This is a genomic window from Psychrobacter sp. APC 3281 (assembly GCF_030407815.1).
In the GTDB taxonomy this organism is placed as follows: domain Bacteria; phylum Pseudomonadota; class Gammaproteobacteria; order Pseudomonadales; family Moraxellaceae; genus Psychrobacter.
This window is the reverse complement of record NZ_JASDCS010000002.1, coordinates 57,672-112,571: the sequence shown is the minus strand read 5'-3', so window position 1 is coordinate 112,571 and position 54,900 is coordinate 57,672. Positions and strand designations below refer to the sequence as shown.

Genomic DNA, 54,900 nt, shown 5'->3' with positions numbered 1-54,900 from the left:
TTGACGAACGCCTCTACCTTCTTGATAAAGTGAACCCAGTTGATATTGAGATGCAACATGACCTTGCTCAGCTGCTTTTCGATATGATTCAGCAACTATAGAAAAATCCTCTCCTAAATAAGATCTTTTTCTTTTACGGACAAAAATCTTCCTTGCTAACTTAAAAACCATTATGTATTCTTAGAAAATATATTATTTATGTTAAAGAGAAGCAGTACTAAACGACTTGGTTGTTTCCATATACTTAATTATGGCATTGTATCATTCTTAGTATTATACTTTTGAATAAAATATTTTTTAACACAGTACAGGTTGTCATCTATATGTGGGCTAATTGTTTTTGAACCAGCCATTTTTATATTTTTAAGTATAAAGTTAGGTATATCCCAATAGAGCCAGTGGATTAATCCCTAGAATCTATTCATAGACCACGTAAAATAGACTAATACAATGGCGTTACTTATAACAAACTTTAAGAATAGTTATATCTGTTAGGCTTTACTCGATTACTTTATATTCTCATAATAAACTTAAAAGATAGTCTCTTAGACTACGCTCCAAAACCTCAAATTTTTCAAAATATCTTTTTTATCAAATCATCAGTATCTTGTAGCACTACGCATATAGACCACTCAATCATAATTAGCCATTTGTTAGTGATCATCTTATCAAAAACCTTTTCCACAGCTCTGTGACTACGCTCACGGATGTTAGTCTCATTTAGAATGATGCATTTTTTTGAGAGTTAAAAGAGAATAAGAGAATAACAAACGCAGAGCACCATTTGATGCCCTGCGTTCATTAGATTGAACTGTATTTACAGAATACTGCGTCTAAATTGTAGATAAACCGCTGTGATTGCCGCTGCATCCTCTATCTGCGGATAATGACCTAACATAGGCATATTGGTTATATCAGCATTGGGTATCAGTTGACGATAACGATCAATCATATGCTGACCTGAGATAGGATCTTTGGCACCTGCGATCAATTTCATCGGTACAGTACTGTCGATAATCGCACCTACCCATCGCTCGCGGTATTGCTGACGCTGTGGTATATAGTTAATCAACTTATGCATCACACCCAATCCATCATTGTGATTTAACAGCTGCCATAGCGTATCTATCACCTCTACTGTGGGCTGCGTTTCAGGGCCAAATATTCGCTGTAGACTGCCCGCAAATTTCTGCTTATTAATCAGCTTTGATACCAGAGGACCTAATGGAGATAGCAATAGTTTCTGTACCAAGATAGGTTTGTGCGTCTCAGGGAATAGACCACCGTTTAAGAAGCATACGCTAGCAATGTGTCGCTCAGCGCTCCCTTCGACTTGTCTTGCTAGTAACTCCTGAGCCACCGTATCACCATAATCATGCGCTAATATATGATAATCACTGACGTCCAGTTTTTGCAAAACAACTTGATAAATATCAGCCTGTTCACTGATTAGATAGCGCGCGTTTTTGGGTTTATCTGATAACCCAAACCCTAGCATATCGAGTGTGATGACATAATAATGTTCGGTTAGCGCGTCCCACATGCCCTCCCAGTCCCAACTGGCACTAGGGTAACCATGAATTAACAGCAATACAGGTGCACTTTTATCCCCTGCATACCGAGTGAATATTTGATGCCCATGAATGGATTCATATTGCCCCTGCCATTGCCACTCATCAAGAGTTATCATTAGCGACTTACTCCTCAAATGACGGGTCGGTGCGGCGCAATTTTCTCAACAATGCAGGCCATGCGATGTCGCCATTTGCGCCTCTGGTCACTTGCTCTGATGCAGCTTGGATACCAGCCAATATTTGTGCTGGTATTGGTGTCAATGCACCGCCCCCACTCTGCGCTTTGATCTGAATCTCGCAGGCTCTTTGCATGATATACATGTATAAGAACGCATTGGCAACCGTATCGGCACAGGTGAGCAGACCATGGTTACGCAAAATCATAAAGTGAGCATCGCCTAAATCAGCAACCAACCGGACCTTTTCTTCAGGGTTTAATGCGACACCTTCGTAGTCGTGGTATGCCAAGTTAGATAGTGGAAATAATGATTGTTGCGAGATGGGCAGTAGACCTTTTTCTTGCGCTGAGACAGCAACGCCATCATTTGTGTGCAGATGAATGACGCAGTGCGCATCATCACGAGCTTCATGCACAGCACTGTGAATGATAAATCCAGCTGGATTTACGTCAAACTCTGATGGTGCTACTTTTTCGCCTGCTTTATTGACCTTGACCAGACTAGAGGCGGTAATCTCTTCAAATAACATCCCGTACGGATTGATTAAAAACTCATCCTCAGTACCTGGTACGCGCGCAGAGATGTGAGTGAATACCAAATCGTCCCAACCATAAGAAGCAATCATTCGATAACAGGCGGCAAGATTTACGCGCATCTGCCACTCTTGTTCGCTCATGTTATGGTGTACACTCGAGGTTGAATCTGTTGATGTCGCGGTTTGCATAGTCGTTTGCATGGTGTATTCCTTTACTGTGTTAGATATCCTGAATGATTACTTTACACCATTTCATAAAACCAAATCTGTCAAAAACATTACACTTATGAATATCAATCATTATTTAAATAACGACCCATGGTTTAGTCAATTGCCAGCCATTGTGCAGCCACTACTGGCAGGCGATGCGGTGCTAAAGGTATACCAAAAAGGTCAAATGATTCATGCCATCGGTGACAACGATGATGCAGCGCTACACTTTGTCGTATCGGGTACGATTAGGGTCTGTAATGTGAGCGCTAGTGGCCATGCTATGACACTGGCGCATCTATCTAGTGGCGAGTGGTTTGGTGAGATATCTATCATAGATGACAATCCTCGCACCCATGATGCGTGGACGATTAACAAAGTAACGCTCATCTCTATCCCTAGAAATCTGGTGATTCAAACAGCGCAGTTGCATCCGATTTTATACAAGCACCTCGCGCTTATAACCTGCGAGCGAATCCGACGAGCATTTGATTGGATTGACGATGCTACCTCACTCAATACCTCAGCGCGATTGGCTAGCATGCTGATTGGACTGATCGATACTTATGGTAAGCAAATAGGAGACGATATCAAAATAGATCTGCGCTTATCGCAAGAAGAGCTGGGCTTTATGCTTGGCACTACTAGACAAACCATCAATAAAATCATTCAATCGTGGCAAAAGCAGCACCTTATCGATATGCACTATGGTTTTATCACTATAAAGGACAAACCCCAGTTAATGGCAATGATGAACTCTTCCTAATTTGAATGTATAAAATCATCTCAGAAAGCACTTCAGCATCTAACTTATTAGAGTTAGCATCAACCGCCTTAACATGTTCTTAACAGACCACTTGCTATGGTAAGGAATGACGTTTCCTACCATCTGTTGAGAAGTATCTGTATGTCCATACCTCAAGTCATCAAAACCAATGCGCTAAAAATCAACGCACCCAACGCTAACGCAAAAACCAGCTACCTTAGTAAGCTCTATGATCGTGAGATAAGTCTCAGTTATCTTATTCTCATCGTAGCTGTATACTTGGTAGCGACTGCAAATCTTGCGTTTTTTCAGCAGGTACTGGCGGTCTATCCATTTAGCACAAACATGGGCTTTATACTCTCCATCATAGGTTTGTTATTTGGACTGATGTGGCTGGTATTACAACTACTTTGCTATCGTCCCATTGCTAAGCCCATATTGATTGCGCTACTGATTATCGCTGCCATCTGTGGTTATTTTACCGATGCTTATGGGACGATATTTGACACCAACATGCTGATCAACAGTCTGGAGACCGATCAAGCAGAGGCGATGGGGTTGTTTGCCCCTAGCATGGTTATTCGACTGCTGATATTAGGCGTGTTACCAGCATTTATCATTAGCAAAATTCGTCTGAAACGCTCTACGTGGCAGCGAGGCATACTACAAAAAACAGCCACCTTGATACTGTCTATCGCACTGATCGCAGTTTGTATTTTGCCGTTTGGTGACCAGTACGCCAGCTTCTTTCGTCAACATAAACAAGTCCGTTCTTATGCCAATCCGATCACGCCTATTTATTCTACGATCAAACTTGGCGAAAACTATGTCAATGAGCTGCGGCGTCCTGATACTTTCACGCTACATGCGACAGATGCAAAGCGCGTAGTCTCTGCTAATAGTATTAATGGCAATGCTAAACCAAAACTGATGGTATTTGTGGTTGGCGAAACGGCTCGCGCAGATCATTTCGGCTTGAACGGCTATACACGCAATACCACACCGCTGCTCTCAAAGCAGACGGACCTTTATAGCTTTAAAGATGCCGTCTCCTGCGGCACTTCTACGGCTTATTCAGTGCCATGTATGTTCAGTTATGCAAATCGAACAGACTACGATATCGATACCGCCAAGTATAACGAAAATGTATTAGATACGCTAAGCAAGCAAGGGGTCAATGTCATTTGGCGCGACAATAACTCTAGCTCAAAAGGCGTGGCCGATCGCGTTACTTTTGAAGACTACAAAACAGCTGACACAAACCCCAACTGCGATGTTGAATGCCGAGATATCGGTATGCTTGACGGGTTTGATGAACTTGTAAAGTCAGGCAGCTCACAGAAAGAGATGCCGAAAGACAAGCTTATTTTGCTGCATCAAATGGGTAATCATGGACCCGCCTACTATCAGCGCTATCCAAAAGAGTTTGAAGCGTATAACCCTGTTTGCATGACCAATGAGCTGTCTAAATGTGATGCTCAGTCTGTGATAAATGGCTATGATAATGCGATTCGCTATACCGATTACTTTTTGAACAATTTGATTGATACGTTAAAGCCTTATGAGCAAGATTATGATGTGGTAATGGTATATATTAGTGATCATGGAGAAAGTTTGGGTGAAAATAATATCTACTTGCACGGCCTACCCTATAAGTTCGCACCAGATACCCAAAAACACGTGCCTACGATAGTTTGGTCGCCTAATAGCAATAGCATCGATACTGAAAGTCTTTCTAGTATGGTCAATCAGCCAGTGTCACACGATTTTATTACCCCGACATTGCTTAGCTTTTTTGGTATTACCACCGATGAAGTCAAAGGTGAAGCAACCCTTTTTTAAAGTAAATAACTAAATCCGTTTCTATATTGTTTTAGGTCACCACTATTTTTTAGGTCAGCATCATGTACAAGATACTCGTTATTGAAGACAACCCCGATATCGTGGCCAATATTTATGCTTTCTTTGAGCCAAAAGGGTTTGAGTTGGACAACGCGCATAACGGCTATAGCGGATTAACACTCGCCTCAAACAATCGCTATGACGTGATACTACTCGATGTGATGCTACCGGGTATGGATGGCACGCAGCTGTGCAAAAAACTCAGAGAAGAGTTGCATGACAAAACGCCCGTGCTAATGCTCACGGCTCGCGATACAATCTTAGATAAAGTCGCTGGGTTTGATAGCGGCGCTGACGATTATTTGGTCAAGCCGTTTTCGTTGGTTGAGCTGGAGTGCCGTATCAAAGCGCTCATACGTCGCACCGAGGACGATCATTTTGCCCACAGTATTGCCGTCGGAGCGTTGTCCTTAAACAATAGCGAGCATACCATTATGCGCGACGGACAATCACTGAAGCTTACCCCAACTGGCTTTAAAATATTGCACATCCTAATGAGCGCAGCGCCTAGAGTCGTCAGTAAAACTGAGATTGAAGAAAAAGTATGGGGACTAGACATACCGAGTAGTGACGCACTGCGCACCCATCTGCACAGCGTGCGCGCGCAGGTTGATAAGCCATTTGACACACCTATGATAGTCACAGTACCTGGCGTAGGTTACCAAATTGTTGACCCTAACAAATCGGCAAGCGCGTAGTCATCATTACAGTATGGATTGAATAAAAATTATCCAATTTACTGACTGACCGTATCGTATTTGTCGCTCTATTATATATAGCCCTGTTATATATCGCCTTCTTCTATTAGGTTGTCCCATGCCATGCTCAATATAGACTCGATAGCCAATAAGTTCAGACTGTCTTACTTCATATTCGCGTTATTACTGTGCGCAGCTTTTGTCAGTATTTTCTTGTACGCAGAGAGCCGAATAGAGCAAGATTTGGTCAAGGCTCGCCTGTTGCAGCAGCTAGAGCTTAGCCAAGAAAAGTATGGTGACCAGCCTATCTATATCGCTGACCCAGGTATCAAGATTTATCGCTATGACAAAGCACCTGCTAGTTTACAAGCGATAGCCAATGACACGGTGCAAGAGACTTCTGTCACTGTTAATAAAGCCTCTGGAGCAGGTCATGCCAACCTGCATCTTTTCGCCTACACCCAAGATGGTCAAACCTATATTTTGACTTACCTAGAAAACACCGAAATGGTGATGGGAAATTACCCAGTCTTGGCGATATTTGAGCACCTAGAAGACATATTTGCAGATACGCTAAAGGTAGCCGTGATTTTAAGCTTACTTATCGCCGCTATCTTCTCTCAGTTGTCTTCCAAACAAATCATTAAGCCTCTATTGGATTTGAAGCGAGCTGTCGAAACCGACCATCACAACTTAAGCGATTTAACACATTTGCCATCTGAGGTTGGTGTCTTGGCACGGGCTATCGATGAGAAAAACCACAAGTTAGAGCAATATCTCAAACGTGAGCAACTGTTTACTGGTGATGTCAGCCACGAGCTGCGCACGCCATTGACTATTATCATGGGAGCTTCTGAAGTGTTGGCCTCGCAATTAGACGCTGACAGCCACTTAAATGAGTTTACCAATCGCATCAGCACTACTGCCAAAGAAACTTCTGAGATTATCACTGCCCTGCTTCTACTATCGCGCGCGCCTGAAAAGTTAGATGCACCGCAAACCTCTATCAACAGTATCGCTTTAGCGGAAATGCAGCGCCTGAAGTATTTGCTGCGGTATAAGTCTGTCACTTGTCAGATAATTTCTGAGCAGGAATACAGCGCTTACGTACGTCCCGAACTCCTAAAAATGGCACTAGGCAATCTCATAAAAAATGCGTTTCAATATACCGATGATGGCGAAGTAACCATTACTATCGATGACGAAAAAATTACGGTAACTGATACTGGCTTAGGTATTCCTGAAGCGATGATGCCTTTACTTTATGAACGGTTTGAGCGATTAAAGTCTCAATATAATAGCGAGCAAACAATCCTGTCGTCAGAGCATGAGACAAAACATAAGGTTGAAGGCTCAGGTCTAGGACTCAGTATCGTCCAGCGTATCATGTCGCATATGGGCTGGCAGCTCACTCACCAAGCCAATCGCTCAGGTGGTAGCACCTTTAGTATTTATTATAAATAACCTCGTGATAGCTCAAAGACATATTCATTTCCTAATCATAATTACTGATTGGGAAACGACAAATTTAAACAACCATTATGCTTTATTCTCATCCCTCTATATCCTCTTAACGTTTTCTTAACATCTCCCATCTTATACTCAGGCTATCTTAATTTTAATAGACCGTTAAGAATGCCCTATGAAGCAAATCACTCATACCAACCTTATAGACCCATCAGCCGAGCATAGTTCTGTCAACCAAACAGCACATGATAGTGCACTTGCAGCTGACAGCTTTGCAGGTCATGCCAAAGGTAAAACAGGGTTTTACCGCATCATAAAAGCCACTGACTACTCTATAGATGGCTTTAAAGCCGCATATAAATTGGAAGCGGCTTTTAGACAAGTGGTGTGGCTCAACCTTGTACTGCTAGCTGCTGTCATCGTTATGCCTTTTGCACTTGGTATAAAAATGATGCTAGTCGTCGTTTCTTTTTTGTCATTGATTGTTGAGCTGCTCAATACAGGACTCGAAGCCTGTGTCGACCATACTTCCACTGCCAGACACCCGCTCGCAAAAATCGCAAAAGATGTCGGCTCTGCGGCGCAGTTCTTAGCGTTAAGTTTGTTAATGGTTTTATGGGTAATGGCGTTGTCTGTTCTATTTTATTAGAGTCTGCTCTATTTTATTAAAGCATGCCGAGCACTCGCCTAAGAGCGAAACGCGCTGCTAGCGCTATCTTAGGTAAACAATAAAACGAAGGTCGCATTAAGAACTATCAACATCGTATATACGTTATTAGGTGTAGTCATGACTTTAGAAAACAACGCAATGACTTGGGACTGGCTAAAACTACTGTGCGTGACCATCATGGCCACCTTAGTTTTTGAGCATAGCCAGTTAGATGTACGCATCAGTGAGCTTTTTTACAACAATGGACACTGGCTACTCGAAAAAGACGCGCAGCCTTATGCATTTATCTTTTATGATTTACCCAAAGCATTATTGATTCTATTGGCTGTCTACCTCATAGCCCTTTTAATCATCAAGTATAGACAGTCAAGGCTTAATGCTACTGCCCTAAACTGCAATAAGCTAAATCGCAGTAAGCTCAGTCATAATAAGCTTGATAAATTTATACTTCCTTTGCCTATGCGCGAGATTGGCTACCTACTGATTATATTGGCGATTGTACCTGCTACCATTGCCACGCTCAAAGGCGTCACCCATGTTAGTTGCCCAAATGACTTGGTTATTTTTAATGGGGATTTACCCTACTTCAATCTTTGGCAAAACATCGTAGCAGCAACGCCTGCCAGATGCTTCCCAGCAGCTCACGCCAGCGCAGGGTTTTCTTTATATGGACTGGCTTTTTTACCGACATTAAGAAAATACTGCTACCAGATAGTCATATCAGTAACGGTCTTAGGCTGGACAATGGGACTGTATAAAATGCTGTTTGGTGATCATTTCTTTAGCCATACATTGGTCTCAATGCTGCTTTCATTAACCATAGCTTGTGCGCTCGCAGCCCTATTTTTCAAACAATCGATTAAAAATGAAGCACACAGCACCAACGATGATAAAAGACATACTGGTCTTAGCTTGTCTAGCATTGAGCACTCTAACACTTAAAGTCAGCACTTAGGTTCAGTACTTATGCATCAGTACTGTTGCATAAGTACTCAGCTTCAATAATTAGGTATCAGTACTTAGCATCCATACTTGGAATTGACGTTCAGACATGACAGAGTCGTTCGTTATCTCTTTACTAAAATAGCACTACTAAGTATTTGAAAAACCCTGTATAAATAATAAACAATCACTGGCTTATTGTTAAGCAAACGCACGGATAGCGCTTGTGAATAAGCTCCTCTATATCAATAGCCTGTAAAGGAATGTAGCTATGCGCTTGTTGTCTACTAGGCCAAAACCTTCGCATATCTATTCTTTTTTGACCATTTTATTATTGCTCATAGGCGCTGCAAATAGCAGTCAAGCTGCCAGTTACGCTATTAATCCTGCCAGCACTCATATTCGATTTTCTATCGAACGCTTTAAGAGTTCAGCCACGACTGGTGGCTTTTACAATATCAAAGGTCAATTACAATACGATCCAAACTTAAGATCAGGTGATATCTCATTAATCATACCGATAAACTCTTTAAATACGGGCAACCCTTCTTTTAATAATAGTCTAACGGGGCCTGAATTTTTTGATATGCAGAGATTTCCTTCAGCACATTTCGAATCGACGAAATGGCATTTTAATCAAGATAAAAAAAGGCCTCAGGTTACTCGGGTAGATGGACAACTGACACTGCATGGCGAGACCCACCCACTTAGCCTAACCGCGACTAAGTTTAATTGTTATCTAAACACGAGCATCAGAAAAGATGTTTGCGGTGGTGAGTTCACTGCCACGATTGATCGCACAAAATGGAATATACACAAATTCTCTTGGTTTGGACTGACTAAAAACCTCGACTTAAACATCAAAGTTGAGGCTACTAAACAGTAGCAATTTTGATGTCTCGACAGTGTTTTTTATGATACTGCTTTTTATCACCATTTTCAAAATGAGGACACACCCTAGTAGAAATGAGTGGTGATTTGTGGGCATTTTATGAGAAGGTATAAGGGATGATTGATCAGTATTGGAAGGACATTATGAAACCACTTTTTGCGGTCATGCCAGCATTATCATTTTCAGTGGTCATAGGATTTGGCGCCTCTACCGTAGCGATGGCCGCTGGCGTCAGTTTCCAAGAAAATACTTTGCCTAGCAGCACAAGCTTACCCAATATCAGTCCCACCAATAGTGCGCTTGCCAATCGCGGTGCTTACGTGGCTCGTACAGCCGACTGTATGGCCTGTCACCGTGATGACTATAGTGGCGGCGTGCCGATTGAGACGCCCATTGGCAATATCTACTCAACCAATATCACACCATCGACGCGCTATGGCATCGGCAACTATACCGAAGCCTATTTCAAAAAGGCTTTGCGAAAAGGTCGTGCACCCAATCATCAGCTTTATCCTACGATGCCTTACCCGTCTTATCATGGCATGACAGATGAGGATATCAGCGCCTTGTTCGCGTACTTTCAGACCGTTGCTATCGTAGATAAACCACCTGAAAAAACCACTCATTTGCCTTTCCCGTTAAATATTCGTAGCTTAATGCTGGCATGGAATGTCATCAATGTGCCCTCTACTGAAAATCGTTCAGGGTTAACTGAAACTCAGCAGCGCGGTGAATACTTGGTCAATAACTTAGAGCACTGCGGTACTTGTCATACGCCGCGCAACTTAACTCAAGGCCTCGATAAAGATCGTTATTTATCCGGCGCACCACTTGGTAAATGGTTTGCACCAAATATCACGCCTGACAACGACACAGGTATCGGCCTTTGGAGCGAAATGGATATCGTAACTTACCTGCGTACAGGCACTCTTAATAAGCGCGCTTACGCGGGCGGGCCAATGGCAGAAGCCGTGGCGCACAGTACGCGTTATCTCACTGATGAAGACCTGATAGCGATGGCTGACTATTTAAAAGTCGTTCCAGCCATTAAGACCGATGATTATTTGATACCTGTCAATGTCTCTCGCCTGCCGCAGCCAGTCAGCAACTCGATTACTTATGACTTGCTAGAGCAGAAAGACTATCTGGCGCATGCCAAAACCAATATTGCCAATAGTTCCAACAATAGCGGTCTGAACAGCAATTCGCCAAAAGATTTATATCTCATCCATTGCGCCAGTTGTCATGGGGTCGATGGTTACGCACAGCCCGATGCCCGCTATGCCTCCATCGTTGGTTTGAGTAGCATTCGCCGCGTAAAACCTGATGCACTCATTGGCGTCATTGCCTTTGGGGCAAAAGGTGCATTTAATACAGCACCAAAAATGCCCGGTTTCTCAAAAGATTTAAGCCCTAGACAAATCGCTAGTATCACTAACCATGTACGAGTCACATTTGGTGGTCTACCAAGCAGCGATGTCAGCGCGGCGGATGTCACGCGTGTTATAAAAGAGAAAAGCTAGCTATAAAGAATAGGCATAAATTAGTATTTTCAATAACATCGCAAAGACTTAGCACGATAAGGATAATTCTATGAATGACCTGCTCCAATCTCCCACGCGGCGACAACTGCTCTCAATGATAGGCAAGACGGCAGGCGCGACCGCGATGTATCAAGCGATGACTACCTTAGGGTTTGCATCTGAGTCGAGCTTTAAAGAGGAGATGAACCTCAAAGGCGCACCGGCAGGTGCCAGCATCGTGATTTTGGGCGCAGGATTGAGTGGTCTGACTGCCGCCTATGAGTTACGCAAAGCAGGCTACAAAGTGACTGTATTAGAGTACCAAAATCGTGGTGGCGGCCGTAGCTGGACACTCAATAGCGGTGACAAATACACGGAGCTGGGCGGTGCTGAAGTTACTTGCGACTTTAAAAAAGGCAATTACTTCAATGGTGGGCCATGGCGCTTGCCCATCCATCACTATGCGGTCTTTCATTACTGCAAAAAGTTCGGCGTGGCATTGCAGCCTTTTATCCAAACCAATGATCGTGCTTATCTACACCGTACCAATCATTTCGATGGGGCGCCGCAGCGCTTGGGCGAAGTACAAAGCGATATTCGCGGTTATGTGTCAGAGTTATTATCCAAAGCCGTCAATAAAGGCAGTCTCGATAGTACCGTTGATAAAGAGGACAAAGAAAAATTACTCGAAGGACTAAAGGGCTGGGGCGTGTTAGATAACAACTACCGTTACGTCAAAAGCCATGAAACTGGTAAGCATCGTGGCTATAGTGTATATCCCGGTGGTGGTCTGATGCCTGATGCCAAGCCATCAACCCCCATCCCAATGGACGAATTATTAGACTCAGGTATGTGGTCGGATATTTATACCAACTATACCGTCCATGTGCATCAACCAGCGATGTTTCAGCCCGTTGGCGGTATGGGAAAAATCGGTGATGCGTTCACGCGTGAGTGTCGCGAGATGATTACCTTCAACGCCAAAGTCACTAAAATCAATCAAAACGAAACTGGTGTCACCGTTGACTATGTCGATAGCAACAGCCCTGACGGTGCAGCCAAAACAATGCGCGCAGATTGGTGCATTTGCACCATCCCCTTATCCATCTTGACGCAGATTGATATCAATGTCTCCGCACCAATGAAGCAAGCAATGGCAGCCGTTCCTTATGATAGCTCTTACAAAGTGGGTTTGGAGTTCAAACGGCGGTTTTGGGAAGAAGACGAATGGATCTATGGCGGCATCACTTATACTGACATGCCTATCTCGCAAATCTCCTACCCGTCACAAGACATGTTTAGCACAGGCTCGGGCGTGCTACTTGGTGCGTATGGGTTTGGAGAGGCGTCGTACAAGTTTAACTCATTGACACCCAAAGAACGTATCAATGCCGCGCTCGCCTATGGCAAACAGATTCATCCGCAATATACCAAAGAGTTCCGCTCAGGCACATCCGTCGCATGGCACCGTATCCCTTGGTCGCTTGGCTGCTACGGTATCTGGAGCGAATCAAGTCGTAAGCAGTATTACAATACGCTTTGCGAGATTAATCACCGTATCGTACTGGCAGGTGAGCATTGCTCACATATTCCTGCATGGCAAGAGGGCGCGATATTATCCGGTATGGATGCCGCCAAACGCTTACATCAAAAGGCTAAAAAGCTTGGATAGCTAGTTTTTGAGTAATGAGCTTTGAATAACAACTCTGCCGTTCAAGCAAGGATGATAACAATGAGACTAGGCACATTAGAAATAATTATGAACGTGGTGACAGCAAACTCAATCAAATTATCTAGCTCGCTCAGCTCGAGCAAGGCAATAATGATGCTCATGGTTGGCGGATCGATAGTGTTAACAACGTTGTCAGGCTGTAGTCAGTATAAAGCAGAAAACGTAGCTACTATCGCCAAACCGCAGACAGCGCCCATGGTATTTAAAAATAATTTTGACAATCAAGCCAGTCGCAATCAGGGCGCATGGGGCGGCGTATATATGACCAAAAAAGAATTGGCTGAACCCACCAGCAATATTGTCGATATAGGCTCAATACCAAAAATGAGCGAAGATGGCAGCATGCAGCAGTGGCTCGCCAAGTTTGAAGGCAGCGCACAAGGCAAGACGGGATTTTTCACGACCAATGGTAAGAAACTCTACGATGACTCTTGTGCTGGTTGTCATATGCAAAAAGGTGAAGGTGCACAAGGCGCTGGCTACTATCCACCGCTAGCTGACAACAGTAAGATGCAATCGAAGTATTATATTATTAGTGTCGTTATCAATGGCCTGCGCGGTATGCCATCATTCTACCGCATGATGAATGACGAGCAAATAGCATCTGTCACACAATACGTGCATAGCGATCTAAATAGCTTCACAGATATAGTGACCCCTACCAATGTCGCACAGCTACGCCATGACTTCCCACCAGGATCAGATCCTAGTGAGTAAGTGAGTGTAGCTATCTTACGAAGCACATTAACTTATAAAATAAAAGCAGTCTTTTAAGTCAGTTGCTCTTTCTATAAGAAACCCAAACTATTACATAGCGCTTTAAATACGCTTAGGCGGTACAGAATACGTGCCGACTACGTGAGCCACGATGTCATCAGAGCCTTCTGAATAAAGAGAGACTTCGCCCACTATCAACGTGCGGCCTACTTTCATCAAGGTACATTCGGCGATAATACGAGCATTTGCTGATGGCTTACGCAAGAAGTTGATGGTCAAACTCGTCGTCACCGTCAATGGGACAATACCGATTCTTCCGAGTATCGCCACATAGATAGCGACATCAGCAACGGCCATCATGACAGGTCCCGAAACTGTGCCACCGGGACGCAACTCATTTACACCGATCTCATGCGATAAGGTCGCGCCATTTTCGTTGACCGCCTCGACGACGCATTTGGTTTGGGGAAACTCCAATGCCATAAAGGCGCTGATTTCTTCTTTGGTTGCAGACATAACTCTTCCTTGAATTGAACTGTCCATGTTGATTCGTTTAATACATTTATACGAGCATCGCTAGATAGCAAAATAGCAACTACTTCCGCCTATGCTACGGTGCTCTTTTAATGTCCTAAATTACGTACCGACTATACATATATCAATGTATCACGGGCGTGCCTTCTGTACTAAAGGCAAATCCTTTATTGCTAAAGTTACCGATCATGACCGCCTCGATAACTGGTTTAACCGTTTCATCCACACCCTCTACTTCGATGATAAAGTTGGCACCAGAACCGCCTTTATCCTCTTCTTTTTCAACGATATAGTTGAGCGTGGCCATCGCTGGTAGCTCGATAGGCTTATCTAGATATGATTTGACCAATGCTCCATCTGTATCGTAATAATCAATTTTATTGATATACAGTGACTTTTTGAGCGTGGTATTACGTACACTCAGCGTGGCCGATAGCAGCACTTTGCGAGCGTCTCTATCGGTATAGATATCAGAATAAATCGGCACATAAAAGGTTTGCTTGTAACCAAACTGACTGTGATCCACGTATGAGGTAATCGCCAACTCTTTAATCGGGTCTTTTTGATGCTCAGACAAAAGAACGTTCGGGTCTTGCACTGATTGATCACAACCTGACAGTAGTGTCATTATGGCGATCAGTAGGACAGAGATACTTCGCTTATTCATAATCATTTCCCTATACCTTCTGGTATTACTGCAATGGCAAGCTGCTATTTTATTTTCACACCCACACTACGTAAGAACTGATTGATATGTTTGTTGGCGCCATAAATCACCAGTACATCGCGCTCTTGCAATACTTGCTCAGGCGTCGCCAAACCTTGAATGCTAGGCTTGCTCTGCGTACGACCAAAGCTGTCTTCATAATACTCATAGCGCAACGTACTAAGCAATCGGATATTGAACTTTTGCTCTAACTGTAAGTCGTCGACAGTCTTACCAATCAGCACATTTGGAATCTTAATCTCTACCATGCTGAAGTTATCGCTTAACTCAAACGAATCAACAAAATAGCGTAGTGACAGACGCTTGGCCCAGCGATTGGCCGCTTCTTTTTCAGGGTGAATCAAATCATCCACGCCGATGGCTTGTAGGACTTTTTCGTGTAGCGGATTGATACTACGGCTAATTAAACGCTTGGCTTTTAACGTCTTAAATAGCGCTGTTGCCATAACATTGGCACCTTGATCTTCACCAATCGCTACAATGACAATATCAGTATCAACGATTGGTAATCCGCTAACCGTATACTCGTCCGTGGCATCCATACACAGCGTATGCGAAATCACTTCTTTGTAAGCTTCAACCCGTTGCATACTACTATCAATAGCAATCACTTCATGCCCTTGACTGGTCAATGCCGATCCCAATGATGCCCCAAAATTTCCTAGTCCTACGATGATATACTTCATAACTTAAACAACCTTTTTTAATATTTTTTGCTATTTATTAAGAACGACTCAGTCTGTTTACGACGGTTTAATTAACTGTTTGCGACGGATTAGTTAATCGTAATTTCTTCCGTAGGATAGCGATAATTACGTTGGCGCATATTTTTAAGCAGTGCGATAAATATCGTCAGCATACTGACGCGGCCAACGAACATAATGACCGAAACTACTATTTTACTAAAATCTGATAAGTCTGCTGTCAGGTTTAAACTTAGGCCCACCGTGCTATAAGCTGAGAAGCACTCAAACACCACTTTAATCAAATCAAGCTCTGGCTGATCATAACTGATGAGTGTCACGCCCGTACCGATGACCAGTAGCGACAGCCACATAATAGAAAATGCACGGCGAACTGAAATCTCAGCAATTTCCCGTTTAAACACCTCTATCTTGGTCTGACCACGCGCTAGGCTTAATGTATTCAATAGCGCAATCGCAAAGGTACTGGTCTTAATACCACCACCTGTCGAGTTTGGCGACGCACCAATCCACATCAGAAATATCGTCAGCATTACCGTTGGAAACGTAAGCTCACCCATATCAATGACATTAAATCCTGCGGTACGCGGGGTAGCCGCCGTAAAAAACCCGGTTACGAGCTTGCCAAGGAAGCTCGTGTGGTCAGCGAGCACATTATTGTATTCAAATATCATCACCCCAATAAGACCGACTAGTAGTAATGCACCTGTAGTAATCAAAGTAATACGGCTATTGATATTAAGTAACCAAGGCTGATAGATGTAGCGTTGATCATGACGATTTATCAGCCGCTGAGCACGATAACGTAAATACCTAAGCACATTGACCACGATGGTAAAACCCATACCACCGAAGATAAATGTCATCGCCAGAATCAGCTGTAGTGAATAATTAAAACGTAGTGAATCATCATACAAGCCAGCACTAAAGGTCGAAAATCCAGCATTGCAAAAAGCAGAAATCGCATGAAAGACTGAAAAAAATAGCTGCTCAGACCAATCCATATTGGGTATGTCATAAATACTGATATAAATCAGCGCAGCCGCTACCGCCTCGACCGCAAATGTGACGTATAAGATAGACTTGAGTGTCGACACCACATCACCCATACCGCGCATATAAGACATCTCACTGATGCTGGCTTGCGTCTCATAACTGACACCGCCCTTAAAGAAATAACTAAAATAGGTCACAAAGGTCAAAATACCTAAGCCGCCAATTTGTATCAGACCCATAATAATGACTTGGCCAAAAGTCGTAAAATAGGTGGCAGTATCCACTACGATAAGTCCCGTCACACAAACCGCACTGGTCGCAGTAAAAAGCGCATCCACAAAAGACAGCGGCTGCGTCGTCGCATTGGGCATCATCAATAGCAAGGCACCAACCAGCACCACGACTAAAAAGCTTAGAATAAAAAACTGGGCAGGATGTAGAAAGGTACGATTGAGATTGAAATTATGATCGGAGAGTTCGCGGACGAAGGTGACAAACACCGCTATCTTTATCGCGACAAAGCCATCAACGGCAGCAGATAGACCCGAACGTACTAAGTCCGTAAAATGCGCGGTCAATAAAATGATAATGGCAATGCTAGTCAGCGCGTCAAAGATGGCGACTTTATTAAGCGTTAATGGCTTTTTGGTATAGATGTAACGACCAGCGGTCACCATAAAACTAAGGAAGATGATGACCAAATAGAAAATATGGAATACTTGCTGGAGCCACGTCGGTAGTGTAAAACCACTATCTAACAAGGCAATCGCTACCCCGATGACACTAATGAGAATCGTAAAATTGTTTAATAATCGATAACGCGTGGCTGCATTCATAGCCTGAGTCCATGACAACAATAACCACGATACTTATACTCCTTTTTTATCATATCCACAAAAAGTGATTTAAGTTAATCGTAACCAATTATTGAGTCATAGCAGGTATTGATAAGCTAGATACTGATAACCAGAGCGAGATAAGAAGTGCGCATTAGGAAGTAACGGTTTTAATAACTCTATAGTTTAATGCTATCGCCTATACACACTTATTAAACCTCTTCTTTTACTCTTGCTATTTTTACACCGCCCCATGTCACCAACGACACGCCAATAGCAATTAAAGTCGCACCTAAAAATAAACCTTCTGGTGGACTCTCCCCTTGCAAAAAAATAGCGACAGGTACGCCGACAATAGCCCCTACCGCACCTAACAAACTTAGCAACACAGGCCCACCTGTCTTTTGCAATAGGAATAACAGTAAAAACTGTCCAGCAAATACGCCTGCTTGTGTAGCTATCATGCTTAGCGGCAACCAATTCTCTAAAGGTACAGCAATAGAGAAGTCTGAGATCATACCGAATAAACCTAGCAGCATCGCTGCCGCAAGCAACATACCTGGAGCGAGTGCACCAGAAGACGCATTATCAGGCCAGCGTAACGTCCGATATATATTGCCAATAGCGAGTAGCACTGGACCACAAAGCGCGATTAAAATCCAAAACACACTAGAATCTGGCGCCGTGAATTGATGTACGACTAATGCTCCTGCCCCGATGAGTGCCGCGATGACCCCAAGCGCACGGACAATATAAAATTGCTCTATACGTAGTAACAGCGCACCAAGATAAGTTAGCAGTGGCGGCAATGAAAGGATTAAGGCGACGAAACCTGCGCCCACATGAGGAATAGCAGAAAATAATAGCAAGTTGGCGGCCGCAACACTGACAAGCGCCGCGACAAAGTAATACTCTAAGCTGCGCGCATTAAGAGGAGGGAGTTCTTTTTTGATGAGCGCTACTAGTAATAAAATAACAGCAGCACCAGTAATCGACCAAAACAAAAATCCTAATGGGGTCAGACCGACATCGATAGCGTACTTTGCCACATTGGTCGAGATACCAGTGAGTGCGCCGCCTGCCAGTAGACAAACAAAAGGCACCAGCCAAGTGGTCTTTTGAGTACTGGTTTGTTTGAGCGAGTCATTCATCGACTATCCTATTGGATGATGAATTTTTGAGTCATGTTGGATGGCCTTTGTAATAACTTATAGCAGCACCCTAATAGCTACTGGCGCAAAATGGTAGCAGGTAAGCTTTGTACAGCGACGGTTGCTGCATCAATTGCCCCAGCGACATAGCCAGGGAACTGCGCTGACCACTCACTACCGCAACCTGTTAGACAGTCTTGCCACACGCCTATTTTTGGTTTGGATGGCGGGGCTTCTGCATGATGACCGTTGCCGCTGGCATCAGCAGACATCGCTGTTAATGGGTCTTTTGCCCAGTCTTTGAGATATTCAGCTTTTGTAGTACTTGCCTGTGTACCAAATAGTCGCACTAACTGGGCACGGCAATGTTCTTTTAGCACTGTATCAGAGACACTCTGTCGTACTTGAGCAGGAACACCAAAGAAACCAAACAATGCCCCATCGCCCTCTAGCGTAGAGGCATCATGTATCTCAGTAAGCGGCCCTATCGCACTGCGCGCGGCACCCGAGAGACCAGCATCTCGCCAAAACGATGACTCATAAACAGCGACGTATTTGGCATGGGGCGCCATCCAAGTAGCTGTCTCGCGCCACTGTTCACTTAAGTCTTGCGGTAGCGCTGGCTGAAATAATATCCGGCCTTCTACCAATCGAGGCGGTAACGCAAGTAGCACATGCTGCGCGCGGAACGTCATCACATGTCCGTTCACATGTCCAGAAGTATCTTCGCTCTGTACTTCAATATTTTGAGACGTCTTGTTCAACTGCCTTACCGTTTGACTGGTCATAATACAACTAGCATCTAGGCGAGCATATAGCGCATCAGTTAAAGCAGCCATACCACCGACTAGACGCATAGAAGGTGGTGCGCTTTTGTAACCTTGCATACGCACAGGTGGCTGGTTGGCAGCGCGCTCAACCATCATATCGCCTTCTTCAAACTGCGCAAAACGTGACAAATTCAACGACTCAATCAGACTACTTAACTGCGTTTGATAATCCGGCCAAAACCAAGACGGTCCCAAGTCAAACGCCGAGCTTGATTCTGCTTGGTCGACATCAGCGCTGTTATTAGTAGCATGTGCATCTGAATATTTAGCAACTGCAATGCGACCACCCAAGGTATCACGCGCCTCTAACAGTCTATACGCTATGCCCTTTCGCTCTAATAAGAATGCAGCATATAATCCACTCAACCCACCACCAATGATTACCACAGGTATGTCTTGCATAACTGATTACCCTATTTATAATCGATTCAATATAACTTGGATACAAGGAAGCCTAGTGAAAGTAGTACAAGTAGTAAGCTAGGCGAGACTGGCACCGTACTTAATTTGTAGAGGATTGGCTATAATCAAAACTACTCAGCTAACAACTTAGTAAGCATCTCATCAATCTCAACCTTGAACTCTTTGTCTTCAATTTTATTGGCTGTGATTTTGGCATTTTGCAGACTTTGGATAGCGGCTTCTTTTTCACCTGTCTCAAGCTGTAGCACCGCCATAGAAAAAGCAATCGATGACATATGATCTTTTGAGTTAATGGCAGTAGCCTTGGCCAATGCTTTGTCATAAATGACCAGTGCTGCGTCCAAATCTTCTGTGAAGTCAGCGAGCGTTTCCCATTGTTCTGGGTGGTCTTTGTCAGTGCCTTCATTATCGGTACAAATGGCATTTAGTTCAGCATACAGCGAATCAAATTTCTCTTGATTGCCTCTGCGATCCGCTTCTAACAATTCTTCGGCTAAGGTGTAAATGGCTTTATATATTTTGGTATTAATCATTGTTTACAACCTTTTATGGACTATATCGTGTGTGGTTAGGATTATAACGTAATTCTAGGGCGTGTCCTCATTTTAAAAATGGTGATAAAAATGAGATAAATTGCAGTCAAACAAGGAAAATAGCGCAGATCATATCGGGATATTAACCAGCTATTTAACGATGTTTGGCAAAATTTAGCCATTTTTAGCCCGTTTAGATATGATCAATTGAATTGAGGACACGCCCTAGCGGCTCAGATGATTGCTACAGAGAAGAACACGATATTTATGTGGCTGTTGTTAACATCACTATGAACCTTGTTAAGGTTGTTATTCATACTATAGTCGATTCAATTTAAAAGTAGTACAAGGCAACCGAGTGCAAGTTATACATTAGTATGCTTAGCGAGGATGACGATGTAGCAGATTTATATAGACTTGACTATATTAGGGCTACAACTCGCGCCAGTGTAACCACAGTCGCGTATCCAGCTCAAATTGATGATACTCAGGCTCCATATGGCAGCATAATTGATAAAACGCTTTGTTATGCTCATGCTCTTTGAAATGGGCAAGCTCGTGCACCACTATCATGCGCAAAAACTCTGGCGGCGCGTCTTTAAATAGGCTAGCTACCGTAATACTATTGTGCGATTTGAGCTTACTGCCCTGTACGCGTGACTGCGTCGTATGGATACCTAGGGCATGTTTTAAAACCTTGAGCTTACTGCTATAACTGACATTTGATAGCTGACCAATCTTACGCATGTATTGGGTTTTTATCTCATTTATATATTGATAGAGCGCTTTGTCGCTTTGGATTTGATGCTGAGTCGGGTACTTTTTTTCCAGATACTCGCCCAACCTACCATCAGTTATAAGCTGAGCAGCTTGAGTTTGAATCTGTTCTGAGTAATGCGCTATGTACTTTAATTTGGTCACAAATGTATCCTTTGCTAATACGTTGCAGCGTATCAGTCGATCAATTTAATCTTAGGGAATTTTACCTTATATTTGCGGTGCTTGTTTGCCACTTATTTGGGATATATCTTCAACTTAAATGACAGTTATTTATAAATAGTTAGTCATAAAAAAACCCATAAGCTGCGTGCAACTTATGGGGATAGTTTTACTTAAAAAGTGTGTCTGATTAACGCTCTAAATGCAGATACTGCAAATGGCGCTCGTACTGATTTAGGATATCAACCAATACTTGCTCTTTTGAGTAGCCAACCAAGTCATACTCTTGCGAGCCTTCACTTAAGAACACTTCCGCACGGTAGTAGTATTCTGCGTGCTTGGTAGATGTGCTCAATGTAAAGTTAGGACGATGAGCTTTAATCAGATTGACTTCATAAATAAAGTCATCTTCATCGCCATGACCGACACGCAGTTTTAGACCATCTACCTGACCACTGTCTTGATCCATGCCTGCATCGATACCTTCACCGATACTAGCAAGGTTTTTGGTATCTAACGAAGTTTTGAGACCACCTGCTTTAAACTCTTTTTCGACCTCAGACATCGCTGGCATCACAACCGTATGCAAGAATTTTTCAACCTGTGCATGGCCTGGGAAGCTCACAATACGTTGCAAGCGCGCTTTCCAGCTCTTCCCGCTGTCCAACACATTTGCCGTGCCGATTGTACTGGCTTTACGCTTGTTGCCTTCTTCTTTTAGCGACTTCCACATAGACATCATGTAAAGCACAAGAATAATAGAGAATGGCAAACCTGCAATGACAGAGACAGACTGTAGTGAAGAAAAACCACCTGCAAACAATAATCCTAACGTAATAAGACCAGTGGCTGCTGCCCAAAACAGACGTAACCAAACAGGAGCATCGGTATCATTGGTCATACCTCTTGAGCTCAAGTTCGCTAGTACTAACGCGCCTGAGTCAGCAGAAGTCACAAAGAAAATAAGACCAATAACCACACCAGCAAATGACAATACCTCACTGTAAGGGAAGTACTCAAACAGCGCAAACATGCCCATTGCCGCATCATTGACCGCGATTTCGCCAAGCTCTGTTGCGCCATTGGCAACCAAGTCTATCGCTGAATTACCAAAGATAGAGAACCATGCGAAGATAAAACCAAGCGGAATAAACATCACGCCAAATACAAACTCGCGCAACGTACGGCCACGGCTAATACGTGCAATAAATAGACCGACAAATGGTGCCCAAGCAACCCACCATGCCCAGAAAAATATCGTCCACCAAGATTTCCACTCGGCACCAGCAGCACCGTCATAAGCATAAACGTCAAAGGTTTTATAAATGATGGTTTGAAAATATTGACCGATATTTTGAGTAAAGGTATTTAATAGATACACCGTATTGCCCATTACCAATATGGCAAGCAACAATAGTATTGACGACAACATGTTGAATTCAGATAGACGACGAACGCCTTTTTCGACACCTGTCATCGCAGAGATAGCAGCCGCCGCGACAACACCTACAATGATGAGCGCCTGAACCGTTTTGCTAGATTCGATACCGAACACATGGGTCAAGCCAGCATTTGCCTGTAATACCCCAATACCCAAACTGGTCGCAATACCCATCAACGTACAGACGACGCCAAAGGTATCAATACCATCGCCTAGCCAGCCTTTGATTAAACGTTCACCAAATATCGGTGTTAGCGGCGAGCGTAGCGCGAGTGGCATGTTTTTGCGATAAGCAAAGTAAGCCAGCGCCATACCGATCAGCGCATAAATACCCCAACCGTGTAGACCCCAGTGTAAGAAAGTCTGAGCAAGTGCTTCGCGCATGGCCTCAGCACTCGCAGGCTCTAGACCAGTATGCGGAGTCAAATAATGCATCAAAGGCTCAGAGGCACCAAAGAACAACAGGTCAATACCGATACCCGCTGAAAACAGCATGGCAGCCCACGCTAAAAACGGAAATTGTGCTTTTTCGTGGTCTTGGCCAAGCTTTATATCACCGTACTTAGAAAAACCAACAAACAATGCAAAGATACTATAAGCGGCAACCACCAACATATAATACCAGCCAAACTTGTCTGATACCCAAGTCATGCTCGCGCTCAATAAGGCCTCACTATAATCTGGAAAAGCGATGGTCCAGATTATCAATAAAATAGAAATAATAGCTGAGCCCAAAAACACCGTTTTGTTTAGGGTCAGAGGTTTCGTCACATCTTGTGATGGCGAACTGTACATAAAAGACCTCAATAGGTAAATTAAACAGGGTCCGATATTGCTTTGTCCGGCATCGTCTAATAGTAGACTGATGATCTATAACCGTATAACGTGGAACCAACCGCATGACGGACAAAGCAGTACCAATAAATAAAAAGCTAATAAAATTATAAACAAATTCAACCTGAACGGTATTCATTATTCTAATACGTTAGCGCTGATAGAAAAGGCCTCTACTTGAAAAGGCCCTTTTGCTGAAATTTTCTCATATCGTTATTTATTCAGTATCCTGTATGCAGGCTTATATCGCAGCCTACACTGTCGAGAGATAATCACGCATTGGCTCTGATCGCAGCGGTGCACCATTGGCCACATAATAATCTGCCGTTGAACGTGGCAACTGTACGCCTCTCATCTTATCGACGATTTTTTCTGCCAACATAATAGTTGTAGCATTGAGATTACCACTAATAATGTTTGGCATGATAGACGCATCGACGACTCGCAAGCCATCAATACCATGTACCAGACCTTCGCCGTTTACTACCGAATCGTTATCTTCACCCATCGCACAAGTACAAGATGGATGATAAGCCGTCTCACTATGATTGCGTACGTATTCATCTAACTGGGCGTCGGTGACAAGATCATCAGTCGGTGCAATCGCGCGACCACGATAAGGATCAAGTGCTGGCTGATGCATGATCTCACGCGTGATACGCATTGCAGCACGGAACTCTTGCCAGTCTGAATCATGTGACATATAGTTAAACAAGATACTTGGATGTGCTTTCGGATCACGTGATTTTAGCTTGACGCGACCACGGCTCGGTGAGCGCAGTGAGCCGACGTGTGCTTGGAAGCTGTGTGATTTCACAGCACTGCGGCCATCGTAGCGTACGGCTAATGGCAAGAAATGATACTGAATATTTGGATGGGTAAACTTCTCATCCGTACGGATGAAACCGCCACCTTCGAATTGGTTAGACGCACCAAGACCTGTGCCATTGAACAACCATTCTGCGCCAATCGCAGGCTTATTCCACCATTTATTGGCAGGCGCGATTGACACTGGTAGTTTGCATTCATACTGCATATATAGCTCTAAATGGTCTTGTAAGTTATTACCGACACCTGGCAGATCCAATATTTCAGTCACGCCAGCGTCTTTTAACCACTGACCAGGGCCGATACCTGAACGCTGCAGTAGTTGCGGTGAGGCAATCGCACCAGATGAGACAATCACTTCACGAGCGGCATGGAAGTTTTTGGTCTGGCCTTCGTGCTCGACTTTGACCCCGACAGCGCGCTTGCCGTCGAATAAAATTACGTCAGTCAATGCACCCGTCAAAATCGTGATATTGCTACGCGGTTTGGCACGGTCAAGATAGCCGCGAGCCGTTGAAGCACGGCGACCGTTAGGCGTCACAAAGCGATCCATCGGACCAAAACCTTCTTGCTGATAGCCGTTTAGATCTTCGGTACGTGGATAGCCAGCTTGTACGCCCGCTTCAATCATAGCTTGGAACAGTGGATTAACTCCTGGCTTTGAGGTAGTCATTTCAACAGGACCGCCCACGCCATGATAGTCGTTCTCGCCAGCGTCACAGTTTTCTAGCTTTTTAAAGTACGGTAAGCAATCCGAATACGTCCAGTCTGATAGGCCTTTTATTTTAGACCAATCATCAAAATCTAACGCATTACCACGGATGTAGCACATACCATTAATCAGTGATGAGCCACCTAGCCCTTTGCCGCGGCCACAGTCCATGACACGGTTATTCATATAGGGTTCAGGATCTGTCTTATAACCCCAGTTATAAGTCGTCCCTTGTAGCGGCATGGCAAGCGCAGCTGGCATCTGCGTGCGGAAATCAAAACGATAATCTGGACGACCTGCTTCTAATAGCAGTACTTTAATACTGGCATCTTCGGTCAGACGCGTGGCCAGCACATTTCCTGCTGAGCCTGCTCCAACAATAATATAGTCATACTCAGGTGTGGTTGATGTCATAACATACTCCATAATATTGAAAAAACATAAATCGTTTAGGGTCAGTAAGGTCTACTAAAAAGGCTAAATAAAAGCTGATAAGCAACCTTACTGGCTTGGTTTTTCTCAATAAAATTGATTAAAAGACAGATTCAAACGCACTCAACTCTACTTGGATAGATTTGGTCTGAGTATAGTGTTCGAGCGCTTCGATACCGTTTTCACGGCCGATACCAGAATGCTTATAGCCGCCTACTGGCATTTGTGCTGCTGACTCGCCCCACGTATTCAACCAGCAGATGCCAGCTTCGATTTGAGCGATGACTCGATGTGCGCGTTTTAGATCTGCAGTCACAACCCCAGCTGCCAAACCGTAATCGGTATCATTGGCGCGGCGAATGACTTCTTCTTCGGTCTCGTACGTCAATATCGACATCACTGGGCCAAAGATTTCTTCGCGTACGATAGTCATATCATCCGTGCAATCAGTGAATACTGTCGGTGCGACAAATGCGCCGTTGGCAAGCTCGTTCGTTGTAACGCGCTCGCCACCTGTTAGCAGACGTGCGCCGCCTTTTTTACCTTGCTCGATATAACCAAGCACGCGCTCCATATGCGGGAAGCTAACCAGTGGACCCATATTGATGTTCTCATCCATAGGGTCGCCCAGTCTGATACGCTCAACACGGGTTAAGATGGCTTGCTCGAACTTCGCTTGTAGCGCTTTAGGGACGAATACGCGCGTACCGTTGGTACATACCTGACCAGTACTGTAAAAGTTGGCCATCATAGCGATGTCAGCAGCGGTATCGATATCTGCATCATCAAATATGATCAATGGCGATTTACCACCAAGCTCTAAGGTTACGTCTTTTAGAGATGAGCTTGCCGCGCTCGACATGACTTTTTTACCAGTTGGTACGCCACCTGTGAACGATACTTTTGCAATATCTGGATGATTGGTCAGCGCCTGACCTACTTCGTAGTTACCTTGTACGACGTTAAACACACCATCTGGCAATCCAGCTTCTGTCAATATTTCTGCCAGTTTCAATGCCGTCAATGGTGTCACTTCTGATGGTTTAAAAATCATCGCATTACCCGCAGCCAATGCAGGTGCCGCTTTCCACATCGCGATTTGAATCGGATAGTTCCACGCACCAATACCTGCGACTACGCCAAGTGGCTCGCGGCGAGTATAGACAAAGCTAGTATCACGCAATGGAATCTGACGACCCTCAATCATCGGTGCCAGCCCTGCATAGTATTCAACGACATCAGCACCCGTGACGATATCGACGTACTTCGTCTCAGAGTAGGCTTTACCTGTGTCTTTGGTCTCAAGTAGTGCCAACACATCATTGCGATCGCGCAATATCTCAACAGCCTTTGATAAAATGCGACCACGCTCGACCGCTGTCATCGCCGCCCAAACTTTTTGACCTTTATGTGCGGCTTTTACCGCTTCATCAATTTGCTCATTGCTGGTTTGCTGAATCGTTGCCAACACTTCACCAGTGGCTGGATTGATATCTTCAAAAGTCTTCAGCGATTCATCAACCGCTAGGTAGCGACCGTTGATATAGGCTGTTTGTACTTGATCTAAATCGATAATATCTGTCAAATTATTAATATCAGTCATAAATTCTCCTTAGGACGATTGGCAAAAGTAGCTATATAAAAGTACTCAGGCCGAATAATGTCGTCGTTAGTTAAGTTTCGAAATTTAGTCTTTAAGAAATTTAGTCTTTAAATAGTGAAATAAAAGTTATTTTATAAATCAGTATCGTTTTACAAATCAAAGTCTTGTTGCGTCATTTTTATCAAGCGATCGCGCAATGATTGTTTGTCTGCGATATCGATACCTGAAAAGTCTGAGAGCCAAATACCGTCAGCGACAAGGCGAACCATACATAATGTCTCGGTATTATCCGTTGCTGCATGTTTTTTTAGTTGCTCATTCGCCCATTTAGCCCACAACTCACGCAGCTCACTATCACCTAGCATTAGTACATATAAGGTCGCTTGGTTATCGTATTCTTCCTGCCCTTGCTCGCCGAGGCTGATAGTGGCATCTATATAAGCGCGGGTAAATGAACCGTACTTAACAGGATCGTCAGCCATTGCTGCGTTTACTTCTGCCTCAAACTTAGCCATTGCATCATTGAAAACTTCTAGCACGAGTGCGTTTTTGGTAGAAAAATGATGCATCACGCCACCCTTTGTCACCCCAACCGCATCAGCGACTGCCTGAAACGTCACTTTAGATAAGCCCTGCTCCAATGTGATACGTGCTGCTTGATCTAACAACGCACGACGAATGACTTCTGGCTGTTTTTTACGCTTATAAGCATTTTCCATATCAATGCACCACAGAATTAGACAATAAGTTCATCACAACAACACCGCCGACGATCATCGCGATACCGACCACTGCTGCTGTATCAAGATTTTGCTTGAATAGCACCACACCAACGAGTGATGTCAGTACGATTCCGAGTCCGCCCCACAGCGCGTAGGCAACACCAAGTGGTATGGTCTTAAGGGTCTGCGCCAGCAAATAAAATGAGATGACATAAAGCAAACCCATAATGAGCGTCGGCACCAAACGGGTGAACTGCTCTGACTTTACTAAAAAAGTCGTACCCACCACTTCGCATATAATGGCAATAGTCAGATAACCGTAAGCAATCGTAGTAGGACTCATCTTTAGAACACCCGCTTTTGTTCAACGCATGCTATGAAAAAACATAGCAAAGAAACCACATGGTCGGTATTTTATAGAACTCTATTGCTAATGTGAAGGATTGTCTTGCAACTTTATTGTGTCAAACGGTGTCGCATCACTTTCATATTCAAATATATAGAGCATTAGATCCAGTTTTACTTTGCCGAATTGACGTCTAGTTCCATATTCTTATCGTTTGTCCATGTGCCATATAAAATTCACTGAAAATAATTTTTATTTCTAAAGCACATTTTATTTTTAAAACACATTTGTCGTCATTTTCTACTAAGTTCTGCCTTGAAATAGCCTATCTGATAAGGGATTGGCGTTAATTTTCAATAATTGCGATAATATTTATAATTAAACGCATAATAAGGTTGACAGCCTGTAGTGACTTGGCTAAAATGTGCCCCACATAACGCAAACAAGCTAATTAACTGCTTTAATATAAAGCGTCAATAACTTGCTGTTATGACCAACTATTCTCCAATAGCTCAGTTGGTAGAGCAACGGACTGTTAATCCGTGTGTCCCTGGTTCGAGCCCAGGTTGGAGAGCCATATACTAAAAACCTTCATCATAATTTGGTGGAGGTTTTTTTATTGCTGTGTCCTTTATATTTACTTCTAATAATATTAGCACGGCTGTGGTGTTCTTTTAGACATTTTTGTTGTATGGTAAGATTAGTTTTGATTGGGTTCGTTTTTGTTTGAGTGCTTCGCTCTTACTCACTAAAAGTAATGGTTTATTATGATACCTGTACGTATAAAAAATAAGTTTTCTGATCATCCGCAAAAAATCATGCGCCCGATTAGTATTCGTTTGTCTGAAGAAATGATTGGGCTATTAGAAACGACGTCATCAGACTTGGGCTTTAAGCGCATTCAAGGGCTTATTCGTCTTTATATTCGTCAGGGCTTGGATCGTGACCATCAGGATTATACGCTTGCCCATGATGAAGTATTCATCGAAACACTACGTAAGCGCGGCGTTAGCCAACATATTATTGATGAAGCGATTGTAGTAACGCATAATAACAACATCACTCACCCGCTATCTGAGTTACAAGACAACGATTAAACAATTAATAATATCGTTGCTAATTAATAGTAACGCTGCTAGATAACATTAAAATAAAAAAGACCAAGTTTGCTAACGCGAGCTTGGTCTTTTTTGTGGCTGTTATAAAAGTTAAAGCATTGCTGATATCTCTCTAACTCCATTCTTCTTACGCCCTGCTTCCAGCTCATCTACAGTACCTATGTTTTTAAGCACTCCGAGATATCTACGGTTTTAGTTAGCCATAACTAAACACAACAGATGTTTAAACAAGGTATATTAAGAATATAGTCGCGACTATTTATAAGGTTTCAACATAATAAAGAGCTGCAAGGAGGGGTACGATGACGGGCTTACATCAGCGTTTCAACAAAACTTTGTTTTCAACCATGACGGTAGCAATGCTAGTGATTGCGACTGGCTGCTCATCGCCGCAGACTGATCCAAGTAAAACAACCATACCGACAGATTCTGACCAATGGCAAAAAAAGCTAGGACAAACTTTTGAGCAATTGTCTGAGGCCGATCAACAAGTACTCAGCCGATATATGCTGCGTATGAAATTGAGCGATGCTTATGAATCAGGAGCCATGCCGCGCACCACTATCAAGCAAGCGCTGATACAACAGCGTGAATACGAGCGGCTGCATCCAAACAACCCAACGGGCAAGAAAAGCCCAATTGTCAAAGGTCAAGCGACTCACGCTACTGCACAGATGTACCCTGTCGCCCTGCTCCCTGTGAAAACCAGTGATAGCGATAGCTTAAATCAGGTCAAAATGCAGTTTATGCTATCCAATCATGGCAAAAGCGCGATAAAAAGCTTTAAAGGGACGCTGACCATGAAGGATGCCAATCTGACAAAAGGTAAAAACTTTAATGTGCCTTTGACAACGTTTGATCCACCTATCGCAACAGAACAGTCTGGCAAGATCATTATTGAAAGCAGCATTGAGGATATCAATGTCATGCGCGCTATCAAAAATGCTAGTGGCATCACTATCGAGATTAATAAAGGTACGCTTATCTTAGTAGACGATCAGACAATCGAATTTGAAAACTCGTTAGTGAAGTAGTGAAGTAGCTGTACAACCTACTATTGAGTATTTTATAGAAGGTACTAATTAATACTTTTATCAATACCATAAAAAAAAGCCCCAATCATTGCTGATAGGGGCTTTTTCGAATTTGGCGGAGACGGAGAGATTCGAACTCTCGAAGGGCTATTAACCCTTGTCGGTTTTCAAGACCGGTGCATTCAACCGCTCTGCCACGTCTCCATTGGTGCATCATTATATAGATATCATTTTATAATGCAAGCCCCTAAACTAAAAAAATTCAATTAATTTTCGAATACTTGTAAATTGGTGCATTATCGCTTGCTTGAGGCCAGATGTAAGCACATATCGAGCAGCCTATTGGCATAACCCCATTCATTATCATACCATGCAAAAACCTTATACTGACCACCTACTTGCATAAGCTGCTGACCATCAATGATAAGCGACTCAGTCTGATGAATAAAATCACTAGATACCAATGGCTCATCGGTATAAGCCATGATGTCATGCAAATGCGCCTGACTGGCAGATTTAAGTACTTCTCGTACTGTCTCGACATCGACATCTGGCGTATCAAATACGAAAGTGACATCAATCGCAGCCACGTCGATAGTGGGAACCCGTATCGAATGTCCGTTTATCTTGCCGACCATGGCTGGTAACACCCGCTCTGTGGCAGCGATACTACTGGATGTCGTTGGGATAATATTATAGCCAGAAGCGCGTGCCCGCCTTGGGTCTCGGTGTGCTTGATCTAGTACCGTCTGATCCGCAGTGACTGCATGAATCTCTGTCATCATAGCGGACTGCACACCAAATGCCTTATCTAGCGTATCAATCAACGGCACTAAAGCCTGCGTGGTACAAGAAACACTAGAGATAATCGGTAGCTCAAGCGTGAGCGCATCGGTATTTACGCCCATGACGATACAGGCATCCACATCGTCAAATGGGGCGGCACCGATGATTACTTGTTGCGCGCCAGCGTCAATATGTAGCGTCGCCTGCTCATACGAGCGAAAATGCCCAGTACATTCTAAAACCACATCGACACCCAGCGCCTGCCAAGGTAAATTTTTGGGATCAGGCTCTGATAGCATATTGATGCAGTAGGTCAGATTGTTTTTAGTCAGACAGAGTTCGGTTTTTTTCGTATCACCTGACTCACTTTCTACAATCTCAGCATTTACTCCTAATCGACTGAGGCGGCCATGGGTGCTATCAAACTTGAGTAAATGCAGCAAGATATCCGCTGGTGCTAAGTCATTGATTGCCACCACATGAATCGCACGGCCCAACACTTCAAAGCGCTCTAGCAAAGCACGAAGTACATTGCGCCCTATACGACCAAAGCCATTGATAGCGACTCTCAGTGGCTGTGTATGCTCACCAGTAGTACGGAACGTCGCCGCTATCGGGTCAGAGGTCAATTGATAAGTAGCGCTCGAAAAATCAGGCATAACATTGGACATAAAGGGTATCGCTATAAATGGGGGTAAAAACTGAGCGTTATCACGTTGAGTGCGCTAATGACTGCTGAATACTAAGAAATAGCAAAAATAAAGCCTATAAAAATAAAGGCAACAAAGTTATAGGCAATAAAATTATAAGCAGCAAAACTATGGGGTGATAAAAATCAATGCGAGGCGAATGGTATTGTAGTCAATACTTTGCTTAAGATGATCAAATATCGGACGCAGTTTGATACTACCGTCATCATTGAAGTCATTTGGATTATTAGCGACTTTAATAGCGACATAGGCGTTACCAACGGCTGTCATTACCTCATCATCTGGACGCAGATGATCGCAGGCAAGACTGGGGTCTTGTGATTTTAGGTCAGCAATATGACGCATAATAGTCGACTGTGACAACTGACGGGCTTGTGATATCTCCGCAATGGTCAAACTCTCTTCTAACAACACTCTGGTCGCAAGTAGAGTACTGTCTGATTTGTCAGAGACCTGATTGCCTAATTTCTGTTTTTTATCGATTTTCGCTTGCTGTTGTTCGCGGCGCTTCTTTTGTAGCGTGGCGTAAGCATCGATTACCGACTTGCTCAATGTCCCACCTGACTTCAGCACGAATTTTTCATGTGCCTGCTGCATGCTTTCTTCATCTAGCATCGCATAGTTGGCATCCGCTTCTTCAGACAGTACCAAAAACCGCTTGTCTGCGCCGCGAGCCAATGGATCGAGTTGCAAGCTCATGTCGTTCATACCCAGCAGCTGTAGACCTGATAGCGATTTGAGGCGTGACAATGCCACATAGCCTTGTCCCAACTCAAAAGTACGCGACAAATCGATTTCAGCCGCATCGAGGGTCATGCCCTGCGATTTATGAATGGTAATCGCCCATGCCAGACAGAGCGGCACTTGTAAGTAACTTGCCAGCACGTCACCCGTTTCATCTTCGATAATCCACTCTTCAGGCTCAGCGATAACTTCTCGTCCTGAATTAAGCCGCACGACAGGCATTTTTTGGGTCGTTGGTTTCTTCGACTTTGGTTTTTCTTTATCTTTCTTAGCAGCGGACTTTTTACCTTTTGTCGTTTTTTCGCCAGCAGCATCCTCATCAACTTCATCGCTGCTATCGTCTTCGATTAACGCGTCATTACTGTCTTTATCATCTATTTTTACAGCAGCAAATCCAATCAACTCGCCCATCGTCCCATTAGAGACACCAAGCTCAGCATTGTTTTTGATAAACATCACTTTGGCGCCGACTTTAAGAATCAGCTCGTCTTGGGTACGTACGGTCTTTTTTAGCGTTTCTACCAGCTTACTATCGCCTGTCGCCGTCGCCTCAAAACGCATCATCTCGCCATCTAGAGACGCCAGTTCTTTGTCATTGATTTTATTGACGTTGAGATTGTGGGTATACAGACGCGTACGCTTGATATCGACACTTTGGTCATAAGTCGCCTCTAAAGCGGCAATCGCCTCAAAGGTCACTTCCTGACGACGAATTTGGTTAAGAATATCGTCTAAATCGAGTCCGCCATTGGCTGCATCGCTGATTTGACGATGCTGCTCAGACAAATAGCAAATATGGAACTTGGCATCGAGCCAAGCCTCAGACATAAAGGCGAACTTTTCACGATTTGTCTCACCTTTACTGCCAATCGGCGGTAACTGAAAGAAGTCTCCTGCGACTACGACCTGAATACCGCCAAACGCTTTGTCATTTTTGCGAATATGCTTGAGCACTTGGCTGACCAAGTTAAGCTGCTTGGCATGTAGCATTGATATCTCGTCAATGACCAAGACCGCTGTATCCTTCAACCTGTCTGCTAAAAACTGCTTGCGTGATAAGGTAGACAAATCTCGATCAGTGAGCTCATCTTTGATACCGATACCTGACCAACTATGAATCGTCGTGCCGTTCATGTGCGTGGCGGCAATACCCGTACTGGCTGTCACCGCAACAGGAACACGGCGGGCGCGTAGATAATCGATGTATTGATTGAGAGTATAAGTCTTACCTGAACCTGCTGAGCCGGTCAAAAAGACGTTTTGACCTGTTTTTAGGATATCAAGAGCAGAAGATTGACGCATAGATCCAAACCAACCAATATTATGAAGAAGAAATAGTACAAAAAGAAAGCCGCCATGATTAATTCAGTAACCATAGCAAGCCAAAGTAGATGCTTACAATTATAACAGCTGCATACCGTTTGCGAACCATTTTAACCGACTCATATCACATAACTTAAAGTTATACGATACAAAATATATCATTATAAAAAGTCATTATCGTTCTGCTAAAAAGCTCAGTACGATAGGATGATAACTTGGTTAGGAAGACCAAGAATGTATTTTTAAATGGTCATACGTAAGTAACCATATTTTAAATAACCATAATACACAACAAGGAGTGGTTAATGTTATACGCTTATCCCAATACTGAAAACAGTCCCGTCCAATTCCGCGAAAAATATGATAACTTTATTAATGGTGAGTGGACCCCTCCTGTCGATGGCGAGTACTTTGACAACCCAAGTCCTATCGATGGTAAAACCATTTGCCAAGTCGCCCGTTCAAAAGAAGCAGACATCGAAAAAGCCCTAGATGCCGCGCATGCTGCCAAAGACGCTTGGGGCAAAACCAGCGTCGCTGAACGTGCGAATTTATTATTAAAAATCGCAGATAGTATGGAAGCCAATCTAGAAGCGATCGCTATTGCTGAATGCTACGAAAACGGCAAGCCTGTGCGCGAAACCTTGATGGCAGATATTCCGCTAGCTATCGATCAATTCCGTTATTTCGCCAGTGCCATCCGCGCACAAGAAGGCGGTATCAGTCAAATTGATGAAGACACCATTGCTTATCATTTCCATGAGCCGCTTGGCGTTGTCGGGCAAATCATCCCATGGAACTTCCCTATTCTAATGGCAGTATGGAAAATTGCCCCTGCTCTAGCCGCTGGTAACTGTATCGTTATGAAGCCTGCTGAGCAAACGCCTGCTTCGATACTATATATGTTAGAAGCGATCGGTATCGCTGACATTTTACCTAAAGGCGTGTTAAACATTGTCAATGGCTTTGGTGTTGAAGCTGGTAAACCACTTGCCTCAAACCCACGTATCAACAAAGTTGCCTTCACTGGTGAGACCACAACGGGTCGCCTCATCATGCAGTACGCCAGCGAAAACATCATTCCAGTGACGCTAGAGCTTGGTGGCAAAAGCCCAAATATCTTCTTTGCTGATGTCATGGACGAAGACGATGACTTCTTGGACAAAGCGGTTGAAGGACTAGTCATGTTTGCCCTAAACCAAGGTGAGGTCTGTACTTGTCCATCACGTGCACTCGTACACGAAAGCATCTACGACGAATTTATCAAACGCTGTATCGCTCGTGTCGAAGACATCAAAATGGGCAATCCACTAGATACTGAGACTATGATTGGCGCGCAAGCCAGCTCAGATCAGTTAGAGAAAATTTTATCTTATCTTGATATCGGTAAAAAAGAAGGTGCAAAAGTCCTAGTCGGTGGCGATCAAGCCAAACACGATGGCGACCTAGCAGACGGCTATTATGTTAAGCCAACTATCTTTGAAGGCACCAACGACATGCGCGTGTTCCAAGAAGAAATCTTTGGACCTGTACTCGCTGTCACCACCTTTAAAGACGACGAAGAAGCCATGCAAATTGCCAACGATACGCTATATGGTCTAGGCGCTGGCGTTTGGACTCGTAGTGTACATAAAGCCTATCGTTTCGGACGTGGTATCCAAGCGGGCCGCGTATGGACCAACTGCTATCATCTATATCCATCACATGCGGCATTCGGTGGCTATAAGCAATCAGGTATCGGCCGCGAAAACCATCTGATGATGCTCGATCATTATCAGCAAACCAAAAACATGCTGGTTTCGTACAGCCCTAAAAAAATGGGTTTCTTTTAATCTAATCTGTGAACGCATGACAGTACTTAGAAAACAAATGCAATCTGTCGCAAGATAGGTTGCATTTTCGCTTTAAGAAGTTGTAAAAAGCCATGTTTTGAATAATAATTTCTTAGAATTATATAGTTTTTCGACACTGATAGCATAGGAGTTGATTATGAAAATTGCAGCAACAGAGTCTTGTGAAGCGTTAATTGATCTATTGAAATCCAAGCACGGTGAGCTAATGTTTCATCAATCAGGTGGCTGCTGCGATGGTAGCTCACCCATGTGCTACCCATTAGGAGAGTTCAAAGTGGGTGGTCAAGATGTACTGGTTGGTGAACTTGCTGGCTGTCCATTTTATATGGGTAAGGCACAGTACAATTTATGGCAGCATACTGATCTCACCATTGATGTTGTCAATGGTCGCGGTGCGAGTTTTTCGTTAGAAATCCCTGAAGGCAAACGCTTTATCGTACGCTCAGAAATCTGTGCGATATAAGCACGTTCGATGAAAAATTAAGTAGCATTAATTTTAAATAACATACCGAATATAACAGTCTTCGCTTGTCCTATGATATTGATGCAAACAGATACCGCAGAGTCATTTTTATTTTATTATTTCAGCAGAATAATAGTTACTGTAAAGCGTACCCTATTTTAATTAGCATGGATGCTATAAGGAATATAAAATGGAATTTGACACAACATTTGACTATGTCATCGTCGGTGGTGGTTCTGCGGGTTGCGTGCTTGCTAGCCGTCTCACTGAAAATCCTGATATCAGTGTTTGTTTATTAGAATACGGCGGTGATGGCAAAGATCTAGCAGTACGCGTGCCTGCTGGACTGATTCTGATGGTTCCTGGTAAACCGCTCAAACTGAACAATTGGTGCTTTCACACCACCCCGCAAGAGCACCTTAACAACCGTAAAGGTTTTCAGCCACGTGGACAATGTCTGGGCGGCTCATCAGCGATCAATGCCATGATCTACACACGCGGTAGTAAGCTAGATTATGAGCGCTGGGTAGAGCAAGGCTGTACTGGCTGGGGATTTGACGATGTACTGCCCTACTTTATCAAAGCTGAAAATAATGTTCGTGGTAGCGATAAGCTACATGGTGATAGCGGGCCGCTGCATGTTAGCGACCTACTCAGTCCACGAGACATCTCTAAGGCATTCGTAGAAGCTGCGATTGCCAACGGCCTAGATCACAACCCTGACTTTAATAGCGAAAAGCAAGATGGTACAGGATTGTATCAAGTCACTCATTTCCATGGTGAAAAACAAGGCCAACGTTGCTCTGCCGCGGCCGCCTATCTACATCCTGTACAAAACCGCTCCAACCTAACTGTCATTACTCATGCGCAGGCTAACCGCGTCATTATCGAAGACAATCAAGCGACAGGCGTCGTCTACGAAAAAGACGGTGTCGAACATACTGTCACGGCGCGTCATGAAGTCCTCCTATCAGGTGGTGCGTTTGGTTCACCCAAAGTCCTGATGCTCTCAGGTATCGGTCCTGCAGAGCATTTGCAGTCTCATGGTATTGATGTGGTGGTAGATGCACCTGAGGTCGGTGGCAATTTACAGGATCATTTAGATGTCGTCTTTGATTATGAGGTCAATACGACTGACGTCATCGGTATTGGCATGGCATCGATTTCGACATTAACCAAAAGTATTCGGCAGTGGAGAAAAGACGGTACAGGGTTACTGTCTACCAACTATGCAGAAGCAGGTGCGTTCTTTAGCGTCGGTGATGACCCAAAAGAGTGGCCAAATACTCAGCTGCACTTTGTCATCTCGCGCGTGATCGAACATGGTCGCGATCTCAGGCGCGGCTTCGCTGTCTCTTGTCACAGTTGCTACTTACGACCTGAAAGTCGAGGTACTGTCAGATTGGACTCAGCCGACCCCTCCGATGCCGTATTGATCGATCCAAACTATCTGTCGCATCCAAAAGACGTAGAGTATATGGTAGCCGGTGCCGAGCGTACTCGAGCCATCATGCAAGAGTCCGCACTCGCTAAGTACATCACTGAAGACTATCCTGCCCCTTACCTCGAAAAAGACGGCATGCTCGGCTATATCCGAAATAAGTCAGATACCATCTATCATCCGGTAGGTACTTGCCGCATGGGCTCGGATGACAGCTCCGTGGTTGATTTGGAATTAAAGGTACGAGGTGTGAGTGGATTGCGAGTTATCGATGCTTCAGTGATGCCAACGCTTATTAGCGCCAATACCAATGCGCCAACTATTATGATTGCCGAAAAAATAGCCGATCTCATTAAGGCGAACCATAGCCCTGTTTAATGCTGCGTTAGGCAAACTGCTTATAGCTAATTATTTTAAAGAGGCATAACTTTATTATTTCTAATTGTTAACAATGAGTAAAATTGTAACTGGTTAGCGATTTAAAAGCGTGTCTCTTTGCTACTTAGAATAAATAAACATAAAGCCGTAGAATCTAGTATTTAATATCTTATTGGTGCTAAATACGGTAAAACCGTGCATTTTTTATCAAAATTAGTCTATTTATCGCTTGCATTACCACAGATTAAGAGAGTATATTCGAACGACTTACTTATATTTTTAGTTTCTATCTATATAATTTAAAGTTATAACAACATTTAATATGTTTTATTTTGTATATATAAAATACTGCATAGATAGATACTTTAGAGGTCACTAAACGCTTTCTCATCGTATTCATGCTCGAGTACGAACATATGGATACATGAGTACCTACCTACCATTACATAGGATGTAATAATGCAAAAATCACTCTTCAAACTTACAATGTTGGCGGCGTTTGTCTTAGGTATCAGCGCCTGTAGTGGAGACAACAAAACCACCGACGATTCTGCCGCTAGCTCAGATGCTAAAGCCCCCAAAACATTGCTCTATTGCTCAGAAGGTAGCCCTGCTGGATTCGATCCAGCGCAATATACTTCAGGTACGGATTTTGATGCGAGTGCCTTCCCTATTTATAATGGCTTGGTAGAATTCAAAAGAGCGGAAACTGAAATTCAGCCAGGACTTGCTGAAAGCTGGGATATTAGCGAAGACGGCAAGACTTATACCTTTAATCTACGCAAAGGAGTTAAATTCGGTACAACTGACTACTTTACTCCGACTCGCGATTTCAACGCGGATGACATTGTCTTTACGCTAGAACGTATCACTGACCCAGACTTTGAATTTAATAAAGCTTATCCTGCTGAATTCCCATATTCGGTCGGCATGGGACTACCTGATATTATCTCTAATATCGAAAAGATTGACGACTATACGGTAAAAATCACCCTTAGCGAAACCAATGCGCCGTTCCTACAGAACCTAGCGATGCCTTTTGCTTATATTGGTTCTGCTGAGTACGCAGATCAATTGCTAGCCTCTGGTAATGCTGCTGATATCAATACTAAGCCAGTCGGTACTGGACCTTTCGTCTTTACCTCATATCAAAAAGACGCGCAAATTCGTTATACCAAAAACCCAGACTACTGGAATAAAGACGACATTTATATCGACAACCTCGTGTTTGTCATCACCAAAGATTCAGCGGTTCGCGCGCAAAAGGTGCAAGCGGGCGAATGTCATGTGTCAGCTTATCCAAAACCTGCTGAAATTGAATCTGTCAAAAAGTCAGGTAAAGCCACCGTTCTCGATCAGCCTGGCTTCAACGTCGGCTATGTCGGTTATAACGTAGAAAAACCTCAACTGAGCGATCTTAAAGTGCGTCAAGCATTAGATATGGCGATCAACAAAGACGCTATTATCAATGCGGTTTATCAGAGCGAAGGCCTCAAAGCGACCAACCCAATGCCGCCAACGCAGTGGGGCTATGACGAGTCACTTAAAGACGCGCCTTACGACGTTGAAAAAGCAAAATCACTGATCAAAGAAGCTGGCGCAGACAACCTAGCTATCAATCTATGGTATATGCCAGTTCAGCGTCCGTACAACCCAAATGCCAAGCTAATGGCTGAAATGCTACAAGCAGATTGGGCGAAGATTGGCGTCGATACCAAGCTTGTGACTTATGAATGGGGCGAGTACCTCAAGCGCGCTGCTAAAGGCGAGCCTGATGTCATTCTAGCAGGTTGGACTGGCGACAATGGTGATCCAGACAATTGGCTTGGCTCATTACTGTCTTGTGACGCAGTCGGTGGTAATAACTACTCGCGCTGGTGTAACAAAGACTTCGATAATTTGGTGACCAATGCCCGTCAGATTAACAATCAAGATGAGCGTGTCAGTGAATATGAGCAAGCTCAGCAGATATTCAAAGAGCAGCTTCCTTGGACAACAATGGCACACTCGGTAGTGACCGTATTCACCGCACCAAACGTTGTCGATTATAAAATCAGCCCACTTGGCTCAATACGCTTCGATGGTGTAAAAGTTGAATAACCTTGACTGATTAATTCCGTTACAACATAAGCAATTTATTCATTCATATAAGTGCGGCTGGGTCAGATACTCTGCTCCAGCCGCACTTATATGAATGATATGAACAATATGAATTAAGCGATTTGTCACGGATCTCTTCATCATCGCTAATACTCTAATCATTGAACCACAACTATTGAGCAGCCCATGCTACTTTATATTCTGCGTCGTATTGCCATTCTAATACCCGTCTATCTTGGCCTAACGCTATCGACTTTTACTCTGATTCGTCTCGTACCTGGAGATGCCGTCGAGATTATGATGGGCGAGCGTATGGTCGATCCCGAGCTACATGCTCGTGCCTTAGAAAGGCTAGGATTAGACAAACCGCTCGTCGCCCAGTATTGGGATTATTTGACTGGCATCCTAACGGGTGATTTCGGTCAGTCCTTTCGTACTCGTACGCCCGTACTACAAGACTTCTTTGCCCACTTTGTTCCTACTCTAGAATTGGCATTATGCGCTATTGTTATCGCTAGTGTCATTGGTGTCAGCTTAGGCATCTTTGCTGCCTTGCGCCGTGGTACATGGATTGATTACACCCTAATGTCAGGCGCGTTGGCAGGTTACTCTATGCCTATCTATTTATTGGGCCCTATCCTGACTGGTATCTTCGCTCATTATTTAGGTCTCCTGCCCGTCGCTGGGGTGATATCTGTCGCACAGTTTTTAGATGTGCAACCACTGTATGGTTCATGGTTACTCGGCTCACTAAGTTCGGGAGAACCTGGCGCGTTTTGGAACGTGGTCAAACACTTTATATTGCCCTCTATTGCTCTATCGACCATTCCGTTAGCGATGATTGCACGGATGACACGCTCTGCGATGCTAGAGGTACTAGATGAGGATTACGTGCGTACAGCGCGAGCCAAAGGCTTATCTCCACGCCGAGTGATACTAGTCCACGTAATGCGTAACGCCTTGATTACTGTGGTTACCGTCGTTGGCTTGCAGATGGCGACATTGCTTGCAGGTGCCATTATTACCGAGACTATCTTTAGTTGGCCAGGCGTTGGTAATTGGCTACTCGATGGGTTTTTCACTCGTGACTACCCTATTGTACAAAATGGTATTTTATTGGTCGCCACCGCTCTGATTTTGGTTAGTTTATTTATTGATATTTTGTATGGTCTGATCAATCCACGTATCCGCCATACTTCTTAATTTAACATTGATAAATACTCACATTATAAATAGTGATGATTAGCGCTCAAGTGAAGTTTTAGCAATGCTTAGTACTTTTTTATGAATAAGATTCTAAAAAATGTCACTGCGCTAGCCACTATAGGAAATGCTCATGAAGCCTTCTGTTCTCCCCTCTGATGTCAATCTGATGGCAGCCACACCGCCGTCATCTTGGCAGCTATTTTTATCGACGTTCTGCCGAAACAAAGGCGCTGTGATTGGTTTTATTGTACTGGCATTGATGGTCCTAGTTGCCATACTCGCCCCTGCTATTGCGCCTCATGATCCTTACGAGCTGTTCACCGGTCAAGAGCAATTGCCGCCTGCCTTTTTAGATGGTGGCAATGCGATGTTTTGGCTAGGTACTGATGATGCGGGCCGAGATACATTGTCTCGAGTGATGTATGGCGCACGTTATTCGTTATTTATCGGTCTAAGCGCAACGACTTTGGCAATGTTGGTTGGTATTTCTTTAGGTCTAAGTGCAGCGTTTTGGCCAAAGGTCTGGGGCAAAGCGGTTATGCTGGTCAATGATATCCTGATGTCATATCCGAGCTTGCTATTGGCGATTATCATTGCTGCTATCTTAGGGCCTTCTATGACCAATACGATTATTACGATCGCACTGGTCTGTACGCCGCCTTTTATTCGTCTGACTCGTGCGACTGCGATGGTAGAGCTACAACGTGAGTACTTTATCGCCTCACAAGTGATGGGTGCTGGCGTGCTCAGATTGTTGTTTATCACTATTTTGCCCAACTGTATGGCACCGCTTATCGTACAGGCAACGATGATTTTCTCGTCTGCTATTTTAGAAGCAGGTGCGATTGGTTTCCTAGGCTTTGGCGTACAGCCACCTGATGCCGAATGGGGCGCGATGCTAGGTACGGCGCGTCAATATATTCAAAGTAATGTTTGGCTAGCAATCTGGCCGGGTGTCGCTATCTTCTTAGCTGCACTATCGATTAACCTGACCGGTGATGGCTTACGCGATGCGCTAGATCCTAAATTAAAGCAGGTGACCTAAGATGACTGAACCATTAATTAATACGCCTATCACTCATACGTCTATGAATGGCGCATCAACAAAAGACGCACCATTGCTGTTAGATATTGAAAACCTGTCGGTTACTTTTGGACAAGGGGTGCGTGCCTTTCGCGCAGTGGATGATGTGTCATTAAAGATTACCCAAGGGGAGGTCATCGCTGTCGTTGGTGAATCTGGCTCAGGTAAATCGGTCACCATGATGGCGCTGATGGGCCTGTTGCCACCTTCTGCGACCGTTCGTGCACAGCGAGTGGTATTTGACAATAAAGATATGCTCAGTATGTCAGCCAAAGAGAGACGCGGCATCATTGGTAAAGACATCTCTATGATTTTTCAGAATGCGATGTCTTGCCTAAATCCAAGCTTTACGGTTGAGATGCAACTAGGTGAAGTGCTACGCAAGCATCTTGGTTTGCGAGGCGCAGCCGTACAAACACGTATCTTAGAACTGCTAGAGTTGGTCGAGATGCCCGATGCCAAAAACAGACTTAAGGTATATCCGCATCAACTATCAGGCGGTATGAGTCAACGGGTTATGATTGCGATGGCCATTGCTTGTGAGCCAAAACTACTTATCGCAGATGAACCAACCACGGCCCTGGATGTCACAGTACAGGCGCAAATCATGGATTTGCTGAGCCGATTGCAACGCGAAAAACAAATGGCCATGGTATTAATCACCCACGATTTGGGTCTGGTTGCACAAAACTCGCGTGATGTCGCGGTTATGTATGCGGGACAAGTGGTCGAAACCAGTACCGTGCCGGAGATTTTCCAAAAGCCTGCTCACCCTTATACTGAAGCATTGCTACAAGCCATCCCTGAGTTGGCTATTGGTCAAGATAGGCTAAACAGTTTACCAGGAGTTGTGCCCAGTCAATATGATAGGCCAGCTGGTTGCTTGTTGTCTCCTCGTTGCCCGTATAAGGAGCCCGCTTGCGAAGTACCGCCACCTATTTTAGATACGCCTAATGGTAAGGTGCGTTGTATTGATTCTAATATTACCTCTCGCCCCTCTCACGCTGCTACTTTGGAGTCACAAGTATGAGTAATAAAGTGGTCCTAAAAGCAGACAATCTACACAAGCACTATCCAGTATCACAAGGTCTGGGCAAAGCAAAAGCCTACGTAAAAGCGCTCAATGGTGTCTCTTTCGAGCTTGAAGCTGGCAAAACATTGGCAGTCGTTGGTGAGTCAGGCTGCGGAAAATCCACCCTTGCCCGCCAGTTGACGCTGATTGAGGCGCCCACACATGGTGAGCTATTTATCAATGATGAAGGCACTACTGGCTATAGTAGAAAAGCGCTAAAAGAGTTGCGTACTGAAATTCAAATGGTCTTTCAAAATCCTTATGGTAGCTTAAATCCGCGTCATACCATTGGCTATCAATTAACAGAACCATTAGATATCCATACCAAACTGTCTAAAGAGGAAAAGCGCGACAAAATCAACGAGATGATGAGACATGTCGGTCTACGTCCCGAACACGCTGGTCGTTATCCGCATATGTTTTCTGGTGGTCAGCGCCAACGTATTGCCCTCGCCCGCGCGATGATGCTCAACCCTAAAATCGTCGTCGCTGATGAACCGACTTCCGCGCTCGATGTATCAATCCAAGCCCAAGTCCTAAATCTATTTATGGATTTGCAGGATGAGTATCGCACCGCTTACGTCTTTATCTCGCATAACTTGTCGGTCGTACGCCATGTGGCTGATGATGTAATGGTGATGTATTTGGGTCAAGCTGTTGAGCACGGCCCCAAAGAAGCGATTTATAATGCGCCAAAACACCCTTACACCATCGCACTATTGGCTGCGGCACCAACGGTAAACGGCCATAAAAATGATTTGACCCTACAAGGTGAGCTACCAAGTCCGCTTAATCCACCAAGTGGCTGTGCGCTACATAAACGCTGCCCCTATGCCAAGCAGCAATGCAGCGAGGTAGAGCCACAACTGCGCGAATGGGATGGTCGATTGGTGGCTTGTTTACGTTTGGAAGAGATATATGGTTAAGGTGAACTAAGGTTGAGATGATTAATGACTAATCAATATTCACCACACCCCAACACTTAGGAAATTGACTACAACCAAAAAAGGCCTGCCCTTGCTGCTGGCCTTTTTTTGCCACGCGCTTGATCATCTCACCGTTACATCTTGGACAGTTTGGTGTTTGAACAAGATTAGTTACATCGTCTGTCTCTTCAGGTATCTCAGGTGCTTCCACCTGCGGCTCAGACTCTATAATCTCAAACGGCGTCATAAACACTTTATTGGTCATATCATGTGACATGCTGGTAGGCGGTATAATTGCCTGCTGAGTATTCAAACTATCAATTGATAACTCGCTAGTTTCAATCTCAGTTTGGCCAGACCATCCATGTACTTCCCTACTTTTTAGAACAGCTCGTTTAGCGGTTTCTTTTACTATCGGCTCAGGTGTAGGTTTACTAGCAGTCTTAACAACTGGTCTATCATTAGCGTTACCACTAAGCTGTTTGTTTGAGGGGTTATACTTGTCTTTTAGGTAGGCTTTATGGTGCCGATTGGTGCGCCAAGACTTACTAAATCTATTGCTATTAATCTGCTCAACAATGGATTTGACCTCGTCTTCAGTCAGGAATTCATCCTGCTTTTTCTTCACATAAGAGACCATACCACTCGTCAATACGTGTTCAGGCAACTCATCACGGGTTTTTAATTCGCACTCCCCGATGAAAGCAATCATCGAATGAAAGTAGCTAAGCTCTAAGCCTAATAAATCTGCGAGCGTCTTAATATGTAGATAATTTTGGCGTAGTGGGTTCTGAAACTTATACTTACTGCCATTTGGAAAAGACTGTGTCCACTGTCTTTGGTTCTCGCTACCATATATCCAGCCTTTATAGTTTTTGGTTTCGATGACAAAGATGCCGTATACAGAAACGATGATATGATCGATTTGGGTACTGCCACCATTAGCTCGTGGCAAGGTAATACCGTTTAATCGGTGATAAACATCTTTTTCAAGTTTAAGCCACATAGCAACATTGATGACGGTTTCACCGAGGAAGCCTTTAAAGGAGGATTTTAGGGACATAAGAAAATCTCAAAAAAAGCCTTATTAAAGTTTATATATCTTGAAAATTCTCAAATTTCAGAATTTATTCGCTGTTCTCAACTAAAGCTAATACAGTGACTCAATACTTAAAATAACTTTGTCTGATAGCTCATTAATACTTTCTGCAGCTTCAATAAATAGATCTTTATGATTAGTCCAAGCTGCATGATAGCCATCTCTTTGTAACCTAGTATTTTCTGCAAGAAGTTCATTTGTTTGGAAGACAATGGACATAAGCTCTGTTAACTGCTCTTGTATAACTCCACTTTTCGATGCAATTTTTAAAATATTAGCGTACTCTTTCACCAAACTAAAAAAGTCCTCATTAAAATCTTCGGGGCTTCTGTTCACACCAAGAAAAGATTTTTCCCCTGATTGAAAATCTAGAAAATCTTTAGTGCATGAACGTAATCTATATAAATCTGGTAGTAAAGACACTTGTACTACTCTTGAGAGAGATATCTTCTCAGCTTCTTGTTTCTTTTGTGAGTCTTTAGCTAGCTTAAAGGGAACCCATATTGCGATGCCAATTGCTATTATACTTCCAATAGCTTGCACCCATGCTGCTGTCGCAATCCAATTAATCTCATGAAATTCCAAACTGACACTTCCTTATCAAATCTTGATTAGGTTCAAACAATGGTAGGATAAACTCATACTATTAAAGAACGATTCTTATAAACAACTTAGGCAATAAGCAAAATTTAAACTTCCGTAAAAACTTGAAAGCTTAGCTCAATTTACCATAAAAAAAGCCACCAGATTTCTCCGGCAGCTCTTTTTTTAAAACGCTAACTAAGTTAGGTCTATCACACCAAACTATTTACCGCTTCGACCACAGCATCAGTCGTAATACCAAACTCTTTATACAAATCACTGGCAGGAGCAGATTCGCCATAAGTGGTCATACCGATGACTTTGCCATCTAGACCAACGAACTTGTACCAGTAATCTACATGCGCGGCTTCGACTGCGACACGAGCACGAATATTAGCAGGCAATACCGCTTCGCGATAGCTAGCCTCTTGCTCTACAAAGATTTCTGCACATGGCATAGATACCACACGGACGCCAACACCATTTGCGCTCAACGCTTCATACGCTTCCATCGCTAGGCCAACTTCTGAACCAGTGGCGATGATGATTGCTTGTAGCTCGCTTTGCTCTTTCGCAAGTACATAACCACCTTTGGTGATGTTCGCTACTTGCTCGCTATCACGTGCTTGATGTGGCAAACTCTGACGGCTAAAGATCAATGCTGATGGGTTGTTTTCAGACTTGATTGCTTCTACCCAAGCGCTTGCAGATTCAGTCGCATCACACGGACGCCATGTGCGTAGGTTTGGCGTAGTACGTAGGCTAGTCAATTGCTCAACTGGCTGATGCGTTGGGCCATCTTCACCCAGACCGATAGAGTCATGCGTATAGACATGGATGACGCGCTGCTTCATTAGTGCGCCCATGCGTACTGCGTTACGTGCGTACTCCATAAACATCAGGAACGTCGCTACGTAAGGGATAAAGCCGCCATGCAATGCAATACCATTGGCAATCGCAGTCATACCAAACTCGCGTACACCGTAATAGATATAGTTACCGTCAACGTCTTTTTCGATGCCTTTAGCACCTTTAAATAGCGTAAGGTTTGAACCAGCTAGGTCGGCTGAACCGCCCAATAGTTCTGGTAATAATGGCTGCAAGCTGTTGATAGCATTTTGGCTGGCTTTACGACTAGCAACATCACCACCCGCTTCTTGAGTTTGCTGAATATAGGCTTGCGCTTGACTAGCAAAGTCAGCAGGCAATTCACCATTTAGACGGCGTGATAGTTCTGCTGCAAGCTCTGGATAGGCTTTCTTATATGCTTCAAAGTCCGCATCCCAGTTCTTTTGCTGTACGTCGCCTTTAGCTTTAGCATCCCATGCTTCATAGATTTCATCATCTAATTCAAATGGGGCATGTTTCCAAGACAGCGCATCACGAGTCAAGGCAATTTCATCATCACCAAGTGGCGCACCATGACTGGCTGCTAGACCTTGTTTGTTCGGGCTACCAGCACCGATCGTGGTTTTACAAATAATTAGACTTGGCTTAGCAGTCTCTGCAATCGCTTGCTCCGTTGCTTGCGTGATTGCATCAGTATCATGACCGTCAACTTTGATAACTTGCCAGCCGTAAGACTCAAAGCGCGCTTCGGTATCATCAGTGAACCAACCTTCGACATTACCGTCGATAGAGATACCGTTATCATCATAGAAGAATACCAATTTGCCAAGCGCCAACGTGCCAGCCAGTGAGCAAACTTCATGACTGATACCTTCCATCAAGCAGCCATCGCCCAAGAACGCATAGGTATGATGATCGACGACGCTATGACCGTCACGGTTGAACTGTGCGGCTAGCGTCTTTTCTGCAATTGCAAAACCAACGGCATTAGCAATACCTTGTCCTAGTGGACCAGTCGTCGTTTCTACACCAGGCGTATAACCAAGTTCAGGATGCCCTGGGGTTTTTGAATGCAGCTGACGGAAACCTTTAAGGTCATCAACGCTCACATCGTAACCTGATAAATGTAGCAATGAATAAATAAGCATCGAGCCATGACCGTTTGACAGTACAAAGCGATCACGGTTGTGCCAATTAGGATCAGCTGGATTGTGCTTCAAAAATTTGCGCCACAAAACTTCGGCAATATCAGCCATACCCATTGGCGCACCCGGATGTCCAGAGTTGGCTTTTTGAACCGCGTCAAACGACAGTACACGGATGGCATTGGCTAGTTTACGTTCGCTAATTGGAGCTGGCATAGAGTGTCCTAATATTCGAATGAGTCGTATAAAGATAAGAGGAGAGTTTACTCAAAGGATAATCCACCAAAAACGCGATAGGCGTCCTCAGTCGATAGGCTATAAAATAAAAATGCAATATTAACATATTTGCTATGAGCCTAGCCAAAAATGCAGTCACAAGACCGTTTATATTTAGCAATGACTCACATCAGTTTTGTTAAACGATAAGCAATGACGGACTTTGATTTAAGTTATAAATAACAAGCTGCAAGTGACCTAGGTGACAAGCAGCTCATTACTTATAGTCAGTTCATTAAACTGAAATAGTCTCAGCACCGCCCATAAACGGACGTAATACTTCTGGAATCGTAATGCTGCCGTCAGCGTTTTGATGATTTTCCATCACTGCTAGTAGCGTACGACCAACCGCTAGACCTGAACCATTTAAAGTATGAGCTAAGCTGGTTTGTTTACCATCTTTGACACGAGTACCCATACGGCGCGCTTGGAAATCACCACAGTTAGAGCAGCTAGAGATTTCACGATAGGTATCTTGGCTTGGTAGCCATACTTCGATGTCATAGGTCTTTTGTGCGGCAAAACCCATATCGCCAGTACACAGCTTTACCGTGCGGTATGGCAAGTTCAACTGCTGCAAGATATATTCAGCCTGTCCTGTCATCGCTTCTAATAGGTCATCAGACTGATCGCTAGTACCGACATTGACCATCTCAACCTTTTCAAACTGGTGCTGACGAATCAAGCCGCGAGTATCACGCCCATGTGAGCCAGCTTCACTGCGGAAACATGGTGTATGCGCCGTGAATTTTAAAGGCAGCTCTTTGATATCCAAACGCTCGCCGCGTACCAAGTTGGTCATTGGTACTTCAGCAGTTGGGATCAAATAAAAATCCATTTCATCGTTATTCGTGTGATTGCTTAGCTTAAACAAATCATCTTCAAACTTAGGCAACTGACCCGTACCTTTTAAGCTATCGCTATTAACGATATAAGGCACATAAGTCTCAAGATAGCCGTACTTCATCGTGTGCGTGTTCAACATAAATTGAATTAGTGCGCGATGCAATTGTGCCAATTGCCCTTTGAGCACGTTAAAACGGCTACCAGTTAACTTAGTCGCTGCTTCAAAGTCCAGCATACCAAGCGTCTCACCGATATGAGTATGATCTTGAATTTCAAAATCAAACGTACGCGGCGTGCCCCACTTACGCACTTCTACGTTATCATCTTCTGACGTACCGACTGGTACATCCGCCGCCGGAATATTCGGAATTTGCAAAGCCGCTTGAGTGATGCGCTCTTGTAGCGTACGTAGCTCGTCTTCCGCAGCTTTAATCTCACCGCTAACGCTTTGCATCTCAGCCAATAGCTCACTGGCATCTTCGCCTGATTTTTTTAGGGCACCTACTTGCTTTGCACCAGCATTACGGCGCGATTGCAACTCTTCGGTTTTGACTTGTAGAGACTTACGCTCGTTTTCAATCGTCTGCCAGAACTCCATATCAAGCTCATAACCACGGGTGGCTAGCTGCTGTTGTAGGTCGCTTAAATCGCCGCGTAAGAGTTTCGGATCAATCATAGTAGTTGCCTGTAACACTAAAGGTGAGTAAAAGGTTTGAAAGTATTATTAATAGGGTAATTGCCTAGCACATCGCTATCACGGTCTTTGTGATAACTGGCTATGACGTTATGTTTTATATCAACATATCTTGTAGTCGCTATAATACCAAGACACGGCAGATTTGACCATGTTTTGGATATCTTTGGCTACTTTTCCCTGTTTTTGGCTGACTCTCACTAGCTTTTGTTCATTATGCTAATCGCTTATAGCAAGTTATTATGTTTTTAATTGCTCACTTTTGCTTTCGTCTAGTCTTAGTAAGCTGAGTATAGAGCGTGAACTACGTCATTAATATGACATCTATCCGTGAACAGTCTTGCTTATATGTTTCATTTAAGAGTACTTTTCGGTAAGATAAGCGCATACCTTTATTTACCTACAGTCAACTAGTACATCATGACTTGGCTTTGGCGATGTAAACCCAACACTTTTAACATAAGCATCTGAGAAACCTTTATGGCCCTGTATCCTTACACGCTCCAACCTGTCGCCTTAAACCTAACTGAGGCTGAATTCCACCAAGCACAGTATGAACTGTTTGCCAGTGCCAGCCCGTCTTTTGGTTTATCAAGCTTTAAGACCAAAGAGTGGATCATCATGGCAGTGGTTGTGGTACTTGCTATTGCAGGACTTATCTTTGTAACAGGCTATTCAACCATTATCTTTTGGTTAATGCTGGTTGGTGTGGTGATTTATCTATTGGCACGTACTTTAGGTTTTAAATGGTACGTAAAAAGAGAGTTTGACAAACAAGTCGCTGACCAAGAGATGCCAGATGAAATGCGCCAGATGAAGTTGGGTGTGCAAAAGCATGGTCTAGTCATGGCGATGCCAAGCAACCAGCCTGATATGATGAAAAACTCGCAAATGCGCGGTATGCAAATGCGTGCGGGCGCGACTCAACAAGCGGTTATTCCTTGGACCTCTATCAAGAGTTGGGACGAGACTGATGACTATATCTTTATGATGTTTGAGCTAAAAGGTCAGCAAGGTAGCCAAATCGTACCGAAACGCTTGCAAGCACAGAAGTTTCCTATCGATACGGTACGTCAACATTTACAAGAAGTCGTTCCGGTCAAAGGCTTAAATCCTGAAAACTTGCAGCCGCCAGCATAATGGCTATTAGCTATCTCTATCGTTTAGAAAAACGATAGAGAGACTCAATTATAGTTTTATAAAACCAATCGTAAAATTGCATTTATTATATTTAACTTATTAATAATAGTTTGCTATTATTATAAGCGTCAAAGGAAGAGATAGAGATAGAGTTTATATTGATAGGTACAGATAAAAACTAAAGTATTTTCGCTGTATTTCAATTGATTAGAGTCTTTATTCTTCTTTATTTATTATCATATAACTACACTCACACTATAAGGACAACACTATGAGTAATTCTAATAATGCTACTAACCAGATCGGTCTAGAAAAGGCAGACATGAGCGAAGTCATCGCCAAGTTAAACAATCTACTATCGACGTATCACGTGTTTTATTTAAACGTACGTGGCTATCATTGGAATGTAAAGGGTGAGCATTTCTTTACTTTGCATCCACAATTTGAAGAGCTGTATACGTCACTACAACTTCAAATCGATGAAATCGCTGAGCGTATCTTAACTTTGGGTGGTACACCACTTCACGCTTATAGTGATTTCACACAACATACTAGCATCAGTGAAGATAAAAATGTTAAAGATGGCACAAGCTGCGTCAAAGGCGTAGTCACTGGCTTACAAGCGTTAATTGCAGAGCAACGCCAAGTATCAGCGTTAGCAGAAGAGAGCGAAGACCAAGGTTCAGCTGACCTAATCGATGCTTACGTACAAGAGCAAGAAAAACTGGTATGGATGTATAACGCGTTTTTGGGTTAATAGTCGTTAGTTTTTATTCGGCTTGACCTTACTAATTCTAATGATTATCAAATCCTAAATAATAAAAAAGCACCTAATTGGGTGCTTTTTTATTGTCTATCTTTTAGAAAAGACTGTTTTATTTTTCGATCCATTGACGCATTTTTTCACGTTCAGCAGGCGTAGCTTGTAGCCATACTTGCATAAACGTATCTAACGTACTGGTAGAAGTATTTACGCTAGATGCTTGCTTAACAGTGGTCGTGCCAGTGTTGACGTTACTAGTAGAATTTACTACGGGTTGATCTAAAGAGGCGATAGCACGTTGGTTCTGTAACTCTGCATCACCTGCACCGCCGAACACGCCGCCCAGCGCTTTACCAAGGCCTGAAAATAGACCACCTTGGTTACCGGCCATACTTTGCTGGCTAGCAATGACAGTATTATTCTGTTGCACAGCGAGCGTTGGCTGCTTGGCATACTCTCTAGCAGCTTCATAATCTTCTGGTTGATCAGGCATAGTCAGACGATATGTTTGATTGTCGGCCAATTGTGCCGTCACACTGACATTACCTGAACGCAAATAATCATGCTCATCACGACGCAAGTTATATAAACGGTCATACTTAGCAGTAATAGCATGTTGTCCAGGCTGTAACGTAAAAGTTTTTTGTAGCGGCTGAAAAGCGCTCTGCTGAATTTCCTGCCCATTAATAGCAGTTACTTTGATATGGTCATCAACCTGTAGAGTAACCGCTGCCTGTGACAACATAGAGACCGAGGCAGCCCCCACCAACAACGTGCCTATCGTTAATTTCTTTAGCAAAAAAGTATTCGATTTCATAAGTTATTCCATTAATAGTAAAAGCGAGTTGGACAAAAGATTCGTATTCTTACGGTTATTCATTTTTTGCTGCTAAAAGTCTTACTGCTAAAAGTCTTGCTGCTAAAAATCAAGTGGCATCGTATGTTGGTCTTGATCAGGCGTGTCGTTATCTACTTGCGTCTCTTGAGCGATATCCGCCAGCTCCGCGGCAAGCGTCTGCTCATCGATGGTACGCAGAGCATCACTTATGACTGCTTTTGAGATATTACTGCGACCAAGGTTAGAAAACATTGGTTGAATATAATTAAGTACTTCCATCATGGCACCGATACGATGCGGTCCATCGGTCAGTAAGTGATTAATAATTCGATCGTCAAACTGCCATCCACGCCGACGCAAAATAGACTGTAGTAATGCTTGTCTGTCTGCCAAATCATGACCAGTAGGCACTTTAAAGGACGGTGCTTGTGCCAAACGCGTCATTAAATCTCTTAACTGAAATGGTAAGTCGTCAGCTGGTTTATTGGCGGCAAACAACAACTGGCGTTGCCCTTCTCGGCTACGATTAATTAAGTGAAATAAAGCTTCTTGCCACTGGCTGCTCTGCTCAAGCACTTCCAAATCATCAATGGCGATGAGATCAAAATTTTCTAACGATGATAGTACGTGGACATCTGTATGAATCAGCTCATTAAGGGACAAACAGATAGCCGATTTGTCCATTTCGATAAATGACTCGCAAATAGCAGACAGCAAATGAGACTTACCTGTAGCAGGGCTACCAAACAGATATAGTTGACCGATCAGGCCGACATGTAACTGCCGTACTGCATCAATAATCGACATCCAACCGGGACCGGCAAAGTCGCTGAGACTTGCATCATGCTTAATGTCCAGATTGAGACTTAGCTGTGCTTCTGCCATGAATCATCAACTCGTGTTGCGTAGTGCAATGGAAAAATACAATAAAAAAGACAGGTTGCTTTGAGCTGTATTCATTACTATCAATACTAGCCGATACAACTGTAGTTAATGGCCCTATAGCCTTTGCAAAAATTGGTTAGTCGCTTTATCGAAAAAAACGTTAGCAAAACTGGTACCTAAACGGCTGATACTATCAACACTGCGCCTATATATAACATATTTACAAAATGACTGACAAGTCTTTTACCCATTAAGCCTTATCAATCATTGCGTTCCTATCTTGATATTGCATATCAAGCTTTATCTAGTGTATTCAATAATAAGATAATTATCTTTTTTCAAACAGTGCCAGTTGTTTACGGCCTTTATAAAAGTCAGTGGTCCGATAGTAGTTGTATAAATGGCGGAACAGGACATTTAAGACAGCGGACACTGGTAAGGCAATAAGCATACCGACAAAACCTAATAGACTGGCACCTGCCAATACGGCAAATATGACCCATAATGGCGATAGACCAATCTTATCACCTAAGAGTAACGGCTGCAGGATATAACCTTCTGCAGCTTGTCCAATCAAGAACGCACCTACGACCAATGACAAATACGTCCAGTCCAATCCGAACTGAAATAGGCAAGCTATAATAGCCGCGATAAAACCAATACCAAATCCTAAATACGGCACAAAACTAGCAATGCCTGCTACCATACCAATGATAAGCCCAAGCTCTAGCCCAATGAGCTGTAACTGTACAGCATAAATAGCGCCTAGCAACACCATCACCAGCAATTGACCTTTGATAAATGCCATCAATGCCAGATCACATTCTTTAGCTATTTCAGTCACTTTTTGACAATAAGCCCCTGGTATCGCCATCTTCCAGTTATGCAAACGCTGATCCCAATTAAATAGAAAATAAAAGGTCAAAATAGGCACCAATACAATCAGACCTGCATTATTGATGAAGTTCATACTTGAGGTCAGTATTTGGCTCATCATGGTACTAGCATCAGCGAACTTATAATTCGTTTGCATATAATCGACGAGGGTATCAGAAAATTCTTTCGACTCTAGTTCAGGCAGTTTGATACGAGTATTACTATTGAACCACTCTCGTACGACTTGGTTATACCAATTAAATATCTTTGG

Annotated in this window: 46 protein-coding genes and 2 tRNA genes (1 of these 48 cut by a window edge); 23 read left to right on the top strand and 25 right to left on the bottom strand. The window is 43.6% G+C overall.

The annotated features are described in order from the left end of the window. Positions 1–817: 817 nt before the first annotated feature. Together QL886_RS02440 and QL886_RS02435 are read right to left on the bottom strand one after the other, a co-directional pair. Positions 818–1,690: an alpha/beta hydrolase gene (locus tag QL886_RS02440; RefSeq protein ID WP_290177534.1), complete on the bottom strand. Its 873-nt coding sequence runs from the start codon at positions 1,688–1,690 to the stop codon at positions 818–820. 7 nt (positions 1,691–1,697) lie between these two features. Further along, a complete protein-coding gene (locus QL886_RS02435; protein ID WP_227673240.1) occupies positions 1,698–2,489 on the bottom strand; it encodes a class II aldolase/adducin family protein in 792 nt (263 codons plus the stop codon). Here QL886_RS02435 and QL886_RS02430 point away from each other — a divergent pair. The 10 genes from QL886_RS02430 to QL886_RS02385 all read left to right on the top strand — a co-directional run bounded on the left by QL886_RS02430 (position 2,488) and on the right by QL886_RS02385 (position 13,807). After that, the gene (locus QL886_RS02430; RefSeq protein WP_290177533.1) at positions 2,488–3,264 is read left to right on the top strand and encodes a Crp/Fnr family transcriptional regulator; all 777 of its coding nucleotides are present in this window, start codon (positions 2,488–2,490) and stop codon (positions 3,262–3,264) included. The two genes, QL886_RS02435 and QL886_RS02430, sit on opposite strands and share 2 nt — an antisense overlap. A 141-nt stretch (positions 3,265–3,405) precedes the next feature. Next, positions 3,406–5,106, top strand: coding sequence for a phosphoethanolamine--lipid A transferase (locus tag QL886_RS02425; RefSeq protein WP_290177532.1), 1,701 nt, complete (start codon positions 3,406–3,408; stop codon positions 5,104–5,106). A gap of 62 nt (positions 5,107–5,168) precedes the next feature. Further along, positions 5,169–5,864: a response regulator transcription factor gene (locus QL886_RS02420; protein ID WP_290177531.1), complete on the top strand. Its 696-nt coding sequence runs from the start codon at positions 5,169–5,171 to the stop codon at positions 5,862–5,864. Positions 5,865–5,987: 123 nt separating this feature from the next. Continuing rightward, positions 5,988–7,328: a HAMP domain-containing sensor histidine kinase gene (locus tag QL886_RS02415; protein ID WP_290177530.1), complete on the top strand. Its 1,341-nt coding sequence runs from the start codon at positions 5,988–5,990 to the stop codon at positions 7,326–7,328. Positions 7,329–7,506: 178 nt separating this feature from the next. After that, on the top strand, positions 7,507–7,980 hold the full coding sequence (locus tag QL886_RS02410; protein WP_290177529.1) for a diacylglycerol kinase: 474 nt from the start codon (positions 7,507–7,509) through the stop codon (positions 7,978–7,980). Between the two features lie 138 nt (positions 7,981–8,118). After that, the gene (locus tag QL886_RS02405; protein WP_290177528.1) at positions 8,119–8,943 is read left to right on the top strand and encodes a PAP2 family lipid A phosphatase; all 825 of its coding nucleotides are present in this window, start codon (positions 8,119–8,121) and stop codon (positions 8,941–8,943) included. Positions 8,944–9,214: 271 nt separating this feature from the next. Beyond that, the gene (locus QL886_RS02400) at positions 9,215–9,829 is read left to right on the top strand and encodes a YceI family protein (RefSeq protein ID WP_290177527.1); all 615 of its coding nucleotides are present in this window, start codon (positions 9,215–9,217) and stop codon (positions 9,827–9,829) included. A gap of 149 nt (positions 9,830–9,978) precedes the next feature. Next, positions 9,979–11,358 carry a cytochrome c gene (locus QL886_RS02395; protein WP_290177526.1) on the top strand — a complete coding sequence of 460 codons (1,380 nt, stop codon included), beginning with the start codon at positions 9,979–9,981 and terminating at the stop codon, positions 11,356–11,358. Positions 11,359–11,428: 70 nt separating this feature from the next. Further along, positions 11,429–13,030, top strand: coding sequence for an NAD(P)/FAD-dependent oxidoreductase (locus QL886_RS02390; RefSeq protein ID WP_290177525.1), 1,602 nt, complete (start codon positions 11,429–11,431; stop codon positions 13,028–13,030). Between the two features lie 87 nt (positions 13,031–13,117). Further along, the gene (locus QL886_RS02385; RefSeq protein ID WP_290177524.1) at positions 13,118–13,807 is read left to right on the top strand and encodes a cytochrome c; all 690 of its coding nucleotides are present in this window, start codon (positions 13,118–13,120) and stop codon (positions 13,805–13,807) included. A 102-nt stretch (positions 13,808–13,909) separates the two neighbouring features. On the opposite strand, the gene QL886_RS02380 is transcribed toward QL886_RS02385, so the two are convergent. The 13 genes from QL886_RS02380 to QL886_RS02320 all read right to left on the bottom strand — a co-directional run bounded on the left by QL886_RS02380 (position 13,910) and on the right by QL886_RS02320 (position 28,395). Further along, positions 13,910–14,323, bottom strand: coding sequence for a PaaI family thioesterase (locus tag QL886_RS02380; protein ID WP_290177523.1), 414 nt, complete (start codon positions 14,321–14,323; stop codon positions 13,910–13,912). A gap of 142 nt (positions 14,324–14,465) precedes the next feature. Then, positions 14,466–15,008: a DUF3124 domain-containing protein gene (locus QL886_RS02375; protein ID WP_290177522.1), complete on the bottom strand. Its 543-nt coding sequence runs from the start codon at positions 15,006–15,008 to the stop codon at positions 14,466–14,468. Between the two features lie 44 nt (positions 15,009–15,052). Then, a complete protein-coding gene (locus QL886_RS02370) occupies positions 15,053–15,754 on the bottom strand; it encodes a TrkA family potassium uptake protein (protein ID WP_057761091.1) in 702 nt (233 codons plus the stop codon). 89 nt (positions 15,755–15,843) lie between these two features. Beyond that, positions 15,844–17,604: a potassium transporter TrkG gene (locus QL886_RS02365; protein WP_290177521.1), complete on the bottom strand. Its 1,761-nt coding sequence runs from the start codon at positions 17,602–17,604 to the stop codon at positions 15,844–15,846. A gap of 212 nt (positions 17,605–17,816) precedes the next feature. Then, positions 17,817–18,755, bottom strand: coding sequence for a DMT family transporter (locus tag QL886_RS02360; RefSeq protein WP_290177520.1), 939 nt, complete (start codon positions 18,753–18,755; stop codon positions 17,817–17,819). Positions 18,756–18,832: 77 nt separating this feature from the next. Next, the gene (locus QL886_RS02355; RefSeq protein ID WP_290177519.1) at positions 18,833–19,987 is read right to left on the bottom strand and encodes an FAD-dependent oxidoreductase; all 1,155 of its coding nucleotides are present in this window, start codon (positions 19,985–19,987) and stop codon (positions 18,833–18,835) included. 131 nt (positions 19,988–20,118) lie between these two features. Then, on the bottom strand, positions 20,119–20,541 hold the full coding sequence (locus tag QL886_RS02350) for a tetratricopeptide repeat protein (protein WP_238051768.1): 423 nt from the start codon (positions 20,539–20,541) through the stop codon (positions 20,119–20,121). 432 nt (positions 20,542–20,973) lie between these two features. After that, positions 20,974–21,462: a M48 family metallopeptidase gene (locus QL886_RS02345; protein WP_201568888.1), complete on the bottom strand. Its 489-nt coding sequence runs from the start codon at positions 21,460–21,462 to the stop codon at positions 20,974–20,976. 208 nt (positions 21,463–21,670) lie between these two features. Continuing rightward, the gene (gene betT, locus QL886_RS02340; protein ID WP_114700453.1) at positions 21,671–23,716 is read right to left on the bottom strand and encodes a choline BCCT transporter BetT; all 2,046 of its coding nucleotides are present in this window, start codon (positions 23,714–23,716) and stop codon (positions 21,671–21,673) included. A 292-nt stretch (positions 23,717–24,008) separates the two neighbouring features. Beyond that, entirely contained in the window at positions 24,009–25,709 is a 1,701-nt protein-coding gene (gene betA, locus QL886_RS02335; RefSeq protein WP_290177518.1) for a choline dehydrogenase, read from the bottom strand. Positions 25,710–25,827: 118 nt separating this feature from the next. Continuing rightward, positions 25,828–27,330: a betaine-aldehyde dehydrogenase gene (betB, locus tag QL886_RS02330; protein WP_290177517.1), complete on the bottom strand. Its 1,503-nt coding sequence runs from the start codon at positions 27,328–27,330 to the stop codon at positions 25,828–25,830. Positions 27,331–27,479: 149 nt separating this feature from the next. Continuing rightward, positions 27,480–28,049 carry a TetR/AcrR family transcriptional regulator gene (locus QL886_RS02325; RefSeq protein ID WP_218870191.1) on the bottom strand — a complete coding sequence of 190 codons (570 nt, stop codon included), beginning with the start codon at positions 28,047–28,049 and terminating at the stop codon, positions 27,480–27,482. A 1-nt stretch (position 28,050) separates the two neighbouring features. Further along, the gene (locus QL886_RS02320; protein ID WP_290177516.1) at positions 28,051–28,395 is read right to left on the bottom strand and encodes a multidrug efflux SMR transporter; all 345 of its coding nucleotides are present in this window, start codon (positions 28,393–28,395) and stop codon (positions 28,051–28,053) included. A gap of 504 nt (positions 28,396–28,899) precedes the next feature. On the opposite strand from QL886_RS02320, the gene QL886_RS02315 reads away from it, so the two are divergent. The 3 genes from QL886_RS02315 (at position 28,900) to QL886_RS02305 (ending at position 30,550) form a co-directional block, all read left to right on the top strand. Beyond that, positions 28,900–28,975: transfer RNA gene (locus QL886_RS02315), tRNA-Asn, on the top strand. Between the two features lie 190 nt (positions 28,976–29,165). Beyond that, positions 29,166–29,495, top strand: a complete 330-nt coding sequence (locus tag QL886_RS02310; RefSeq protein ID WP_057761113.1) for a hypothetical protein — start codon at positions 29,166–29,168, stop codon at positions 29,493–29,495. 323 nt (positions 29,496–29,818) lie between these two features. Further along, positions 29,819–30,550 carry a hypothetical protein gene (locus QL886_RS02305; RefSeq protein ID WP_290177515.1) on the top strand — a complete coding sequence of 244 codons (732 nt, stop codon included), beginning with the start codon at positions 29,819–29,821 and terminating at the stop codon, positions 30,548–30,550. A 113-nt stretch (positions 30,551–30,663) separates the two neighbouring features. On the opposite strand, the gene QL886_RS02300 is transcribed toward QL886_RS02305, so the two are convergent. The 3 genes from QL886_RS02300 to QL886_RS02290 all read right to left on the bottom strand — a co-directional run bounded on the left by QL886_RS02300 (position 30,664) and on the right by QL886_RS02290 (position 34,092). Beyond that, positions 30,664–30,754: transfer RNA gene (locus QL886_RS02300), tRNA-Ser, on the bottom strand. Between the two features lie 92 nt (positions 30,755–30,846). Next, positions 30,847–31,995, bottom strand: coding sequence for a type I glyceraldehyde-3-phosphate dehydrogenase (locus QL886_RS02295; protein WP_290177537.1), 1,149 nt, complete (start codon positions 31,993–31,995; stop codon positions 30,847–30,849). 159 nt (positions 31,996–32,154) lie between these two features. After that, complete coding sequence (locus QL886_RS02290) at positions 32,155–34,092, bottom strand: AAA family ATPase (RefSeq protein ID WP_290177514.1); 1,938 nt, start codon at positions 34,090–34,092, stop codon at positions 32,155–32,157. A 326-nt stretch (positions 34,093–34,418) separates the two neighbouring features. On the opposite strand from QL886_RS02290, the gene QL886_RS02285 reads away from it, so the two are divergent. From QL886_RS02285 to QL886_RS02250, 8 genes are all read left to right on the top strand, one after another. Beyond that, complete coding sequence (locus QL886_RS02285; RefSeq protein WP_290177513.1) at positions 34,419–35,945, top strand: aldehyde dehydrogenase family protein; 1,527 nt, start codon at positions 34,419–34,421, stop codon at positions 35,943–35,945. A 157-nt stretch (positions 35,946–36,102) separates the two neighbouring features. Next, a complete protein-coding gene (locus tag QL886_RS02280; RefSeq protein WP_290177512.1) occupies positions 36,103–36,429 on the top strand; it encodes a DUF779 domain-containing protein in 327 nt (108 codons plus the stop codon). Between the two features lie 190 nt (positions 36,430–36,619). Next, positions 36,620–38,248, top strand: coding sequence for a GMC family oxidoreductase N-terminal domain-containing protein (locus tag QL886_RS02275; RefSeq protein ID WP_290177511.1), 1,629 nt, complete (start codon positions 36,620–36,622; stop codon positions 38,246–38,248). A 459-nt stretch (positions 38,249–38,707) separates the two neighbouring features. Continuing rightward, on the top strand, positions 38,708–40,348 hold the full coding sequence (locus QL886_RS02270; RefSeq protein ID WP_290177510.1) for an ABC transporter substrate-binding protein: 1,641 nt from the start codon (positions 38,708–38,710) through the stop codon (positions 40,346–40,348). 186 nt (positions 40,349–40,534) lie between these two features. After that, positions 40,535–41,551, top strand: a complete 1,017-nt coding sequence (locus QL886_RS02265; RefSeq protein WP_057761126.1) for an ABC transporter permease subunit — start codon at positions 40,535–40,537, stop codon at positions 41,549–41,551. A 133-nt stretch (positions 41,552–41,684) separates the two neighbouring features. Then, positions 41,685–42,599, top strand: a complete 915-nt coding sequence (locus QL886_RS02260; protein ID WP_057761128.1) for an ABC transporter permease subunit — start codon at positions 41,685–41,687, stop codon at positions 42,597–42,599. A 1-nt stretch (position 42,600) separates the two neighbouring features. After that, positions 42,601–43,668: an ABC transporter ATP-binding protein gene (locus QL886_RS02255; protein WP_290177509.1), complete on the top strand. Its 1,068-nt coding sequence runs from the start codon at positions 42,601–42,603 to the stop codon at positions 43,666–43,668. Further along, positions 43,665–44,636 (top strand): peptide ABC transporter ATP-binding protein, encoded by a 972-nt coding sequence (locus tag QL886_RS02250; protein WP_102093680.1) that lies wholly within the window; start codon positions 43,665–43,667, stop codon positions 44,634–44,636. The genes QL886_RS02255 and QL886_RS02250 overlap by 4 nt, the downstream gene beginning before the upstream one ends. 28 nt (positions 44,637–44,664) lie before the next feature. Here QL886_RS02250 and QL886_RS02245 read toward each other — a convergent pair whose 3' ends face one another. The 4 genes from QL886_RS02245 to serS form a co-directional block, all read right to left on the bottom strand. Then, a complete protein-coding gene (locus QL886_RS02245) occupies positions 44,665–45,699 on the bottom strand; it encodes an NERD domain-containing protein (protein WP_290177508.1) in 1,035 nt (344 codons plus the stop codon). Positions 45,700–45,786: 87 nt separating this feature from the next. Continuing rightward, entirely contained in the window at positions 45,787–46,320 is a 534-nt protein-coding gene (locus tag QL886_RS02240; protein ID WP_201570971.1) for a hypothetical protein, read from the bottom strand. 209 nt (positions 46,321–46,529) lie between these two features. Further along, positions 46,530–48,527, bottom strand: a complete 1,998-nt coding sequence (tkt, locus tag QL886_RS02235) for a transketolase (protein ID WP_290177507.1) — start codon at positions 48,525–48,527, stop codon at positions 46,530–46,532. Positions 48,528–48,822: 295 nt separating this feature from the next. Beyond that, positions 48,823–50,109 carry a serine--tRNA ligase gene (gene serS, locus QL886_RS02230; protein ID WP_290177506.1) on the bottom strand — a complete coding sequence of 429 codons (1,287 nt, stop codon included), beginning with the start codon at positions 50,107–50,109 and terminating at the stop codon, positions 48,823–48,825. A 498-nt stretch (positions 50,110–50,607) separates the two neighbouring features. Between serS and QL886_RS02225 the strand changes: the two genes are divergently transcribed. Both QL886_RS02225 and QL886_RS02220 read left to right on the top strand, forming a co-directional pair. Next, on the top strand, positions 50,608–51,267 hold the full coding sequence (locus tag QL886_RS02225; protein ID WP_165598112.1) for a YcxB family protein: 660 nt from the start codon (positions 50,608–50,610) through the stop codon (positions 51,265–51,267). 271 nt (positions 51,268–51,538) lie between these two features. Beyond that, positions 51,539–52,024 (top strand): Dps family protein, encoded by a 486-nt coding sequence (locus tag QL886_RS02220; protein WP_101206316.1) that lies wholly within the window; start codon positions 51,539–51,541, stop codon positions 52,022–52,024. 118 nt (positions 52,025–52,142) lie between these two features. Here the strand turns inward: QL886_RS02220 and QL886_RS02215 are convergent, their stop codons facing one another. The 3 genes from QL886_RS02215 to QL886_RS02205 all read right to left on the bottom strand — a co-directional run. Next, positions 52,143–52,847: a DUF2057 family protein gene (locus QL886_RS02215; protein ID WP_290177505.1), complete on the bottom strand. Its 705-nt coding sequence runs from the start codon at positions 52,845–52,847 to the stop codon at positions 52,143–52,145. A gap of 102 nt (positions 52,848–52,949) precedes the next feature. Further along, positions 52,950–53,753: a DnaA regulatory inactivator Hda gene (gene hda / locus QL886_RS02210; RefSeq protein ID WP_290177504.1), complete on the bottom strand. Its 804-nt coding sequence runs from the start codon at positions 53,751–53,753 to the stop codon at positions 52,950–52,952. A 328-nt stretch (positions 53,754–54,081) separates the two neighbouring features. After that, on the bottom strand, positions 54,082–54,900 hold the 3' portion of the coding sequence (locus QL886_RS02205) for an AI-2E family transporter (RefSeq protein WP_290177503.1). The gene runs 288 nt beyond the window's last position; 819 of the gene's 1,107 nt are visible here — the last part of the coding sequence; its start codon lies beyond the right edge, outside the window — the gene reads right to left on this strand; its stop codon occupies positions 54,082–54,084.

Coding starts and splice junctions, on each gene's coding strand:
- QL886_RS02440 (WP_290177534.1), bottom strand. CDS start 1,690: ATGATAACTCTTGATGAGTGGCAATGGCAGGGGCAATATGAATCCATT.
- QL886_RS02430 (WP_290177533.1), top strand. CDS start 2,488: ATGGTGTATTCCTTTACTGTGTTAGATATCCTGAATGATTACTTTACA.
- QL886_RS02435 (WP_227673240.1), bottom strand. CDS start 2,489: ATGCAAACGACTATGCAAACCGCGACATCAACAGATTCAACCTCGAGT.
- QL886_RS02425 (WP_290177532.1), top strand. CDS start 3,406: ATGTCCATACCTCAAGTCATCAAAACCAATGCGCTAAAAATCAACGCA.
- QL886_RS02420 (WP_290177531.1), top strand. CDS start 5,169: ATGTACAAGATACTCGTTATTGAAGACAACCCCGATATCGTGGCCAAT.
- QL886_RS02415 (WP_290177530.1), top strand. CDS start 5,988: ATGCTCAATATAGACTCGATAGCCAATAAGTTCAGACTGTCTTACTTC.
- QL886_RS02410 (WP_290177529.1), top strand. CDS start 7,507: ATGAAGCAAATCACTCATACCAACCTTATAGACCCATCAGCCGAGCAT.
- QL886_RS02405 (WP_290177528.1), top strand. CDS start 8,119: ATGACTTTAGAAAACAACGCAATGACTTGGGACTGGCTAAAACTACTG.
- QL886_RS02400 (WP_290177527.1), top strand. CDS start 9,215: ATGCGCTTGTTGTCTACTAGGCCAAAACCTTCGCATATCTATTCTTTT.
- QL886_RS02395 (WP_290177526.1), top strand. CDS start 9,979: ATGAAACCACTTTTTGCGGTCATGCCAGCATTATCATTTTCAGTGGTC.
- QL886_RS02390 (WP_290177525.1), top strand. CDS start 11,429: ATGAATGACCTGCTCCAATCTCCCACGCGGCGACAACTGCTCTCAATG.
- QL886_RS02385 (WP_290177524.1), top strand. CDS start 13,118: ATGAACGTGGTGACAGCAAACTCAATCAAATTATCTAGCTCGCTCAGC.
- QL886_RS02380 (WP_290177523.1), bottom strand. CDS start 14,323: ATGTCTGCAACCAAAGAAGAAATCAGCGCCTTTATGGCATTGGAGTTT.
- QL886_RS02375 (WP_290177522.1), bottom strand. CDS start 15,008: ATGAATAAGCGAAGTATCTCTGTCCTACTGATCGCCATAATGACACTA.
- QL886_RS02370 (WP_057761091.1), bottom strand. CDS start 15,754: ATGAAGTATATCATCGTAGGACTAGGAAATTTTGGGGCATCATTGGGA.
- QL886_RS02365 (WP_290177521.1), bottom strand. CDS start 17,604: ATGAATGCAGCCACGCGTTATCGATTATTAAACAATTTTACGATTCTC.
- QL886_RS02360 (WP_290177520.1), bottom strand. CDS start 18,755: ATGAATGACTCGCTCAAACAAACCAGTACTCAAAAGACCACTTGGCTG.
- QL886_RS02355 (WP_290177519.1), bottom strand. CDS start 19,987: ATGCAAGACATACCTGTGGTAATCATTGGTGGTGGGTTGAGTGGATTA.
- QL886_RS02350 (WP_238051768.1), bottom strand. CDS start 20,541: ATGATTAATACCAAAATATATAAAGCCATTTACACCTTAGCCGAAGAA.
- betT (WP_114700453.1), bottom strand. CDS start 23,716: ATGTACAGTTCGCCATCACAAGATGTGACGAAACCTCTGACCCTAAAC.
- betA (WP_290177518.1), bottom strand. CDS start 25,709: ATGACATCAACCACACCTGAGTATGACTATATTATTGTTGGAGCAGGC.
- betB (WP_290177517.1), bottom strand. CDS start 27,330: ATGACTGATATTAATAATTTGACAGATATTATCGATTTAGATCAAGTA.
- QL886_RS02325 (WP_218870191.1), bottom strand. CDS start 28,049: ATGGAAAATGCTTATAAGCGTAAAAAACAGCCAGAAGTCATTCGTCGT.
- QL886_RS02320 (WP_290177516.1), bottom strand. CDS start 28,395: ATGAGTCCTACTACGATTGCTTACGGTTATCTGACTATTGCCATTATA.
- QL886_RS02310 (WP_057761113.1), top strand. CDS start 29,166: ATGATACCTGTACGTATAAAAAATAAGTTTTCTGATCATCCGCAAAAA.
- QL886_RS02305 (WP_290177515.1), top strand. CDS start 29,819: ATGACGGGCTTACATCAGCGTTTCAACAAAACTTTGTTTTCAACCATG.
- QL886_RS02295 (WP_290177537.1), bottom strand. CDS start 31,995: ATGCCTGATTTTTCGAGCGCTACTTATCAATTGACCTCTGACCCGATA.
- QL886_RS02290 (WP_290177514.1), bottom strand. CDS start 34,092: ATGCGTCAATCTTCTGCTCTTGATATCCTAAAAACAGGTCAAAACGTC.
- QL886_RS02285 (WP_290177513.1), top strand. CDS start 34,419: ATGTTATACGCTTATCCCAATACTGAAAACAGTCCCGTCCAATTCCGC.
- QL886_RS02280 (WP_290177512.1), top strand. CDS start 36,103: ATGAAAATTGCAGCAACAGAGTCTTGTGAAGCGTTAATTGATCTATTG.
- QL886_RS02275 (WP_290177511.1), top strand. CDS start 36,620: ATGGAATTTGACACAACATTTGACTATGTCATCGTCGGTGGTGGTTCT.
- QL886_RS02270 (WP_290177510.1), top strand. CDS start 38,708: ATGCAAAAATCACTCTTCAAACTTACAATGTTGGCGGCGTTTGTCTTA.
- QL886_RS02265 (WP_057761126.1), top strand. CDS start 40,535: ATGCTACTTTATATTCTGCGTCGTATTGCCATTCTAATACCCGTCTAT.
- QL886_RS02260 (WP_057761128.1), top strand. CDS start 41,685: ATGAAGCCTTCTGTTCTCCCCTCTGATGTCAATCTGATGGCAGCCACA.
- QL886_RS02255 (WP_290177509.1), top strand. CDS start 42,601: ATGACTGAACCATTAATTAATACGCCTATCACTCATACGTCTATGAAT.
- QL886_RS02250 (WP_102093680.1), top strand. CDS start 43,665: ATGAGTAATAAAGTGGTCCTAAAAGCAGACAATCTACACAAGCACTAT.
- QL886_RS02245 (WP_290177508.1), bottom strand. CDS start 45,699: ATGTCCCTAAAATCCTCCTTTAAAGGCTTCCTCGGTGAAACCGTCATC.
- tkt (WP_290177507.1), bottom strand. CDS start 48,527: ATGCCAGCTCCAATTAGCGAACGTAAACTAGCCAATGCCATCCGTGTA.
- serS (WP_290177506.1), bottom strand. CDS start 50,109: ATGATTGATCCGAAACTCTTACGCGGCGATTTAAGCGACCTACAACAG.
- QL886_RS02225 (WP_165598112.1), top strand. CDS start 50,608: ATGGCCCTGTATCCTTACACGCTCCAACCTGTCGCCTTAAACCTAACT.
- QL886_RS02220 (WP_101206316.1), top strand. CDS start 51,539: ATGAGTAATTCTAATAATGCTACTAACCAGATCGGTCTAGAAAAGGCA.
- QL886_RS02215 (WP_290177505.1), bottom strand. CDS start 52,847: ATGAAATCGAATACTTTTTTGCTAAAGAAATTAACGATAGGCACGTTG.
- hda (WP_290177504.1), bottom strand. CDS start 53,753: ATGGCAGAAGCACAGCTAAGTCTCAATCTGGACATTAAGCATGATGCA.